The organism is Nocardia sp. No.11 (assembly GCF_038752175.1).
GTDB classification, from domain to species: domain Bacteria; phylum Actinomycetota; class Actinomycetes; order Mycobacteriales; family Mycobacteriaceae; genus Nocardia; species Nocardia canadensis.
Genome location: NZ_JBCGFB010000003.1, coordinates 14,361 through 69,852 on the forward strand (window position 1 = coordinate 14,361; position 55,492 = coordinate 69,852).

General features: G+C 69.5%; 58 protein-coding genes, 2 tRNA genes and 1 pseudogene (1 of these 61 running past the window's edge). 24 read left to right on the plus strand and 37 right to left on the minus strand.

Annotated elements, in window-relative coordinates:
• Positions 1 to 54 precede the first annotated feature (54 nt).
• The 6 genes from V8688_RS01755 to aceE all read right to left on the minus strand — a co-directional run bounded on the left by V8688_RS01755 (position 55) and on the right by aceE (position 8,615).
• The gene (locus tag V8688_RS01755) at positions 55 to 1,485 is read right to left on the minus strand and encodes a carboxyl transferase domain-containing protein (RefSeq protein WP_218718887.1); all 1,431 of its coding nucleotides are present in this window, start codon (positions 1,483 to 1,485) and stop codon (positions 55 to 57) included.
• A 205-nt stretch (positions 1,486 to 1,690) separates the two neighbouring features.
• Positions 1,691 to 2,941, minus strand: coding sequence for a KasA/KasB family beta-ketoacyl-ACP synthase (locus V8688_RS01760; protein WP_218718888.1), 1,251 nt, complete (start codon positions 2,939 to 2,941; stop codon positions 1,691 to 1,693).
• Positions 2,942 to 2,951: 10 nt separating this feature from the next.
• Positions 2,952 to 3,251: a meromycolate extension acyl carrier protein AcpM gene (gene acpM, locus V8688_RS01765; protein WP_019046010.1), complete on the minus strand. Its 300-nt coding sequence runs from the start codon at positions 3,249 to 3,251 to the stop codon at positions 2,952 to 2,954.
• An 81-nt stretch (positions 3,252 to 3,332) separates the two neighbouring features.
• Complete coding sequence (locus V8688_RS01770) at positions 3,333 to 4,247, minus strand: ACP S-malonyltransferase (RefSeq protein ID WP_218718889.1); 915 nt, start codon at positions 4,245 to 4,247, stop codon at positions 3,333 to 3,335.
• Positions 4,248 to 4,374: 127 nt separating this feature from the next.
• Positions 4,375 to 5,676: a helix-turn-helix domain-containing protein gene (locus tag V8688_RS01775; protein ID WP_218718966.1), complete on the minus strand. Its 1,302-nt coding sequence runs from the start codon at positions 5,674 to 5,676 to the stop codon at positions 4,375 to 4,377.
• A 44-nt stretch (positions 5,677 to 5,720) separates the two neighbouring features.
• On the minus strand, positions 5,721 to 8,615 hold the full coding sequence (aceE, locus tag V8688_RS01780; protein WP_316573986.1) for a pyruvate dehydrogenase (acetyl-transferring), homodimeric type: 2,895 nt from the start codon (positions 8,613 to 8,615) through the stop codon (positions 5,721 to 5,723).
• A 381-nt stretch (positions 8,616 to 8,996) separates the two neighbouring features.
• Between aceE and V8688_RS01785 the strand changes: the two genes are divergently transcribed.
• The 6 genes from V8688_RS01785 to V8688_RS01810 all read left to right on the plus strand — a co-directional run bounded on the left by V8688_RS01785 (position 8,997) and on the right by V8688_RS01810 (position 12,865).
• Positions 8,997 to 9,554, plus strand: coding sequence for a hypothetical protein (locus V8688_RS01785; RefSeq protein WP_342800011.1), 558 nt, complete (start codon positions 8,997 to 8,999; stop codon positions 9,552 to 9,554).
• A 117-nt stretch (positions 9,555 to 9,671) separates the two neighbouring features.
• Positions 9,672 to 10,094, plus strand: a complete 423-nt coding sequence (locus tag V8688_RS01790) for a DUF3052 domain-containing protein (protein ID WP_218718892.1) — start codon at positions 9,672 to 9,674, stop codon at positions 10,092 to 10,094.
• Positions 10,095 to 10,167: 73 nt separating this feature from the next.
• Positions 10,168 to 10,632, plus strand: coding sequence for a peroxiredoxin (locus V8688_RS01795; protein ID WP_218718893.1), 465 nt, complete (start codon positions 10,168 to 10,170; stop codon positions 10,630 to 10,632).
• 32 nt (positions 10,633 to 10,664) lie between these two features.
• Positions 10,665 to 10,736, plus strand: a tRNA-Val gene (locus tag V8688_RS01800).
• A gap of 580 nt (positions 10,737 to 11,316) precedes the next feature.
• On the plus strand, positions 11,317 to 12,138 hold the full coding sequence (locus tag V8688_RS01805) for a hypothetical protein (RefSeq protein WP_316573984.1): 822 nt from the start codon (positions 11,317 to 11,319) through the stop codon (positions 12,136 to 12,138).
• 112 nt (positions 12,139 to 12,250) lie between these two features.
• The gene (locus V8688_RS01810; RefSeq protein ID WP_342800059.1) at positions 12,251 to 12,865 is read left to right on the plus strand and encodes a histidine phosphatase family protein; all 615 of its coding nucleotides are present in this window, start codon (positions 12,251 to 12,253) and stop codon (positions 12,863 to 12,865) included.
• A gap of 80 nt (positions 12,866 to 12,945) precedes the next feature.
• On the opposite strand, the gene V8688_RS01815 is transcribed toward V8688_RS01810, so the two are convergent.
• The 5 genes and pseudogenes from V8688_RS01815 to V8688_RS01835 all read right to left on the minus strand — a co-directional run.
• On the minus strand, positions 12,946 to 13,236 hold the full coding sequence (locus tag V8688_RS01815; RefSeq protein ID WP_342800012.1) for a hypothetical protein: 291 nt from the start codon (positions 13,234 to 13,236) through the stop codon (positions 12,946 to 12,948).
• Positions 13,217 to 13,795, minus strand: a complete 579-nt coding sequence (locus V8688_RS01820) for an RNA polymerase sigma factor (protein WP_342800013.1) — start codon at positions 13,793 to 13,795, stop codon at positions 13,217 to 13,219. The genes V8688_RS01815 and V8688_RS01820 overlap by 20 nt, the downstream gene beginning before the upstream one ends.
• A 151-nt stretch (positions 13,796 to 13,946) precedes the next feature.
• On the minus strand, positions 13,947 to 14,747 hold the full coding sequence (locus V8688_RS01825) for a methyltransferase domain-containing protein (RefSeq protein WP_342800014.1): 801 nt from the start codon (positions 14,745 to 14,747) through the stop codon (positions 13,947 to 13,949).
• A gap of 218 nt (positions 14,748 to 14,965) precedes the next feature.
• The gene (locus V8688_RS01830; protein WP_218718967.1) at positions 14,966 to 15,541 is read right to left on the minus strand and encodes a hypothetical protein; all 576 of its coding nucleotides are present in this window, start codon (positions 15,539 to 15,541) and stop codon (positions 14,966 to 14,968) included.
• 189 nt (positions 15,542 to 15,730) lie between these two features.
• Positions 15,731 to 15,862 (minus strand): annotated as a pseudogene (locus V8688_RS01835) (NAD(P)-binding protein); the annotation flags it as partial.
• Positions 15,863 to 16,044: 182 nt separating this feature from the next.
• Between V8688_RS01835 and V8688_RS01840 the strand changes: the two are divergent.
• On the plus strand, positions 16,045 to 16,998 hold the full coding sequence (locus V8688_RS01840) for an ADP-ribosylglycohydrolase family protein (protein ID WP_316573981.1): 954 nt from the start codon (positions 16,045 to 16,047) through the stop codon (positions 16,996 to 16,998).
• Between the two features lie 3 nt (positions 16,999 to 17,001).
• Here V8688_RS01840 and V8688_RS01845 read toward each other — a convergent pair whose 3' ends face one another.
• Positions 17,002 to 17,343 (minus strand): DUF4377 domain-containing protein, encoded by a 342-nt coding sequence (locus tag V8688_RS01845; RefSeq protein WP_218718900.1) that lies wholly within the window; start codon positions 17,341 to 17,343, stop codon positions 17,002 to 17,004.
• 173 nt (positions 17,344 to 17,516) lie between these two features.
• On the opposite strand from V8688_RS01845, the gene V8688_RS01850 reads away from it, so the two are divergent.
• Together V8688_RS01850 and V8688_RS01855 are read left to right on the plus strand one after the other, a co-directional pair.
• On the plus strand, positions 17,517 to 18,332 hold the full coding sequence (locus V8688_RS01850) for an NAD(P)H-binding protein (RefSeq protein ID WP_342800015.1): 816 nt from the start codon (positions 17,517 to 17,519) through the stop codon (positions 18,330 to 18,332).
• Positions 18,333 to 18,476: 144 nt separating this feature from the next.
• Positions 18,477 to 19,055: a GNAT family N-acetyltransferase gene (locus V8688_RS01855; RefSeq protein WP_342800016.1), complete on the plus strand. Its 579-nt coding sequence runs from the start codon at positions 18,477 to 18,479 to the stop codon at positions 19,053 to 19,055.
• Between the two features lie 24 nt (positions 19,056 to 19,079).
• On the opposite strand, the gene V8688_RS01860 is transcribed toward V8688_RS01855, so the two are convergent.
• The 3 genes from V8688_RS01860 to V8688_RS01870 all read right to left on the minus strand — a co-directional run bounded on the left by V8688_RS01860 (position 19,080) and on the right by V8688_RS01870 (position 20,947).
• Positions 19,080 to 19,448 (minus strand): hypothetical protein, encoded by a 369-nt coding sequence (locus V8688_RS01860; RefSeq protein WP_342800017.1) that lies wholly within the window; start codon positions 19,446 to 19,448, stop codon positions 19,080 to 19,082.
• Positions 19,449 to 19,493: 45 nt separating this feature from the next.
• Complete coding sequence (locus V8688_RS01865; RefSeq protein ID WP_316573977.1) at positions 19,494 to 20,030, minus strand: DUF3145 domain-containing protein; 537 nt, start codon at positions 20,028 to 20,030, stop codon at positions 19,494 to 19,496.
• A gap of 101 nt (positions 20,031 to 20,131) precedes the next feature.
• Entirely contained in the window at positions 20,132 to 20,947 is an 816-nt protein-coding gene (locus V8688_RS01870) for a serine hydrolase domain-containing protein (protein ID WP_218718904.1), read from the minus strand.
• Between the two features lie 38 nt (positions 20,948 to 20,985).
• Here V8688_RS01870 and V8688_RS01875 point away from each other — a divergent pair, with 38 nt between their 5' ends.
• The gene (locus tag V8688_RS01875) at positions 20,986 to 22,182 is read left to right on the plus strand and encodes a serine hydrolase domain-containing protein (RefSeq protein WP_342800018.1); all 1,197 of its coding nucleotides are present in this window, start codon (positions 20,986 to 20,988) and stop codon (positions 22,180 to 22,182) included.
• A 48-nt stretch (positions 22,183 to 22,230) separates the two neighbouring features.
• Here V8688_RS01875 and aztD read toward each other — a convergent pair whose 3' ends face one another.
• The 4 genes from aztD to aztB form a co-directional block, all read right to left on the minus strand.
• Positions 22,231 to 23,397 carry a zinc metallochaperone AztD gene (gene aztD / locus V8688_RS01880; RefSeq protein ID WP_218718906.1) on the minus strand — a complete coding sequence of 389 codons (1,167 nt, stop codon included), beginning with the start codon at positions 23,395 to 23,397 and terminating at the stop codon, positions 22,231 to 22,233.
• 26 nt (positions 23,398 to 23,423) lie between these two features.
• Complete coding sequence (gene aztC, locus V8688_RS01885; protein ID WP_218718969.1) at positions 23,424 to 24,296, minus strand: zinc ABC transporter substrate-binding protein AztC; 873 nt, start codon at positions 24,294 to 24,296, stop codon at positions 23,424 to 23,426.
• Positions 24,297 to 24,457: 161 nt separating this feature from the next.
• The gene (locus tag V8688_RS01890; protein ID WP_342800019.1) at positions 24,458 to 24,973 is read right to left on the minus strand and encodes a hypothetical protein; all 516 of its coding nucleotides are present in this window, start codon (positions 24,971 to 24,973) and stop codon (positions 24,458 to 24,460) included.
• A gap of 3 nt (positions 24,974 to 24,976) precedes the next feature.
• Positions 24,977 to 26,551, minus strand: a complete 1,575-nt coding sequence (gene aztB, locus V8688_RS01895; RefSeq protein WP_342800020.1) for a zinc ABC transporter permease AztB — start codon at positions 26,549 to 26,551, stop codon at positions 24,977 to 24,979.
• Positions 26,552 to 26,599: 48 nt separating this feature from the next.
• On the opposite strand from aztB, the gene aztA reads away from it, so the two are divergent.
• Both aztA and V8688_RS01905 read left to right on the plus strand, forming a co-directional pair.
• Positions 26,600 to 27,274 (plus strand): zinc ABC transporter ATP-binding protein AztA, encoded by a 675-nt coding sequence (gene aztA, locus V8688_RS01900; RefSeq protein WP_342800021.1) that lies wholly within the window; start codon positions 26,600 to 26,602, stop codon positions 27,272 to 27,274.
• Between the two features lie 49 nt (positions 27,275 to 27,323).
• Positions 27,324 to 27,680 (plus strand): DUF1801 domain-containing protein, encoded by a 357-nt coding sequence (locus V8688_RS01905; protein WP_218718908.1) that lies wholly within the window; start codon positions 27,324 to 27,326, stop codon positions 27,678 to 27,680.
• 1 nt (position 27,681) lies between these two features.
• Here V8688_RS01905 and V8688_RS01910 read toward each other — a convergent pair whose 3' ends face one another.
• From V8688_RS01910 to V8688_RS01920, 3 genes are all read right to left on the minus strand, one after another.
• Positions 27,682 to 28,812, minus strand: coding sequence for an NDMA-dependent alcohol dehydrogenase (locus tag V8688_RS01910; protein ID WP_218718909.1), 1,131 nt, complete (start codon positions 28,810 to 28,812; stop codon positions 27,682 to 27,684).
• A gap of 105 nt (positions 28,813 to 28,917) precedes the next feature.
• Positions 28,918 to 29,442: a DinB family protein gene (locus tag V8688_RS01915; RefSeq protein ID WP_342800022.1), complete on the minus strand. Its 525-nt coding sequence runs from the start codon at positions 29,440 to 29,442 to the stop codon at positions 28,918 to 28,920.
• A 70-nt stretch (positions 29,443 to 29,512) separates the two neighbouring features.
• The gene (locus V8688_RS01920) at positions 29,513 to 30,502 is read right to left on the minus strand and encodes a phosphotransferase family protein (RefSeq protein WP_316574030.1); all 990 of its coding nucleotides are present in this window, start codon (positions 30,500 to 30,502) and stop codon (positions 29,513 to 29,515) included.
• 124 nt (positions 30,503 to 30,626) lie between these two features.
• On the opposite strand from V8688_RS01920, the gene pabB reads away from it, so the two are divergent.
• A complete protein-coding gene (gene pabB, locus V8688_RS01925) occupies positions 30,627 to 32,675 on the plus strand; it encodes an aminodeoxychorismate synthase component I (protein ID WP_342800023.1) in 2,049 nt (682 codons plus the stop codon).
• On the opposite strand, the gene V8688_RS01930 is transcribed toward pabB, so the two are convergent.
• Positions 32,672 to 33,160: a hypothetical protein gene (locus V8688_RS01930; RefSeq protein ID WP_342800024.1), complete on the minus strand. Its 489-nt coding sequence runs from the start codon at positions 33,158 to 33,160 to the stop codon at positions 32,672 to 32,674. The two genes, pabB and V8688_RS01930, sit on opposite strands and share 4 nt — an antisense overlap.
• A 252-nt stretch (positions 33,161 to 33,412) precedes the next feature.
• On the opposite strand from V8688_RS01930, the gene V8688_RS01935 reads away from it, so the two are divergent.
• Positions 33,413 to 35,191: a TerD family protein gene (locus V8688_RS01935; RefSeq protein WP_342800025.1), complete on the plus strand. Its 1,779-nt coding sequence runs from the start codon at positions 33,413 to 33,415 to the stop codon at positions 35,189 to 35,191.
• On the opposite strand, the gene V8688_RS01940 is transcribed toward V8688_RS01935, so the two are convergent.
• Positions 35,188 to 35,478 (minus strand): hypothetical protein, encoded by a 291-nt coding sequence (locus V8688_RS01940; RefSeq protein ID WP_110040221.1) that lies wholly within the window; start codon positions 35,476 to 35,478, stop codon positions 35,188 to 35,190. The two genes, V8688_RS01935 and V8688_RS01940, sit on opposite strands and share 4 nt — an antisense overlap.
• A gap of 205 nt (positions 35,479 to 35,683) precedes the next feature.
• Between V8688_RS01940 and V8688_RS01945 the strand changes: the two genes are divergently transcribed.
• Positions 35,684 to 35,956, plus strand: coding sequence for a hypothetical protein (locus V8688_RS01945; protein ID WP_110040220.1), 273 nt, complete (start codon positions 35,684 to 35,686; stop codon positions 35,954 to 35,956).
• Positions 35,957 to 36,122: 166 nt separating this feature from the next.
• On the opposite strand, the gene V8688_RS01950 is transcribed toward V8688_RS01945, so the two are convergent.
• A complete protein-coding gene (locus tag V8688_RS01950) occupies positions 36,123 to 36,611 on the minus strand; it encodes an FBP domain-containing protein (RefSeq protein ID WP_218718914.1) in 489 nt (162 codons plus the stop codon).
• Positions 36,612 to 36,899: 288 nt separating this feature from the next.
• On the opposite strand from V8688_RS01950, the gene V8688_RS01955 reads away from it, so the two are divergent.
• Positions 36,900 to 37,226: a putative quinol monooxygenase gene (locus tag V8688_RS01955; protein ID WP_218718915.1), complete on the plus strand. Its 327-nt coding sequence runs from the start codon at positions 36,900 to 36,902 to the stop codon at positions 37,224 to 37,226.
• A 69-nt stretch (positions 37,227 to 37,295) separates the two neighbouring features.
• Here the strand turns inward: V8688_RS01955 and V8688_RS01960 are convergent, their stop codons facing one another.
• From V8688_RS01960 to V8688_RS01990, 7 genes are all read right to left on the minus strand, one after another.
• Positions 37,296 to 38,546, minus strand: coding sequence for a VWA domain-containing protein (locus V8688_RS01960; RefSeq protein ID WP_342800026.1), 1,251 nt, complete (start codon positions 38,544 to 38,546; stop codon positions 37,296 to 37,298).
• A gap of 87 nt (positions 38,547 to 38,633) precedes the next feature.
• Positions 38,634 to 38,897 carry a hypothetical protein gene (locus V8688_RS01965; RefSeq protein ID WP_218718916.1) on the minus strand — a complete coding sequence of 88 codons (264 nt, stop codon included), beginning with the start codon at positions 38,895 to 38,897 and terminating at the stop codon, positions 38,634 to 38,636.
• Positions 38,898 to 39,332: 435 nt separating this feature from the next.
• Positions 39,333 to 39,953 carry a response regulator transcription factor gene (locus V8688_RS01970; RefSeq protein ID WP_218718917.1) on the minus strand — a complete coding sequence of 207 codons (621 nt, stop codon included), beginning with the start codon at positions 39,951 to 39,953 and terminating at the stop codon, positions 39,333 to 39,335.
• Positions 39,950 to 41,092 (minus strand): histidine kinase, encoded by a 1,143-nt coding sequence (locus tag V8688_RS01975; RefSeq protein WP_316573959.1) that lies wholly within the window; start codon positions 41,090 to 41,092, stop codon positions 39,950 to 39,952. Before V8688_RS01975 ends, V8688_RS01970 begins: the two co-directional genes overlap by 4 nt.
• Positions 41,089 to 41,892 carry an ABC transporter permease gene (locus V8688_RS01980; protein WP_342800027.1) on the minus strand — a complete coding sequence of 268 codons (804 nt, stop codon included), beginning with the start codon at positions 41,890 to 41,892 and terminating at the stop codon, positions 41,089 to 41,091. Before V8688_RS01980 ends, V8688_RS01975 begins: the two co-directional genes overlap by 4 nt.
• Positions 41,889 to 42,833, minus strand: coding sequence for an ABC transporter ATP-binding protein (locus V8688_RS01985; RefSeq protein WP_218718920.1), 945 nt, complete (start codon positions 42,831 to 42,833; stop codon positions 41,889 to 41,891). Before V8688_RS01985 ends, V8688_RS01980 begins: the two co-directional genes overlap by 4 nt.
• Before the next feature lie 158 nt (positions 42,834 to 42,991).
• On the minus strand, positions 42,992 to 44,011 hold the full coding sequence (locus tag V8688_RS01990) for an aldo/keto reductase (RefSeq protein WP_218718921.1): 1,020 nt from the start codon (positions 44,009 to 44,011) through the stop codon (positions 42,992 to 42,994).
• A gap of 132 nt (positions 44,012 to 44,143) precedes the next feature.
• On the opposite strand from V8688_RS01990, the gene V8688_RS01995 reads away from it, so the two are divergent.
• From V8688_RS01995 to V8688_RS02005, 3 genes are all read left to right on the plus strand, one after another.
• Positions 44,144 to 44,716 (plus strand): TetR/AcrR family transcriptional regulator, encoded by a 573-nt coding sequence (locus V8688_RS01995; protein WP_308248510.1) that lies wholly within the window; start codon positions 44,144 to 44,146, stop codon positions 44,714 to 44,716.
• Positions 44,717 to 44,841: 125 nt separating this feature from the next.
• Positions 44,842 to 45,723, plus strand: coding sequence for an alpha/beta fold hydrolase (locus V8688_RS02000; RefSeq protein ID WP_342800028.1), 882 nt, complete (start codon positions 44,842 to 44,844; stop codon positions 45,721 to 45,723).
• Between the two features lie 89 nt (positions 45,724 to 45,812).
• Positions 45,813 to 47,018: an FAD-dependent oxidoreductase gene (locus V8688_RS02005; protein ID WP_218718924.1), complete on the plus strand. Its 1,206-nt coding sequence runs from the start codon at positions 45,813 to 45,815 to the stop codon at positions 47,016 to 47,018.
• A 108-nt stretch (positions 47,019 to 47,126) separates the two neighbouring features.
• Here V8688_RS02005 and V8688_RS02010 read toward each other — a convergent pair whose 3' ends face one another.
• Both V8688_RS02010 and V8688_RS02015 read right to left on the minus strand, forming a co-directional pair.
• Positions 47,127 to 48,839: an ABC transporter ATP-binding protein gene (locus tag V8688_RS02010; protein ID WP_342800029.1), complete on the minus strand. Its 1,713-nt coding sequence runs from the start codon at positions 48,837 to 48,839 to the stop codon at positions 47,127 to 47,129.
• Positions 48,839 to 50,623, minus strand: a complete 1,785-nt coding sequence (locus V8688_RS02015; RefSeq protein ID WP_342800030.1) for an ABC transporter ATP-binding protein — start codon at positions 50,621 to 50,623, stop codon at positions 48,839 to 48,841. The genes V8688_RS02010 and V8688_RS02015 overlap by 1 nt, the downstream gene beginning before the upstream one ends.
• Before the next feature lie 180 nt (positions 50,624 to 50,803).
• Here V8688_RS02015 and V8688_RS02020 point away from each other — a divergent pair, with 180 nt between their 5' ends.
• Positions 50,804 to 51,400, plus strand: coding sequence for a helix-turn-helix domain-containing protein (locus V8688_RS02020; protein ID WP_342800031.1), 597 nt, complete (start codon positions 50,804 to 50,806; stop codon positions 51,398 to 51,400).
• 255 nt (positions 51,401 to 51,655) lie between these two features.
• The gene (locus tag V8688_RS02025) at positions 51,656 to 52,165 is read left to right on the plus strand and encodes an anti-sigma factor antagonist (RefSeq protein WP_342800032.1); all 510 of its coding nucleotides are present in this window, start codon (positions 51,656 to 51,658) and stop codon (positions 52,163 to 52,165) included.
• Between the two features lie 8 nt (positions 52,166 to 52,173).
• Here V8688_RS02025 and V8688_RS02030 read toward each other — a convergent pair.
• Positions 52,174 to 52,247, minus strand: a tRNA-Ile gene (locus tag V8688_RS02030).
• A gap of 107 nt (positions 52,248 to 52,354) precedes the next feature.
• On the opposite strand from V8688_RS02030, the gene V8688_RS02035 reads away from it, so the two are divergent.
• Positions 52,355 to 52,795: a nitroreductase family deazaflavin-dependent oxidoreductase gene (locus V8688_RS02035; protein WP_316573952.1), complete on the plus strand. Its 441-nt coding sequence runs from the start codon at positions 52,355 to 52,357 to the stop codon at positions 52,793 to 52,795.
• 190 nt (positions 52,796 to 52,985) lie between these two features.
• On the opposite strand, the gene V8688_RS02040 is transcribed toward V8688_RS02035, so the two are convergent.
• A complete protein-coding gene (locus V8688_RS02040) occupies positions 52,986 to 53,990 on the minus strand; it encodes a zinc-binding dehydrogenase (RefSeq protein WP_218718930.1) in 1,005 nt (334 codons plus the stop codon).
• 71 nt (positions 53,991 to 54,061) lie between these two features.
• Between V8688_RS02040 and V8688_RS02045 the strand changes: the two genes are divergently transcribed.
• The gene (locus V8688_RS02045; RefSeq protein WP_342800033.1) at positions 54,062 to 54,289 is read left to right on the plus strand and encodes a hypothetical protein; all 228 of its coding nucleotides are present in this window, start codon (positions 54,062 to 54,064) and stop codon (positions 54,287 to 54,289) included.
• 226 nt (positions 54,290 to 54,515) lie between these two features.
• Positions 54,516 to 55,019, plus strand: a complete 504-nt coding sequence (locus V8688_RS02050) for a hypothetical protein (protein ID WP_218718932.1) — start codon at positions 54,516 to 54,518, stop codon at positions 55,017 to 55,019.
• A gap of 7 nt (positions 55,020 to 55,026) precedes the next feature.
• On the opposite strand, the gene V8688_RS02055 is transcribed toward V8688_RS02050, so the two are convergent.
• On the minus strand, positions 55,027 to 55,492 hold the 3' end of the coding sequence (locus V8688_RS02055; RefSeq protein ID WP_218718933.1) for an SDR family oxidoreductase. It continues 1,307 nt past the right edge of the window; 466 of the gene's 1,773 nt are visible here — the last part of the coding sequence; the start codon falls outside the window, past its right edge — the gene reads right to left on this strand; the stop codon is at positions 55,027 to 55,029.

The window sequence follows — 55,492 nt, forward strand, 5'->3', positions numbered from 1 at the left end:
GGCTCGTCCTGATGCAGGACGAGCCGACGGGGGGGTAGGACTACCGCGCTGGGGTCAGAGCGGGATGTTCTTGTGGTGGCTCTTGCGGGCCGGGGCCGAGGCCAGGGCCGCGGCGATGATGCTGCGGGTCTTGGCGGGGTCGATGACCTCGTCGACGACGCCGATGGCCACGGCGCGTTCGACGCCGCCGGCGATCTGCTCGTGCTCGGCGGTCAGGCGCTCGTGGAGGGCTTCGCGCTCGTCCTCGGGGGCGGCCGCGAGTGCCTTCTTGTGCAGGATGCCGACCGCGGCCTTGGCGCCCATGACGGCGACTTCGGAACCGGGCCAGGCGTACACGGCGGTGGCGCCCAGCGAGCGGGCGTTCATCGCGATGTAGGCGCCGCCGTAGATCTTGCGGGTCACCAGGGTGACGCGCGGGACGCGGGCCTCGGCGAAGGCGTGCAGCAGCTTCGCGCCGCGGCGGACCACGCCCTCGAGTTCCTGGCCGACGCCGGGCAGGTAGCCGGGGACGTCGGTGACCACGATCAGCGGGATGCCGAACGCGTCGCACAGGCGCACGAAACGCGAAGCCTTCTCGGCGCTTTCGGAGTTCAGGCAGCCGCCGAGGCGCAGCGGGTTGTTGGCGAGCACGCCGACGGTGCGGCCGCCGAGACGGCCGAGGCCGACGACCATGCTGCGGGCGTAACCACCCTGCAGTTCCTCGAAGGAGGATTCGCCGTCGACGTTGTCGAGCAGCTCGTGGATGATCGGCTTCACGTCGTAGGCGCGCTTGGCCGAGGCGGGCAGCATCGCCTTCAGGTCGACGTCACCGTGCTCGGCGACGGCCTGATCGAATTCGCCCTGCTCGGCGAACATCGAGACCAGCCGGCGAGCGCGATGCATGGCATCGGCCTCGTCGTCGGCGGCGATGTGGCACACGCCCGACTTCTTGAAGTGTGTGGTGGGACCACCGAGGGTCTCCATGTCGACGTTCTCGCCGGTCACCGAACGCACCACGTCCGGACCGGTGACGAAGACACGGCCCTCGGGCGCCATGATGACGATGTCGGTGAGCGCGGGGCCGTACGCGGCGCCACCGGCGGCGAAGCCGAGCACCACGGAAATCTGGGGAACCAGGCCGGACGCGCGGACCATGGCCTCGAAGACCAGGCCTACCGCGTGCAGGGCCTCGACGCCCTCGGCCAGGCGTGCGCCACCGGAGTGCCACAGGCCGACGACCGGGAGGCCGGAATCGATGGCGGTGTCGATCGCGTCGACGATGTGCTTGCAGCCCTCGACGCCCATCGCGCCGCCCATGACGGTGGCATCCGAGCAGTAGGCCACGGTGCGGACACCGTCGACCTCGCCGATCGCGGCCAGCACACCGGACTTGTCCCGCGGGTGCAGCGGAAGCACCGTGCCGGGATCGAAGAACCGCTGCAGGCGGCCGAGCGGGTCGCGCGGATCGGTCGTCGTGTCGTGAAACGCGGGAGCAATGATGGTCATCGCGTTCGTCTCCTGCCTTCGAAGAAGAGTTGCCGCTGCGGCGGCTGCGTATGGCGAACCGCCGGTGGGGTCGAACCATTCAGTTGGCGCGAACCCCACCGGGGATCGTGAATGCAGTCGATCGGTGCGGCTGTATCAACCAGCCCGACCTGGAGGGCCTACGTGGTGACGCAAGCTGCCTCCTTCGGCCCTTGACCAGGTCGAGCTATGCCCGACCGAAGGCGAGCGCGACGTTGTGCCCACCGAATCCGAAGGAGTTGTTGATCGCGTACTCGATTTCCTGGTGACGGGCCTGCCCGTGCACCACGTCGAGATCGATCTCCGGATCCTGGTTGTCCAGGTTCAGCGTCGGCGGAACGACGCCGTCCCTGATGGCGAGCACGGTGAGCACGGACTCGAGGGCACCGACGGCGCCGATCGAGTGGCCCAGTGCCGACTTCGGCGCGTAGACCGAAGCGTGGTTGCCCACGGCGAGGTTGATCGCGTTGGCCTCGGCGGTGTCGCCGATGGGGGTCGCGGTCGCGTGGGCGTTGATGTGGGTGATGTCCTGCTTGGTCAGACCGGCGGTCTGGATCGCGCGGGTCATCGCCCTGGCCGCACCGGTGCCCGCGGGATCGGGGGCGACCAGGTGGAAGCCGTCGGACGTGATGCCCGCACCCAGCAGTCGAGCGTGGATGGTGGCACCGCGAGCCTTGGCGTGCTCCTCGGTCTCGATGACCATCAGCGCGCCCGCTTCGCCGAAGACGAAGCCGTCACGATCCTTGTCGAACGGACGCGAGGCGCCCTTCGGATCGTCGTTGCGAGTACTCATCGCGCGCATCATGGAGAACGCGGCGATCGGCACCGAGTCGATGAAGCCCTCGACGCCACCGGTGACGACGATGTCGGCGTCACCCATCACGATCATCCGCCACGCGTTGGCGATGGCCTCCGAACCCGACGAGCACGCCGAGACCGGAGTGACCACTCCCGCCCTGGCCTTCAGCTCGAGACCGACGACGGCCGACGGACCGTTCGGCATGACCATCTGAACAGCCAGCGGCGAGATCTTGCGATAGCCGCCGTTCTTCAGCTTGTCGACCGAGTCGATCAGCGCGTCGCCACCACCGAGACCGGTGCCGATCGCGACGCCCAGGCGGTCGGGGTCGACCTCCGGGCTGCCCGCGTTCTTCCACACCTCGCGACCGAGGACGGTCGCCAGGCGCTCGACATACGCCATCCGGCGGATCTCGACCCGGCTCAGCAGGGTGTCGGGGCTGACTTTCAGGTGACCGCCGATACGCACCGGCAGGTCGTATTCCTCGATGAAGGAATCCTCGAGAACGTCGATTCCGCTCTCACCGTTGAGGAGTCCCTTCCACGTCGCATCGACATCACCCGCGATCGACGTGGTCGCCGCCATGCTGGTGACGACGACGTTGGGGAAATTCCCGTTCAAGGTGGAAGGAGTGGTCACTGGTTCAGCCCTACTCGGCGTCGAACTTGGCCTTGAGCTCCGCGGCGGCGTCGGAGTTCTCCGCCTCGAGCTTCTGGATGTAGGAGACAGCGTCACCCACGGTCTTCAGGCTGGCGAGATCCTCGTCGGGGATCTTGACGCCGTACTTGTCCTCGGTCTGCACAGCGATCTCGACCATGGACAGCGAGTCGATGTCCAGGTCGTCGACGAAGGACTTCTCGATGGTCACCTCGGAGGGTTCGATACCTGTAACCTCTTCGATGATCTTGCCGAGTTCTTCGACGATCTGTTCCTGGGTCAGAGCGGCCACTTTGGTGGCTCCCTTCTTGTTCTCATTTGTAGGGGTCTTGTACGGCCGGCACTTCGTCGTGCGCGACCGCCGGGGGGAAAGCTAGCCGGAGATGGTCAGTTCGACCAACGCGGGGAGGTCTTCCGGAGTCTTCAGGGCCAGGTTGGGCGTGCCCTTCAGCTCCCGCTTGGCGATACCGACGAGGGTGCCCGCCGGCGGCAGTTCGGCCACCGCCGAGACGCCCGCCTCGCGAACGGTCTCGGTGCACAGGTCCCAGCGCACGGGGCGAGTGACCTGGGCGGCGAGCTTGTCGATCGCGTCGGCGCCCGAGGTGACCGGCTTGCCGTCGAAGTTCGACAGCAGCGTCCGGATCGGGTCGCTCGGCGAGATCTGAGCGATGGCATCGGCGACAGCAGCCTGGGCCGGGGCCATGAAAACGGTGTGGAACGCACCGGCGACGGGCAATGCGCGGACCCGTGCCTTCTCCGGCGGGTTCGCGGCGAGCTCCGCCAGAGCTTCCAAGCGACCCGCCGCCACGATCTGGCCGACCGCGTTGCGGTTGGCCGGGACGAGATCGAGCTCGGCGAGCCGTGCGAGCACGGTGGCTTCGTCACCACCGAGCACAGCGGACATACCGGTCGGCTCCTGCGCGCACGCCTTGGCCATCTCCCGGCCGCGGATGGCGGCCAGGGTGACCGCTTCGTCGGCAGTGATGACGCCGGCGACAGCGGCCGCGGCGAATTCGCCGACCGAGTGTCCGGCGACGATGGTATCCGCCGGGATCGCCTCGGGGGCGATTTCGGCGAACGCGAGCAGTGCGGCCGCGACGACGAGCGGCTGGGTCACCGCCGTGTCGACGATCTCCTCGGCCGTCGCGGTGGTACCGAGACGGACCAGGTCGAGGCCGGCGGCCTTCGACCACAGCTCGAGGCGGTCGGTCGCACCGGGGAGGGCGAGCCAGGGCGCGAGCATGCCGGGTGTCTGGGACCCCTGTCCAGGGGTGAACAACGCGATCACTCCCTAAGAAAACACTGTGACCCCCGCCGCACGAGATGTCGGCGCGAATGAAGCTTTCGAACGGGTTTTGTAGGGGTCCCACAAAATCCGAGGTGGAGTGTCCCGATCGACCGATTCCCCGATCTCGTTACAGGGGGTCGTAGCCCACTGGGGTAGGCGGTGTTTCTGTGACGGAGGGTGACGATTCGTTATGCGTTCGTGTCAAACGGCCCACGGTGGCCGCGATTCGGAGCACATACGCGTCTCGGGGATTCATGGGATCACGTCCGGTGATCTCGCCGATTCGTTTGAGACGGTACCGAACGGTATTTGGATGGACGTACAGCTGACGCGCGCACGTTTCTACTGCTCCACCACAATCCAGATAGGCGTCGAGTGTGTCGGATAACGAAGATCCGGCAGCAGCCAACGGGAGCACAAGATACTCGTTCAGCGCCTCGATCGCAGCTCTATCGCCCAGCAGGGCGCGTTCGGGGAGCAATTCCGAGGCGTGAACGGGCCTTGGCGCGGCGCGCCAGCCCACCACGGCCTCCATTCCGGCCAGCGCCTCGATCGCGCTGGCGTGCGCGGCGCCCAGCGTCCGCATGGTCGGGCCGATCACCACCGGGCCGTCGGAGAAGACGTCTGCCAGCAGATCGGACAGGAACGGCGAGCCGATCCCGGCGTCGCCGAGATGCCCGCTGACCACCATCACCAGCCGCGCGCCCTGCACGACCGCCAGCGCGGCCCTGCCGTGCCGGGTCGCGATGGTGTGCACCGCGCCGACCGTCGACACGCCCTGATCGGCGGGCGGCGTACCGACGAGCACCGTGGCGGGCGCGGTGGCGTCCCAGTTCAACGTGGCGGCCCGGGAGAGCATGTCGGGACCGGTGTCGCCGCGGACGACCGCGTCGACCACCAGCGCCTCCAGGCGGGTGTCCCACGCGCCGCGCGACTCCGCGGCGCTGGCGTACACCGAGGCGGCCGCGAAACCGAGCTCACGCCCGTATCGCAGCACCGCCTCGGTGAGCGCGACCAACTGCCGGTCGTTGCGCGCCAGCGCGGGCAGCCACTGCTCGAAGAAGTCCATGGCCACCCGGACCATGTCCACGGTCTGGCGCAGCGTCAGCCGCCGCGCCAGATCCTGCGGAATCACCTGGAACGCGTCCAGGCTGAAGCGGATATCGGAATCGGGATCCTGCAACCACTCCAGGAAGTTCACGACCGCCGTCTGCACCAGCATCTGGACGCCCGCGCGCTGCGCGGCGTCCAGATCGGCGAAGAACGGCAGCCGGTCCTGCATCGACCCCACCGCCTCGGTCGACAGCCGGCCCGAGAACTGCTTGACCCGCTTGAGCAGCGTGTCGGGCAGCGGATCACGGGTCTGCCGATTCGGGGACAGTGCCCCGGTCGGCAGGTAGACCTCGTGTTCGCTGGTGCCCTCGGTGATCCGACGGGGCCGCGGCGGTTTGCGCTCCACAGTCCAATAGTCCGCTACGCGAGTTCCTCGGCTGCGTCCGCACTGGGCTTCGGCGCGGCGGAGACGTCGTCGATGCGGTATTTCGCCGCCGCCTCGACCGCCTTCGCCTTGTCCAGCGTGCCGTCCTTGACCAGGCCCTCCAGCACCGCGACCACGATCGACTGCGCGTCGACGTTGAACACCCGGCGGGCGGCCGGGCGGGTGTCGGAGAAGCCGAACCCGTCGGTGCCCAGGGTGATGTAGTCGCCGGGCACCCACTGCCGGATCTGATCGGAGACCGCGCGCATCCAGTCCGTGGCGGCCACGACCGGGCCCTGCGTCGGCGCGAGCGCCTGGGTGACGTAGGGCACGCCCGGATCGGTGTCGGGGTGCTTGAGCGCCTGGATCTCCTTGTCCAGCGCCTCCCTGCGCAGCTCGCCGAACGAGGTCACCGACCACACGTCGGCGGCCACGCCCCACTCCTGCGCCAGAATCTCCTGGGCGCGCAGACCGTCGGGCACGGTCACGCCAGAGACGAGGATCTGGGCGCGGATGCTGCCCTCACCACCGCGCTGGTACAGGTACAGGCCCTTGAGCAGACCGGCCACGTCGAGGTCGTCCGGCTCGGCGGGCTGCTGGTAGGGCTCGTTGTACAGGGTGATGTAGTAGAAGATGTTCTCCCCGGCGAAGGCGCCGCTCTCCGGCGGATTCGTGCCGGGCAGCGGGCTGGTCTCGGGGGTCGTTCCGCCGTACATCCGGCGCAGGCCGTCGCGCATGATGTGCGCGATCTCGAACGAGAACGCCGGGTCGTAGGTCACCACGGCCGGATTGGTCGACGCCAGCAGCAGCGACTGTCCGTCGTTGTGCTGCAGGCCCTCGCCGGTCAGCGTGGTGCGGCCCGCGGTGGCACCGAGGACGAAACCGCGCGCCAGTTGGTCGGCGGCGGCCCAGAAGCTGTCGCCGGTGCGCTGGAACCCGAACATCGAATAGAAGATGTAGAGCGGGATCATCGGCTCGCCGTGGGTGGCGTAGGAGGTGCCCGCCGCGGTGAAGGTCGCGGTGGAACCGGCCTCGTTGATGCCCTCGTGCATGATCTGGCCGACGGTGCTCTCCTTGTAGGCGAGCATCAGCTCCGCGTCGACCGAGGTGTAGAGCTGGCCGTTGCGGTTGTAGATCTTCAGCGTGGGGAACCACGAGTCCATGCCGAAGGTGCGGGCCTCGTCCGGGATGATCGGCACGATGCGCTTGCCGATCTCCTTGTCGCGCAGCAGTTCCTTGACCAGGCGCACCAGCGCCATGGTGGTGGCGACCTTCTGCTTACCCGAGCCCTTGCGCACCGAGCGATACGCCTCGTCGCCGGGCAGCGTCAGCGGCTTGGCGGCCGAGCGGCGCTCCGGCACGAAACCACCGAGCGACTGACGCCGGCTCAGCATGTACTGGATGGCCGGGTTGTCCATGCCGGGGTGGTAGTACGGCGGCAGGTACGGATCTTTCTCCAGCTCGGCGTCCGTGATCGGGATGCGCTGCAGATCGCGGAAGTCCTTGAGGTCCTGCAACGCCAGCTTCTTCATCTGGTGGGTGGCGTTGCGGCCCTCGAAGTGCTTGCCGAGGGTGTAGCCCTTGATCGTCTTGGCCAGGATCACCGTCGGCTGACCCTTGTGCGCCATCGCGGCCGCGTAGGCCGCGTAGACCTTGCGGTAGTCGTGACCGCCACGCTTGAGGTTCCAGATGTCGCTGTCGGACATGTTCTGGACCAGCGCCTTGGTCCGCGGGTCGCGACCGAAGAAGTGGTCGCGCACGTAGGCGCCGTCGTTGGCCTTGTACGTCTGGAAGTCACCGTCGGGGGTGGTGTTCATCAGGTTCACCAGCGCGCCGTCGCGGTCGGCGCCCAGCAGCGCGTCCCACTCGCGGCCCCAGACCACCTTGATGACGTTCCAGCCCGCGCCGCGGAAGAACGACTCCAGCTCCTGGATGATCTTGCCGTTGCCGCGCACCGGCCCGTCGAGCCGCTGCAGATTGCAGTTGATCACGAAGGTCAGGTTGTCGAGCGCCTCGTTGGCGGCCACCTGGATCAGGCCGCGCGACTCGGGCTCGTCCATCTCGCCGTCGCCGAGGAAGGCCCAGACATGCTGGTCGGAGGTGTCCTTGATACCGCGGTCGTGCAGGTAGTGGTTGAACCGCGCCTGGTAGATCGCGTTCATCGGGCCCAGGCCCATCGACACCGTCGGGAACTCCCAGAAGTCCGGCATCAACCGCGGGTGCGGGTAGGACGGCAGGCCGTGGCCCGGTCCGCCGTGGCTGTATTCCTGCCGGAAACCGTCGAGCCGGTCGGTGCTCAGGCGGCCCTCGAGGAAGGCGCGGGCGTAGATGCCGGGCGAGGCGTGGCCCTGGATGTAGATGTGGTCGCCGCCGCCGGGATGGTCCTTGCCGCGGAAGAAGTGGTTGAAGCCCACCTCGTAGAGCGCCGCCGACGACGCGTAGGTGGAGATGTGGCCGCCGACGCCGATGCCGGGGCGCTGCGCGCGGTGCACCATGATCGCGGCGTTCCACCGGATCCAGGCGCGGTAGCGGCGCTCGACCTCCTCGTCGCCGGGGAACCAGGGCTCGTTCTCGGTGGGGATCGTGTTGACGTAGTCGGTGGAGGTGAGCGCGGGGATCGAGACGCGACGCTCGCCGGCGCGCTCGAGCAGTCGCAGCATCAGGTACCGGGCGCGGCCCGGCCCTTCGCGGTCGAGCATGTCGTCGAAGGATTCCAGCCATTCGCTGGTCTCCTCGGGGTCGATATCCGGAAGATACGACGCCACTCCCTCGCGGATCACCCGAACCCGCTCACCGGTAGGTCTGGTGGCGGACTCGGCGCCTGCGGCGGGTGCCGCCGCGGCGGGATCGTTCGCGGAATTCGCTGACACAGAGTGGATCAGGTCGGTCAAATCTGCTCCTCGTACTGGGGGCTGAACTGCTTGTTGGCGTCGCTATCCCCGGGCCTGCCCGCTTGGTGTGCGGGCCACCCGTCACGAAAGTTTCGGGCGCACCTTTCATCCTTACCGAAAAGGCAGCCCGGGTCATCCCTCCCGAGCAGGTACTGCCCGGTATTTCGCTGGACCACAGCCTGACGCTCCCCCAGCGGCCCGTGCCCCGGGCGACAGCGGCGCGAAACCGGCCGCCGCACCACCTCGCGGACACCCCTCATTCATATCACTTCCCTATGGATTCCGGACCGGCCGAAGTCGCAGCGCAGCGCCGATCCACGTGTCCGCGGAATCCACTAAGTTCTGCAGGGGAAGCAACCGAGTGAGAGGGATCGGGGAACGATGAGGCTGCTGGACGTGCGCCGGCTCGGGCTGGTCTGTGCCGCTGTCGCCGTGACCGCGGGCATGGTCGTGGCCGGCTGCGCCGAACAGGTGCCCGGCGCCGCGACCACCGATCCCGCCGAGGTCGCCGCGTACAAGACCTCCGCCGCCGCGTCCGCCTCGGCGGCCGCCGCCGCCAAGGCCGCCGCCGCGCAGACCAAGGCGATCAGCGACAACTGCACCCAGTTCCCGACCACGACCGGTGCGGGCGTCACCGCCTTCAACGAGTTCGTCACCGCCCACGACCGCAACGCTCCCGACTACGCCGACAAGCGCGAGGCGGCGGCCACCACCCTCGACAACGCCGCGACCAAGGTCGAGTCCGGCGTCACCGCCGCGGTGGGGGCGCTGCCCGCCGATCTCGCCGAGAAGTTCACCGCCTACGTCGTCGCCGCGCGCGAACTGTCGGCGGAGACCAGAAAAATGACCTACAGCTCCCAGGTGACCCGGCTCAACGACGCCAGTCGCAAGATCAACCAGGCCCGCACCGCGGTCCACGACGCCTGCCCGAGCCGCTGAATTCGTCCCGCCGACACGCGGCATACGGTCCCAATTCACCCGATCGGCTTGCGCTGCGGCCGATAACCATGTTCGCTTGCACCTATCTACTGTCGGCAGTTTAGGGAGGACACCACCGTGGTCGCCGCGGCGGACGCGCAGAACTACGCTCAGAAGCTTGGCATTTCTCACGGCTTGGTCGTTCAGGAATTGGGCTGGGACGAGGACACCGACGACGACTTGCGCGCCGAGATCGAGGAGGTCAGCGGCGGCGAGATGGTCGACGAGGACTCCGACGAGGTCGTGGACGCCGTCCTGTTGTGGTGGCGAGAAGGTGACGGCGATCTGGCCGACGAGCTGATGGATGCCATCAGCCCGCTGGCCGACGAAGGCTTCATCTGGGTCCTCACCCCCAAGACCGGTCAACCGGGCCATGTCGATCCGAGCGAGATCGCCGAAGCCGCGCCCACGGCCGGCCTGACCCAGACATCCACCATCAGCCTCGGCAGCTGGACGGGCTCGCGCCTGGTCCAGCCGAAGGCACCGTCCAAACAGCGCTGAATCCGCCGTTCGCTAAGGTCTCAGCCGGACGAGAACGCTCGGCTGAGACCCGACACGACGGAGGATTCGCTGTATGCCGCTAGAGGTTGGCACTCTCGCGCCGGACTTCACGCTCAAGGACCAGAACAACCAGCCTGTCTCGCTGTCGGATTACCGCGGCAAGAAGAACGTCCTGCTGGTGTTCTATCCGCTCGCCTTCACCGGCATCTGCCAGGGCGAGCTGTGCAAAGTGCGTGACGAACTGCCCAAGTTCCAGAACGACGACGCCGAGATCCTCGCGATCTCCGTCGGCCCCCCGCCCACCCACAAGATCTGGGCCGCCGAACAGGGCTACCTGTTCCCGCTGCTGTCCGATTTCTGGCCGCACGGCGCCGTCACCCAGGCCTACGACGTCTTCAACGAGAAGTCCGGTTACCCCAACCGCGGCACCTTCGTCGTCGACAAGTCCGGTTACATCACTTTCGCGGAGATGAACGGGCCCGGAGAGGCCCGTGACCAGGCGGCTTGGGAGAAAGCGCTCGCCGCGCTAGATTCATAAACCGTCACCGCCGGTTCCCGCCGGCGGTGCCAGGGCGTATAGCTCAGCGGTAGAGCACTGGTTTTACACACCAGCGGTCGGGGGTTCGATCCCCTCTGCGCCCACAGAAGATGTTGCAGGTAGACGATCCGCTCGCGGCTTGCGACGTATGCCCCACGTCGCCCACGTGGGGCAGAGAACCCCAACTTTACGCGCTGCTCCTAGAACTCCGGGTCCACAGTCCGTAGCAAACGAGCAGGTCGCTTATCCGCTGTTGGTCGCGCCAGACCTGCGGGTCGTCCGGGTCAAGGCCAGCGGCGATAAGAGCTTCACGGTCGACAGCGTCCATTCCCATGTTCAGGTTGGACGGCGCTCATGTCTGGACGGTTGCGGCGGCGATCTGACTGTCCACTGTTTGACGTCACCGCGGAGTCAGCGCCCGTGGCGAACACCACTGCTCGACATCGAGGCGGCCGCGCCCGTTCGCAGTCGCCACGCTGCATGAAACTCTCGCAATCCAAGCGCCGCGGACGGGGCTTCTTGGCCGGGCGCCGCAGCCACTTCGCGGCCTGTACACGTTCCGATGCTCTACACGGACCGATTCGATCAATGCGGGAAGTGCCAGCAGAGCCACGCTTGTCGCGCGCTGCGAGTCGCAGACCGAACCGATTGGTCATAGTGAGGTTCTGTGGTCAAAATGACGTTGTGGACCTTGCTGGAACGCAGACCGGTGAACACGTACTCCTCGCCGCAGTCGCCCACGCGCGCACAGAGTTCGGCGAGAATTTGGCAGCGTGCTACGCCATCGGAAGCCTCGCCCATGGCGGCTTCGCACCGCTCGTCAGCGACGTCGACCTCGTAACCGTGCTGAACGATGGCGATGCAGAGGTAAAAGAAGGAATTCTCCGTGTCACCGATGCCGTCCGGCAGCAGTTCGAAAGCCCACTGGCGCAGCGACTGTCCGTCTTCTGGTCCGACTGGTCCGGCGTTCGATCCGGCGCCGGCCCGACACATCGACTCCCCGCGATCGACCGCCTGGACCTGCTGGAGTCGGGCCGATTGCTGTATGGCCAGGACAATCGTCAACCGGCCACCGTGCCCACCCATAACGAATTGATCATCGACTCGGCAGAATTTGCGCTGAGCAAGATCGACGAAAGCTACCGCGCGGATCTGCACCATCCGTCGCGACTTGTCGCCGCAGGCACACGCGCGGTCACCAAGAAGACACTGTTCCCGGTCAGGTTCCTCTACACCCTCGCTACCAGCAAGATCGGCCGCAACCAGGACGCGATCGAATGGTACCGAGGGCGGTCCTATCAACTGGTGCAAGCGGCAGCTCGGTGGCGAAACGAGGGGCTCGACGCAACCGCTGATGCACTGCTCGCCGTCCATCTGAACGAGTTGTATATCGAATTCGTCGACGCCTACATCGACGCCGCCACAACTCTGAACCAAGCCGACTACACGCTGCGACTCATCCAGCTCCGTGGATACCTTGTGAAGGAAGCCGAGAATGGTCGGTGACCGATTCCTGCATGACACTCGGCGTCCCACCGCAATCGCCAGACACGAACCGCGCCACACTGCGGTCGGCTTGACTTTCCCACTCCCCACCTATGTGCGCACCGTCTACGTCGTGACGCATCCGGAAGCGACGCACCACGTCGACCATCTGGTGGGCGGCTGGTACGACTCCGCGCTCACCCCCGCCGGACTGCGTGACGCCGAAGCGATCGCCGCCGCCGTCCGCGCGCGCATCCCCGCCGACGCCGAGGTCGAGTTGTACTCCTCCGATCTCCGGCGCACCGCGCAGACCGCCGGCGCCCTCGCCGCGCGACTGGGAGTTGTTGCGACCCTGGACGACCGACTCCGCGAGAAGTCCTACGGCGAAGCGGGTGGGCGCCCCCAGCGATGGCTCGACGACCGCTTCCGCCCACCCCCACCCGTCGGCGACCGCATGAACCACGACGAGGGCATCCCCGGCGCCGAAACCAAAGCCGCTCTCGCCCACCGCATCTACACCGTCATGGACGACATCCTCACCAGCGACTGCCGCCACCAGGTCATCGTCACCCACGGCGGCGCACTGACTTTCGTCCTCACGTCCTGGATCCGCATGCCCCTCGAGTCAGCGGGCTACGCCCACTTCCACGCCACCCCCGGCGGCATCACCGAACTCCGCGAAGACCCCTACTTCCACAACCGCCGAATCCACACCCTCGACGACACCCGCCATCTCGCCCCGCGATGAGCAGGGGCGGATCAGGCGCCGGGCATGGAGCAGCGTGGCCCGCGGTGATGGTGTGGGGCACGCTGCGATCCGGTGCGGGACTACGAGGCGACCTTGTCGCGGTCGGCGACGGTGAGGGTGCAGACGCCCCCGTCGCAGGAGCGCCGCAGCTTGCCTCGGGACAGGGTCTGCATCAGGCCGATCGCCCAGCAGGTCGGGCAGCCGCGGAGGGCGAACAGGCCGACGGGCAGGAGCAGGAGGCTGAGCAGGCCGGTGATCGGGATGAGGGCGACGGAGCCGGTCAGGGCGAGGAAGCCCAGGGCGCCGCGCAGTAGGTGGACGGGCACCGAGGAGCTCGCGTAGTCGGGCGTGTCAGGTTTCGTTCCGGTCATCGTGTCCTCCTGGATCCGGGTGGGTGACGGTGTGCAGGGATTCCCGGACGGTCGCGCGGGCGCGGTGCAGGCGGGATTTCATGGCGCCGGTGCTGAGGCCGAGGGCGTCGGCGACCATCCGCCCGCTGTAGCCCTGGATGTCGCGCATGATCAGCACCTGGCGCTGATCGGCGGGCAAGGCGGCCACCGCGGCCGCGACCCGGCCCGCTTCCAGACGCTGTAACACCTCGTCCTCGGCGGAGGCGACCGCGGCGATCTCCGGCGACACCGGCGTACGGTCCCGCATCCCCTTGCGTGCCCGTCGCAGGCACTCGTTGCGCACGATGCGGAACATCCACGACGCGAGCGCCCCGGAGGCCCGCAGCATCCCGATCTTGCGATACAGGATGATCAGCGCCTCCTGCGCCGCGTCCTCCGCGTCCTCCGGGGTGGCGCACAGAGATCGCGCGAAGCGCTGGATGTTGGGGTGCGAGCCCGACACCAGCGCCGCGATCGAATCGACGTCACCGCCCTGCGCGGCGACGATCAGCTGATGGCCGGGCCAGCTCGCCTCAGCCACGCCCGGCTCGTTTGCGCCGCACGACGACCATGCACGTGCACAGCGCCACCAAGCCGACGACGATACCGATTCCGATGAGCACGACTACCTCCGTTTCCGTCCCGACAGTGTGTCGGGACATGGATAAGAGGCGCACACCGCGCAAAAGGATTCAGAAACCCGCTCGCGGAGGCCGACGGGCGGTGACCAGCCACGCGCGCGAGTCGAAGTACACGCCGTCCCCGGAGTGATGCGCGTCGAGCAGTGCCCGCAGCCGCTCCCGCGCCGCCTCGGCGCCCTCGACCCCCAGCCCGGCGATGATGTCGCGGAACTCCACCAGCCGCAGCACATTGTCGAAGGCGGCCGCGCTGTCCCGGCCGTAGTAGACGGGCTCGTGGACCTCGGCGAACGCGATATCGGTGAATCCGGCGGCAGCCAGGACGGCTTCGGTGACGGCCGGATCGGCGAGTGCGAACGCGCCGGGCCCGTCGCCGGCGATCGCCGCCTCGGTGGTGAGGGTCTCGCGGATCACCGACGTCCACTCGTTGCGGTCGCGTCCCTGCCACACCAGCAGCACGAGCCGTCCCGAGGGACGCAGCGCGCGACCGATATTGGTGAACGCGGCCACCGGGTCGGCGAAGAACATCGTGCCGAACCTGCTGATGCACACGTCGAAATGCCCCGGCGGGAAGGGATGTGTCTGGGCGTCCGCCAGCTGATAGCTCACATTGGCGAGGTCGACGCTGAGCCGACGAGCGTGTTCGAGCATCCGCTCCGAGACGTCGACGCCGACCACCGTCCCCTCGGCGGCGGCGCGTGCCGCTTCCCGCGTGGTCTGCCCCGCACCGCACCCGATATCGAGCACCCGGTCATGCACCCGCACCCGGGCGGCGGCCCGGAAGTGGGCGTTGTGCAGACGCAATTCCGCGTCGTAGTCGAATACCTCGGCAGGCTTGTCCTCTGGTGCTGTCACCGGATCCCCTCCACACTCGACCGGACCGTCGCGCACCCGGTCCGCCGTCTGCGACGCGACCGGCTGTCGAGTCGCCCCCGCCCCAGCGTAGAGCGTCGGATCGGTCTCGCACGGCAGCGACGTCGAACGGGCTCGCGTTCCCCGGACGCGAGTCGGTGCGTGATCCGTCGAGATCGGCGACGCGGTGGCCGGGCCTGCCCGGCCACCGCATCCGTTCACTAAGGCGTCGAGTAGCCGATGAGGGCGCCGATGCCCGCACCGATCGGCACGGTGACCAACGCGCCGACACCACCCAGGAAGAACCCGAGGACCGCACCGATGCCCGCGCCGATCAGGGCGCCGATGCCGGCGTTGTGCTGCTTGCGGGCGAGAGTGTCACTCGCCTCGTCGACGAAGGACGCCAGGTTGTCGGTGACGAAAGCCGGTGCGGCGACCGGCCGTAACGTGACCGACTGCCCGTCGGCGGCGATGCCCGCGGCCAGGTCGACCTCGCCGGCGCCGGTGACGAGGCGAGTCGGCACGGCGGCGACCACCCGGCCCGCCCGATCGGTGAGCGTGACCGCGCCCCCGGCGAGCTGGAACCTGCCGTCGGCGACGGTGGCGGTGAGTCCGGAGCCGTCGGCGAGCGGACTCGCCGTGAACGCCACTCCCCCTTCGACGCCCTGGACGGTCGGAACGGCTGCTGCTGGTCCGGCGTGCGCGGTGGTGGCCGCGAGGCCGAGAGCCCCTACCGCGAGAACGGCGACCGTGCCGAATCGTCGTGCGCTGGAACTCGTTCGAGACGAGAAAAACATCTTGCCCCTCCAGTCTGCCCGCCCAGATCGGCGGAACATCCTCTGCTGGACCGGATCTCGATCCGCCGACATTTTCGCATCGTTAACGATCAAGTGGAACCCCACCTGCGGTGATACCGGAAAAACATCACCGGATCGGCCCGAATTCAGGTGAGGTTGTGTTCGTAGGCGAATGCGGCGGCGGTCCGCGAAGTCGTCGCCGATGCGGTCGCCGCGATCGACGATGAGGAACGGCTGTCGCGCCCTCCGCAGCGCGCTACCGGTCGCCAACCCGGCTTGACCTGCGCCGATGATGAGGGTGTCGATGTACTGGATGGTCATGATGGTGTCCTTTCGTCCTGGATTCCGACGCTAGGGAGCCACCCGCCGCCGCCGCATCGGCCGGATCACCCATTCGCCGGATGCTCGGTCTGGGTCGTTTCACGCACACGCTTTCCGCCGCGCGCCGCAGGCCCGCCTACAGTCGTGGACGGCATCCACCGCGCGGAAGGACTGGTCGAGAGATGGCTGTGTGGCGGCGTTCCGGCGCTCGGGAGCGCCGACGGGAACTGATGCGCGACGCGCTGGACGGCCTGTCCGTCGGCGACGCGCTGGGCGCGCAGTTCTTCCTCATGGGTCAGTCGATTCCGGAGCTGCGGGCGGGACGGCCGCCGGCGGGACCGTGGGTCTGGACCGACGACACCGAGATGGCGGCCTGCCTGGTGGCCGAGCTGCACGTGCGCGACGAGGTCGACCAGGATCGGCTGGCCGCGGTCTTCGCGCGGCGCTGTGATCCAGCGCGCGACTACGGCCACGCGACGGTGACGACGCTGCGGCGTATCCGCGAGGGCGCGCATTGGCGGGCGGCGGCCGGCGCCTCGTTCGGCGGGCAGGGATCGTGCGGCAACGGCGCGGCGATGCGGGTCGCGCCGCTGGGCGCGTTCTACGCGCAGGAGCCGGAACGGATTGTCGCCGAGGCGATTCGGTCGGCGCAGGTGACACATCTGCATCCGGAGGGTGTGACCGGCGCGGTGGCGGTGGCAGTGGCGGCGGGCGAGGCGGCACGAGCACGGTCGACCGGAATGCGGCCCGGCCCAGGGGAATTCCTCGCGACGGTACTCGAACGCCTCGAACCCGGCGAGACGACCCGGGCGCTGCACCGAGCCCGTGCGCTGCTCGGTGTTTCCGTCGCGGACGCGGTGCGCGAGCTGGGCAACGGCTCGCGGGTGACAGCGCAGGACACGGTGCCGTTCGCGCTGTGGGCCGCGGCGACGCATCTGGCGAACTATCCCGCGGCGATCACCGCCTGTATCGAAGCGGACGGCGATCGGGACACCACCGGCGCGATCGTGGGCGGGATCGTGGCCGCCTACACCGGAATCGGCGACCGACCCGGGGTGATCGGGGTGCCGCCCGCGTGGCGGTCGGCACGGGAACCGTTGCCCGCCTGGCTGGATCCGCGCGGGCGCGGGCGGTGAGGATCAGACAGGCGTCTTCGCGTCGACCCGGACCAGGTCGTAGCGGCGGCTGGAATGGTCCGCGGGCGGGTCGTCGACGGGTGTGACCCGCACGGTCAGCTCGTAGTCGTAGCCGGGCTCGTAGGTGAACCCGGCGATGCCCTCGGAGAACAGCTGCCAGCGCTCGTCGGGCGAATACCGGATCTGCAGACAGCGCATCGGCGCGACGCCGACGCAGTCGACCTGCTCGGGCGCGACGAACATCCGGACGGTCTCGTCCCTCACCGCGGGCTGCTCTTCGGCGGGACTCCCACAGCCGAGGACACCGACGGCGAGCATCGCGCCGAGCGGGAGGAGTCGTCGCATCAGGGTGTCCTTCGGCCGCCGGGATCAGGTGTCCCGTCAGGGTAGCTGATCGGTAACCATGACTCGGTCGGACGAGCGCGACCGACGGCGAGAAGGCCGAAAATCGGTACGTGCCGCCGACGAATTCCGTTGGCAGAATGGGTTCCTCATCGAGTAGTACCGGAGGGAAATACATGACCATCCTGGTAACCGGGGCCACCGCGAACATCGGCCGCAAGGTCGTCGACCACCTGCTCGCCGCGGGACACACCGAGGTCCGAGCGCTCACCACCAACCCGCGCAAGGCCGCGCTGCCCGCCGGCGTGCAGGTGGTCGAGGGCTATCTCCGTCGCCCCGAAACGCTGCCCGCGGCGTTCGAGGGAGTGCAGCGGATGTACCTGGCGCCCACCCCGGACAATGCCGCCGAGGTCCTGGCCCTGGCCCGCGCGGCGGGCATCGAGCACGTCGTCGATCTGTCGGGCGAACCGGAGAGTTGGTGGGGCACGGTGTGCACGGCCGTCGAGGACAGCGGCCTGGCCTGGACCCACCTGTGGCCGGCCGACTTCATGGAGAACACGCTCACGTGGTCGCAGCAGATCCGCGACACCGCCACCATCCGCGAGCCGTACCCCGACGCCGCGACGGCCCCGATCGCCATGGACGACATCGCCGCCGTCGCCGCCACCGCCCTGCTCTCCGATTCCCACCGGGGCCGCGCCTACCCCCTGGCGGGCCCCGAGGTCCTCACCCGCACCGCCCTCGTCGCCCACCTCGCCGCCGCCCTGGACCGCGACCTCACCTTCCGGCAGTCCACCCGCGAGGAGACCATCACCGCCCTCACCCCCACCATGGGCGACAACACCATCTGGTACGTCGACAACGTCCTCACCGGCTACACCCCCGACCCCACCACCCTTCCCCTCACCAGCGTCCCCGACATCACCGGCCGGCCCGCCACCACCTTCGCCCAGTGGGCCACCACCAACGCCCCCCGCTTCCGCACTCCCTGACCCAGGTCATCCGGTCCGCGCGCGTCGCTCGCCGAGCCGCCGACCGCCATACCGGGACAACCCGGCGACCCATCTCGCCGGCCGCATCGTCATGGGTGTCGAATTGCGTTGCGTGAGTCCCGATCCGTGGACGACCATCGGAGCGTGGACACCGAACATCCCCCGGCGCTGCGGACCGGGATCGTGCCGCCCGATCGGGTCGAGGTCGGGGATCTGGTGATGCGGCGGTGGCAGGTCGGGGATATGGCCGCCGAGTTCGCGGCGATCAGCGCGTCGTTCGAGCAGTTGCATCACTGGATGGAGTGGGCGGCGCAGCCGCCGGACTTCGAGGAGATGGCCGCGACGCACGCGCGGTTGTCGGCCTGGCCGACACCCGACGGCGGGTTCAACTACGGCGTCTTCGATCGCGCGGGCACGGTGCTCGGAGTGGTGGGTCTGCACGATCGGGTCGGGCCCGCCACGCTGGAGATCGGCTACTGGTGCCACTCCGAGCACGTCGGCCGCGGGGTGATCACCCGCACGGCAGGCGCGCTGACCACCGTCGCGTTGAGCCTCCCCGGCATCGACCGCGTCGAAATCCATTGCGACGCGGCCAATCTCCGCAGCGCCGCCGTGGCCCGCCGCCTCGGCTATCGACTCGAGAGCACCGGCCCACGCGCCGTGTGCACGCCCGGCGAATCGGGTCGCGGGATGCGCTGGGTCATGGACCGCGCCACACCGTAGCGCCCGCGGTGTGGCGTGGGCGGATCAGGCGCGCCCGAGCCACTCCTTCACCAGCTTGGCACCGTCCGTCTTGCACATGGCCTGCACGATCTTGTAGTTGCTCGGATTCACGAGCGTCTTGTACCCGAGCTGGTCCGCCAGCTCGGGCAGCGTCGATTTCTGGGTCGGATCGTCGAGCGCCAGGAACTGCGCGCAGGTCATCGTCGTCAGATCTCCGGCGGGCACCGGCGCGCCGGACGTGCTCGCCTTGGTCGAGGGTGCCGCGGTCGACGCCGCCGCGCTCGACGATGCCGGTGTCGCCGTCCCCGCCGTATTCCCCGAACATCCCGTCAGCGCCAGCACGGCACCGACAACCACGATCGCCCACCCGAATGTCCCGCCCCCACGTGTCATACCGACGAAGGTAGCAGCGTCGAGGTCCGCGCGAGGATCGAGCGCTCAGCCCACGTCGCGGCGCAGCCAGGTGACTTCGGCGCCGACGCAATCGGTGCCCTGCCGGAACGCCTCGAGGTCCTCGTCCCACGCGGTGCCCAGGGCGCGGTCGATCTCGGCGGACAGGTCGTAGGTGCCGTGGCCGCCGAGTTCTCGCGCGGCCTGGAGTAAGGCACGTAATCGCATCTCGCCGAGCATCACATCGCCGTTGGCGCCGGTGGAGCCGTGCCACAGGCCCAGCGCGGGGACGAAGCTGTAGCGTTCGCCGTCGACGCCTTCGCTGGGGTCCTCGGTCACCTCGAAGCGCAGAACCGGCCAGGCGCGCAATGATTGGGCAATCCGCGATGCCGTGCCGACGGGACCGATCCAATCGCTGCTGGCGCGCAGTTGTCCGTCGGCCGGTTGCGCGGTCCAGCGCAATTTCGCGGGCGAGGAGAGCGCGGTGGACAGTGCCCATTCGACGTGCGGGCACAACGCGGCGGGCGATGAGTGGATGTAGACCACACCCGCCGTCGCATCAGCGAACTGACTCGATGCGCGCACTGCACAACACCTCCAGCCTCGACAAGGAGCGTCTTCCCCAACGACCCGTCGGACTGGCGTGGCCCGAGTGTACTGAAGTGTTCGGTGTTACGGGTGTTACTTCACAGCGTGTTGTGTGTCTCTGCGATCACGGAATCGCTGAATTTCGGCCACGCCGCTCGAGCCCAGTCGCCGAAATTCTCGTCGCTCAGGGCGATCGTCGCCACCCCTATTTCCGGGTCCACCCACAGGAAGGTGCCGGACTGCCCGAAGTGTCCGTAGGTCCGCCCGGAATTGACGGATCCGGTCCAGTGCGGGGATTTCCCGTCGCGGATTTCGAATCCCAATCCCCAGTCGTTGGGTCGCTGGGAGCCGAATCCGGGCAGCACTCCGTCCCGGCCCGGGAATTGCACCGAGGTCGCGTCGGCGAGAGTTTGCTCCGATATCAATTGAGGTGTCAGCAACTCGGCGGCGAATCGAACCAGGTCGTCCACGGAGGCCTGCGCCGCGTGCCCGGCGGAACCGTGGAGAACGGCGGTGCGCATTCCGAGCGGTTCGAAGACCGCCTCGTGCAGATACTGCGGGAAAGCGATGCCGGTGCTCTCGGTGAGGAAGTCGGCGAGCAGTTCGAAGCCCGCGCTGGAGTAGATGCGCCGGGCGCCGGGCGCGGCGATGACCTCGGGGGTGGCGAAGGCGACACCGGAGGTGTGGGCGAGCAGATGACGCACGGTCGATCCGGGCGGCCCGGCGGGCTGATCGAGTTCGACCGCGCCTTCCTCGAGCGCGACGAGCGTGGCGTAGGCGACCAGGGGCTTGGTGACCGAGGCGAGCCGGAACACCCGCGCGGTGTCGCCGGTGGTCGACACGCCGCTCGCGGTGAGGACCGCGGCGGCGGCGTTGGCGACCGGCCAGTGCTGGATCTGCTCGAACGAACGCATATCGGCAGCGTACGAGACGCCGCTACGATCGAGTCACCATGAGTCCCGCACCATCGATCCACGGCGACGTGGCGGCCGGTTTCGGCCCCGTCGCCGACGCCTTCCGCCGCAACTTCACCCAGCACGGGGAAATCGGTGCCGCCGTGGCCGTCTACGCAGGTGGCGAGCCCCTGGTCGACCTGTGGGCCGGCCATCGCGACCGCAGGCGCGAGGTGGCCTGGGAGCGCGACACCATCGTGCCGGTGTTCTCCTCGTCGAAGGGGATGTCGGCGTTCACGATCGCCACGGCCGTCTCGCGCGGCCTGCTCGACTACGAGCAGCCGGTGGCGAAGTACTGGCCGGAGTTCGCCGCCAACGGCAAGGACGAGATCACCGTCCGGCAGCTGATCGACCATCAGGCCGGGCTGTCCGGGCTGGACCGAATCGTGAAATTGCGTGAGCTCACCGACCGCGACGCGCTCGGCGCGCTGCTGGCCGAGCAGAAGCCGGCGTGGCAGCCCGGCACCCGGCACGGCTACCACGCCCTGACCCTCGGGCTCTACCAGAGCGAGCTGCTGCGCCGTGTCGATCCGGCGGGCCGCAGCCTGGGCCGGTTCTTCGCCGAGGAGATCGCGGCTCCGGTCGAGGCCGACCTGTTCATCGGGCTCCCCGAGTCCGAGCCGATGGAGCGCGTCGCGGAGCTGTCGGCGACGAAGGGCCTCGACATCCTGCGCTACGAGCTCGCCGACATTCCCGTGCGGATCGGCGCCGAGGTCTACGCCAAGCGGGGGCTTTCCTACGCGGCGCTGACCAATCCGCGCCCCGGCGCGCCGGCCCGCGCCGCCCGCCGGGAATTCCTGGAGATCGAGTGGCCCGGCATGAACGGCGTGGGCAACGCCCGCGCGCTGGCTCGCGTCTACGGCGCGGCGGCCGGGCGCACCGGTGCCCTGCCGATCAGCGACCCGGTCCTCGACCTGCTGGGCGCGGCCGACACCGCCGACGACGTTCCCGCCGACGACCTGGTGCTGCACACCAAGAGCCGCTATCACCTCGGCTTCCGCAAGTCGCGCGGCAGTTTCCGCTTCGGCTCGGACAAACGCGCCTACGGCACCACGGGATTGGGCGGCTCGTTCGGCTTCGCCGACCCGACGACGGGTCTGGGCTTCGGCTACAGCATGAACCGGCTCGGCATGGCGATCCTCGACGACGTGCGCAGCCGCAACCTGCGCGAGGCCGTCGTGCGCTGCGCTGGCTGACCTCGGCGCGCACCGGGGCAGTTCCCACCGGTGCGCGCCGACGGCCGATCAGTGTCCGGCGACGCCGCTGATCTCGTTCGGCGCCGACGCCAACGTCACGCTAGCCGTGACCTTTCCGTCCGCCAGGTCCACCCGATGCACCTGCTTGGTCGCCGGGTCCGAGACGTAGGCGATCGAACCACGCACGAACAGCGCGGGCCGGGCGTCCTGCCAGTCCAGCGGTTCCTGCCAGCTGCCGAGCACCGGAATGGTCCGGGTGACGGTGCCCGCGACCGGGTCGATGACGTGGATCTTGCCGTCGGTGCCGAGCACCAGCGCCTCGCCCTGCGGGCCGCGACCCAGCGAGCGGAAGGTGTAGCTGGTGCCGATGTCGATCAGGCGCAGGGTGCCGTCGGCGGTGTTCACCAGCGAGATGCGCTGCGGCCGTTCCAGTTCGGCGTCCTTGTCGACCTTGTAGTCGCCGAGCACGATCGGCGAGACCGCGCTGCCGGACATGTTGCCGATCCGGCCGTACGGATCCGGGCTGGCGACCTTGGTGAACGTCCCGTCGCGGTAGACGACGGCACCGGTCTGGCAGCCGATCACCACCGCCTCGTGCTGGGCGGTCGCCTCACCGTGCACGCCAGGGCAGTCCTCGTTCCTGGTGATTTCCTTGCGGTTCCGGTCGAGCGCGACGGCGCCGACCCGCTTGTCCTCGGTGCCGAGGGTCACCACCAGCTCGCCGTTGGTCAGCTGGATCGCGACGCCGTGGTGGGGCGCGGCCGCCCGGTAGACCTCGGTCTTCGGCGTGCCCTGCGCGAGTTGGTCGGAGTCGAAGACGGTGACCTCGCCCGACCCGTCGGCGAACAGCACGGTCTTGCCCGCATGCCGCACCACATGGCCGGGCTTGCTCGCGGGGAATTCGGTGCCGGTGAATTCCCGGTCGTAGGCATCGAAGACGCGGAATCCCGCCTTGGTCGACACCATGAGGTGGTCCTCGTCGCCCGCCGGGTTGAGCCGGTTGTATCCGTCGAGCTTCACCTCGCCCTGCTGAGTCAGGGTGGCGCCGTCGAGGACGTAGATGCCGCCGTTGTAGGTGAGCGCGATCGGTTCCGCGCCCGGCGTGTGCTCGTGGTCGTGGGCGGCGTCGTCCGTGCCGCACCCGCTGAGCGCGACCACCGAGGCGAAGACCCCGGACAGGGCCACCAGCGTGGTGGTCCGTGACCGACTGTGCATGTGCTGCTCCATTTCTCCTGCGTGAACTACGTTGTGGGCCCGGCCAGACCACGGGCGATGGCCTCGGTGTTGGCGCGGGCCATCTCCAGATAGGTGGCCGCGCCACCACCGGGCGCGGTGAGCGATTCGGTGTGCAGCGCGATCACCTGCACGTGCAGACCGGTGTGCTCGGCGAGGACGCGCGAGAGCCGATCGGGCTGGGCGGAATCGGCGAAGATCGCGCCGACGCCCGCGGCCCGGATCGCGGCGGCGAGTTCGTCGAGATCGGCGGCGCTGGGTGCGGCCAGCGTGGTGCCGCTGGGGATTACCGCGCCGATCACCCGGAACCCGAATCGCTGTGCGAGATAGCCGAAGACGTGGTGGTCGGTGACCAACTGCCTGCGTTCGGCGGGGATCACGGCGAACCGGTCGACCATCCACCGGTCGAGCCGATCGAGTTCGGCGAGGTAGCGGTCGGTGTTCGCGCGCACCGCGGCGGCGTCGATGTCGTCGACCCGCGCGAGGACTTCCGCGCTGATCGCCTCGACGGCCTTGCGGACCCGCTGCGGGTCGGTCCAGAAGTGGGGGTCGGGCTTGCCCGCCGACTCGTCGGAGGTGTAGGCGAGCGGGTCCACCCGCTCGGCCACCGCCACCGTGGGGACCCCCGCCTCGGCCGCCGCCCGCACGTGCCGGGCCACTCCTTCCTCGAGGCCGAGCCCGTTGTGCACGACCAGCGCCGACCGCTCGATGTCGGCCGCCTGCCGGGCCGAGATCGCGAACGAATGCGGATCGGCGCCGGCCTGCATGAGCACCGTGACCGGCACGGCGTCACCGACGACCGCCCTGGTCAGGTCGCCGAGGATATTGGTCGTCACGACGATGCCGGATCGGTCGCTGTCGGTCGAGCAGGCGCTGACCAGCGCGGTCAGCACGGCCACGACGAGGGCCACCACCAGCGCGGTCGGCCGTGACCTCCGCCCCTCCGGGCGACGGCGCCGGACGCCGATCAGCAACTGCCGCCGCGCAGCCCGGTCACCGTCGCGGGAGCGGAGTTCGCCTGTCGGCCGAGCCCGATTCGCGTTCACAGTCCGGTCTCCACGATCAGCGTCGGTGCGATCTCCACGGGGAGGGTGCGCGCCAGGCGGAGGTTGTCGTTGTAGGCGATCTCCGACACCGTGCGCGCGCGAACGTCGTTGACGTAGGCGCGATTCGGATCCACGTGGATCGTGGCCGTCTCGACCGCGCCGTCGGTCAGCTGGAGCTGCGCTGTCTGCGCGCCGGTCACCGGATCGATGCCGTGTAGGACGCCGTCGCGGGTGAGCACCAGCAGCGACGCGCCTTCGCCCGCGGTGTTCACCGCCACCGCGTCGGCGATCGGCGTCAGCGTCCAGGACTTCGCCCTGATGTCGAGCGTCCAAACACCGGTACGACCGGCGAGCGCGGTCAGCGTGGTGCTCCCCGGCCGATGGGTGAAGGCGGTGGCGCGCTCGGCGGACGACGCTGGGTACGGGATCTTCTCGCTGACGAACGCACCATCGCGTCGGGCCACCACGAGCGCGCCGTCAGCACAACCGAACACGACCCCGCGCCTGGTCACCGCCTATCCGCGCGGCTGCGCGCACGTCGCGGGCTGCGCTTCCCCGGCCGTGCCGTCGCGCCCGCGCACCTCCACGCGTCCCGCGCGGTCGACGACGATCAACCGCTCCCCGTACGGCACCGCGACACCCGGGATCGGTCGCGGCTCGCCCACCGTCCCCTCGCCCAGCGCGACACGATCGAACACGATCGTGTCGCCGCCGTCCGAAACGACCGCTGTGACAACAGGATCGCTGTGCGCCGAGAGCACCGCACCGCTCGACCGGGGCGCACCGCCGGGCTCGGCCGGTGTCTTCGGTCCGGCCGCGCCGCTCGGCTCGCCGGCACCGGTCGCCGCCGGGAAGTCGGTCGACCCGACCACACGGATCGGCGCGCTGTAGTAGTGCCGATGATCGCCGTGATCGACCGTCCACGCCCCGCTGTCGACGATCGACAGCCGACCACCGGCGGCGACGAAACCGAATCGGCCGTCTCCGGCGAGTCGGACGCCGTTCGCGTCAGAACCAGTCGAATGTGTTTGCGGCGAATGGGTTTCCTTCGCGTCGAGGGCGGTCACCTGTTCGGTGAGCAGATCGACGACCCGCACCTCCCCCGTCCCCGCGTCGGCCACGATCACCCGCGTCTGCGGCTCGGCCATCTCCTCGGCTCCCGCGACGAACCCGTGCGGCGTCTCCTCCACCACCGCGGACTCCCCCGACCCACAGCCGACCAGTGGCACCGCGGCGAGCGCGGCCACCGCGGCGGCACCGAGCCGACGCGCGCCGAAGCGGTCCCGCAGCGCGGCGACGATCGCCGAGAGGAAGAACGAGCCGACCGCGACGGCGGCGATCGTCGCGCCCGCCGCGGTCTCCGCGTGCCACGAGACGAGCAATCCGACGGCGGTCGAAGCCGCACCGATCAGCGCCGCGCCCATCATGACCACCGGAATCCGGTCCGACCAGTACAGCGCCGCGGCCGGTGGCGCGATGAGCAGGCCGAACACCAGCAGCGTGCCGACGACGTGGAACGACGCCACGATCGCCAGCGTCACCAGCCCGATCAGGGCCACCTGCGCGAGTTTCGGCCGCAACCCGAGCGTATGGGCTTTGCGCGGATCGAAGGTCGAGGCGACGAACGCGCGGTGCCCGAGTACCGCCACGATGAGCGCGATCACCAACGCCGCACCGAGGTACACCAGGTCTACGGCCCGCACCGCCAGCACGTCACCGAACAGGAACCCGGTCAGGTCCACGGCGAACGATTGCGAGCGCGACACGATGATCACTCCCGTGGCGAGCATGCCGACGAACAGCAGCCCGATGGCGGTATCGGGTGCGAATCGTTTGCTGCGTCCCAGCGCCGACACCCCGAAAGCCATGGCGGCGCAACTGATCGCGGCCCCGAGCAGCAGGTTGCCACCGAGCAGGGCCGCGACCGCGACGCCGGGCAGCATGCCGTGCGACATCGCGTCCCCGAGAAAAGCCATGCCGCGCACCACCACCCAGGTTCCGGCGAGGGCGCACACGCACGACACGAGCAGCCCACCCCACAGCGCGCGTTGCACGAAGGCCACCTCGAACGGGGCGAACAGCCAATCCATAGCGCGGAACGATATACTGAAAATGATTATCGTTTCAATTGAGGTGAGATGCAGCACACAGAGGACAGCGCGATCGAGATCGAGCATCTGACGGCGGGCTACGGCGCCACACCGGTGCTGTGCGAAGTGTCGACGAGCATTCCGCGCGGCCGGGTGACAGCGATCGTCGGACCCAACGGTTCGGGGAAATCGACGCTGCTGGGCGTCCTGGCGGGCACCGTGCCGATCCAGGCGGGCCGGGTGACGCGCGACACCACGCGACGACCGGCAATCGTGGTGCAGCACACCGCGATTCCGCCGACACTGCCGCTGACCGTCTGGGACACGGTGGCCATGGGCCGGTGGGCGCATCGCGGACCGTGGCGACGCCTCACCCGCGCGGACCGGGCGATCACGGACTCCTGCTTGGAGCGGATGGATCTCACCGCGTTGGCAGCGCGGCGGCTCGACACCCTCTCGGGCGGACAACGCCAGCGCGCCCTGCTCGCCCAGGCACTGGCCCAGGAGTCCGATCTACTACTGCTCGACGAACCGGCGACCGGCCTCGACGCGGCCTCGCAAGCCACTATCGCCCTGGTCATCACCGAGGTCAGCGCGGCTGGGGTCACCGTCGTCCAGGCCACCCACGATCCGTCGGAGGCGGCCAGGGCCGATCATCTGCTGGTGCTCGCCGAGGGGCGGATCACCGCGGGTCGCCCTCGCGAGGTGGACGCCCGGTCGTAGAATCGCCGGGCATCCGCTCCACCCGCTCGCCCGCGCAGCAGGAGGAATCATGGCCGCGACACCGATCTCCGTGGACGCCTACCTGGCCGATCAGCCGGCGGCCCAGCGCGCCGCGCTCCAGCGGATCCGCGAGACGATTCATCGCGTGCTGCCGGAAACGGGCGAGAAGATCAGTTACGCCATCCCGGCCGTCACCCTCGACGGCCGGGCGTTCATGTCCTTCGCCGGATGGAAGGAACATGTGAGCGTGTACCCCATCCCGGACGGGGACGAGGCGTTCGACCGTGCCATCGAGCCCTACACCGCGGGCCGTGGCACCCTGAAATTCCCGCTCGGGGAACCGATTCCGTACGACCTGATCGCGCAGGTCGCGGTTCGGCTCGCCGAGCGGGAACGGCGGCGCTGACTTACCAGTCGGCTTCGGTGAAGCGGATGATGCCGCGAATGTTCTTGCCGTCCAGCATGTCCTGGTAGCCCTGGTTGATCTCCTCGAGCGAGTAGCTGCGGGTGACCATGTCGTCGAGGTTGAGCTGACCCGACTTGTAGAGCGACAGCAGGCGCGGGGCGTCCTGGCGGGCGTTGCCGCCGCCGAAGATGCAGCCCTTCACCGTCTTCTGCAGCATGGACAGCAGGAAGCTGTTCATCTTCACGTCGCCGGCGTCCATGCGACCCATCGAGGTGACGACCAGGGTGCCGGCCTTGCCGGTCAGGATCAGGCCCTCTTCGATGTAGTCGCCGTGCATCTCACCCATGGTGAGGATGACCTTCTCGGCCATCCGGCCCTCGGTGGCCTCGATCATCGGCATGATCGCGGCGGCCATGCTCTCGTAGGTGTGGGTCGCGCCGAACTTCTGCGCCTGCTCGCGCTTCCACGGGTTCGGGTCGATGGCGATGACCTTCGACGCGCCGGAGAGCACCGCGCCCTGCAGCGCGCTCATGCCGACGCCGCCGATGCCCGCGATCACCACGGTCTCGCCCGGCTTCACCTCGGCGACGTGGGTCGAGGAGCCGAAGCCGGTCGGCACGCCGCAGCCCACGAGGCAGGCGACCTCGAACGGGATGGTCGGGTCGATCTTCACGACCGAGGTGTGGTGCACCGTCATGTACGGAGCGAAGGTGCCCAGCAGGCACATCGGGATGACGTTCTCGCCACGCGCCTGGATGCGGTAGGTGCCGTCCGAGATCGCCTGGCCCATCAGCAGACCGGCGCCCAGGTCGCACAGCGCCATGTTGCCCGCGACGCACGCGGGGCAGCGGCCACAGGCCGGGATGAACGACAGGATGACGTGGTCGCCCACGGCCAGGTCGCTGGGGCAGTTCGGGCCGAGCTTGGTGATGACACCCGCGCCCTCGTGGCCACCCATCACGGGGTAGCCCGGCATCGGCGTGGCGCCGGTGACGATGTGATGGTCGGAGTGGCACATGCCCGCCGTTTCCATCCGGATCTGCACTTCACCGGCGACGGGATCGCCGACCTCGATCTCCTCCACCGACCATTCCTGATCGATGCCCCACAGGATCGCGCCCTTCGTCTTCATGTCCGGTCGACCTCTCGCCAAGCTTGTGCCTCGTTGTGACTGCACTCACCCTAACGAAGAATCGGCCAATTCTGAAACACGTTCTAGAAATTATCCGAGAAATATCTATCCGCGCACGTCATGGACGTGATGGACGAGGTCGTGCAGGAAGTATCGAGCCAGCGACGTGACCGTGAACAGCGATCCGTCGCTGCGCGCGCCCCGCGCGCCGAGCCGATCGGCGGGCACCGCGGCGAAGGCGGCGGCGATCCGCTCGGCGGCCGTCGCGAGTTCGGTCGCCACCACCGCCGGGTCCTGCCGGTCGTAGCGGTCGGCGACGGCGGTCGCGTCCTGGTCCCAGTTCTCGAACCGCGCCGGCTCGGCGCCGTCGGCGGCGAGCATCAGTGCCAGCCGGGTGTCGAAGATCCGGCACACGTCGCGCACGTGGGCGCCGTATTCGAGCACCGACCAGGTCGCGTCGTCGGGGCGCACCCGCGCGTCGTCGCGTTCGAGAGCGGCACCGATGCGCGCCGCGCTGTCGACGGTCCGGTCGGGCACCGCCGCGTAGGCGATCGACTCGGCGTCGAAACCACAGTCGGGACAGGCGCGTTCGAGGACCCAGGTCCAGTTCTTGGCGTCGGGAACGATCATGTCCACAGCCTAGAATGTCCGCATCTTGCGATCCATCAATATTCCGCCAACCATCGGCGAGATCCGGGCATCACACGGTCAGCTGCCGGGCCTTCTCGAACAGTTCCAGGGTCACCGCGTGCAGGAAGTCACCGACCGGCTTGGGCGCCTTGCCGGCGAAGGCGCGGGCGTGGGTGCCCTCGAGCACGATGCCGAGCTTGAAACAGGCCAGCACCTCGTACCAGGTCACCGCGCTCAGATCGCGCGCGGAGAACCGACCGTAGTGCTCGATCATCTCCTCGGGGGTGGGCAGACCGCCGACCGTGCCCAGGGTGCCCATCAGCCCGGCGCCGACGGTGCCCGGCACCGGCCGGGTCGCCAGCTGCCAGCCCAGGTCGAGCAGCGGGTCGCCGATGGTCGACATCTCCCAGTCCACCATCGCCGCCACCTGCGGGCTGTCGTAGTCGAACATCATGTTGGCCAGGTGACAGTCGCCGTGCATGATGCCCGGGGTCCAGGTGGTCGGGCGGTGGCGTTCGAGCCAGTCGCCGACCTGCTCGACGCCCGGAATCCGCGGCCCGGGGTAGCCCTCGTTGGCGGTGTAGGAGTCGAGTTCGCGCAGCCAGCGCGGCACCTGACGCTCCAGGAAACCCTCGGGCTTGCCGTAGTCGGCCAGGCCGAGCGCCTGATAGTCGAGCTCGCCGAGGCGGGCGATGGCCTCGACCGCGGACAGACCCATCTGCCTGCGGATCTCCGGGTCGTGCGCGTGCAGGTCGGGAAGTTCGGTCTGCGGGTTGAAGCCGTGGATCGGTTCCATCAGGTAGAACACCGCGCCGATCACCGTCTCGTCGTCACAGGCGGCGATCACCCGGGGCGAGCGCACCTCGGTGTCGTCGATCGCGCCGAGCAGCCGCGATTCGCGACGGATCACGTCGTTGCTCTTGGCGCGCAGATGCTTGGGTCCGCGGCGCAGCACGTACTCACGACCGCCACGGGTGAAGCGCAACATGATGTTCTGCGTGCCACCGCCGATCGAGCTGACCGCGCCGACCTCGCCGGCGGGCAGGCCACGCTCGTCCATCCATCGGCCGATCGCCGCGAAATCCGCGATCGCCGGGTCCACGTCGACCGGTTGCGAAACAGACATGGCGATCATTGTGCCCGAGGCGAGTCGTCCGTGGGCCCGGCGTAGGGTTTCTGCCACGATGCGCACGCTGTTGATCGACAACTACGACTCGTTCACCTACAACCTCTATCAGCTGATCAGCGAGGTCAACGGGAACGAGCCGATCGTCGTGCGCAACGACGAGGCCGCCGGGCCGGCGCTGGACGGTTTCGACAATGTGGTGATCTCGCCCGGCCCCGGCCGCCCCGATCGCGACCGCGACATGGGGATGTCGACGGCGGTGATCGCGGAGTCGACCCTGCCGCTGCTCGGCGTCTGCCTCGGTCACCAGGGCATCGTGGTCGGCGCGGGCGGCACGGTCGGCCGGGCGCCGCAAGCCCGGCACGGGTTCCTCGATCGGGTCGTGCACGACGATCGCGACCTGTTCGCCGGTCTGCCGCAGGACTTCACCGTCGTGCGGTATCACTCGCTGGCCGCGCAGGAGCCGCTGCCGCCGGTGCTCGAGGTGACCGCCTCGACCAGCGACGGCGTGATCATGGGGGTGCGCCATCGCGAGCGGCCGCAGTGGGGTGTGCAGTTCCATCCCGAGTCGGTGTCGAGTGAGTTCGGTGCGGCGCTGCTGCGCAACTTCGCCGATCTGACCAAGGCGCGCACGCACAACGGCGCGCCGGTCGTCGTGCGCGGACCGCGCGAGCAGCCGCGGCGCCCCGCTCTCGGACGTCGATTCCGGTTGCGGCACAGCGTGATCGAGCGGGCCATCGATACCGAGGCGATCTTCCTGCGCCGCTACGCCGAGTCACCGACCGCGTTCTGGCTCGACAGCGAACACGTCGAGCCGGGCCTGGACCGGTTCTCCTTCCTGGGCGACGCGACGGGTCCGCACGCGGAGATCGTCGGGTACCGGGTGGGCGAGGGCGCCGTCACGGTGACGGACGCCGCGGGCGTCCGCACCGTCCCCGGGACCGTGCTGGACTATCTCGACCACGAGCTGCGGCACCGGCACTGTGATACCCCCGGCCTGCCGTTCGACTTCGCCGGCGGATACGTCGGCTATCTCGGCTACGAGATCAAGGCCGACTGCGGCGCGAGCGCGGTCCACCGCTCCCCCACCCCGGATGCCCAGTGGATCTTCGCCGACCGGCTGATCGTCGTCGACCACGAAGCCGGCCACACGCATCTGCTCGCCCTCACCGAGCACGACCCCGCCTCGGCGGATCGCTGGCTGGCCGAGACCGCCGCGGCCCTGGCCGATCTGCCGACCTGGGTCAATCCGGCCGACCTGCCCGTGCCCGCCGATCCGGACGCCGTACCGGCGCACCTGGTGCGTGGGCGCGAGCGCTACCTGGCCGATATCGCGGTCTGCCAGGAGCGGCTGCACGCGGGCGAGTCCTACGAGATCTGCCTGACCGACACGGTGGCCGTCGCCGCGGCCCCCGACGACGGGCTCGCCTTCTACCGACGGCTACGCCGCTGCAATCCGGCGCCGTATGCCGCGTATCTGCGGTTCGACGGGCTCGATGTCGCCTGTTCGTCGCCGGAGCGGTTCCTCAAGATCGACCGCGACCGGGTGGTGGAGAGCAAGCCGATCAAGGGCACCGCGCCGCGCGGGCGGACCGTCGCCGAGGACGAACATCTACGGCTGTCGCTGGCCGACGATCCGAAGACCAGAGCCGAGAACCTGATGATCGTGGACCTGCTGCGCAACGATCTGGGGCGGGTCTGCGAGGTCGGCTCGGTGCACGTACCGGAGCTGATGGCCACCGAAACCTATTCCACCCTGCACCAATTGGTGTCGACAGTGCGGGGGACGCTGCGCCCCGACGCCGGAGTGATCGACTGTCTGCGGGCCTGCTTCCCCGGCGGCTCGATGACCGGCGCGCCCAAGCTGCGCACCATGGAGATCCTCGACGAGCTGGAAACGCAGGCGCGCGGGATCTATTCGGGCACGATCGGCTTCCTCGGCCTGGGCGGCACGGCCGACCTGAACATCGTCATCCGCACGGCCGTGCGCTTCGACGACGAGTGGCGCATCGGCGCGGGCGGCGCGATCGTCCTCGATTCCGACGCCGAGGACGAGTACGCGGAGATGGTGCTCAAGGCCGCCGCGACCTTCCGTGCGCTGGCCTAGCGACGCGGACGCTTGCCCTTGCCGAGGTCCGGCGGCGGTTCCTCGCCGGCCCGGCCGGTGATCCGGCCGAGCAGCCCGACGCCCGGCAGTTTCGCCAGCGCGCCGAAGAGATCCTCGCCCAGTGAGATCATCGCCTCGAGCCTGGGCAGCAGCCGGTCGTAGGTGGCGAAGACCGGGTCGGCCAGCGCCAGGGTGCGGTCGAGCCGGTCGATGGTGCTGTTGAGCCGGTCGACCGCGATCGACAGGTTCTCCACCAGATCCGGCAGCTGGGCGGCCAGCTGGGCCGAGGCCGGAGGCAACCGCACCGCCGCGTCGAAGGCGTATCCCGCCGTCTGCTGCGCCGCATCGATGGCCTGTCCCGCCGCCGTCTGCGCCGCCCCCACCGCGGCCTGCGCCGCCGAGAGCAGGTCGGCCCCCGGCACCTTGCGCACCTGCGGCTCCGGCGTGGGCTCCGCAGCGCGTCCCCGCTTCTTCGGGTTCGTCATGCCACCACTGTGCCGCACCGAGCACGCCCACGCAGGGATGCGCCCCACCCGTGTCTGCGGGCCACTGCTCATAACCGTCGCCCCAACTCGCCCGCAGTCGGCCGTCGCGGCCGTCCCGACGATCAGGCGCCGTGGCGCAAGCGACGAAGGAGCAAGCCACGGCGGCCGATCGGCGGGACCAACGGGCCGCGACCTCGAGCGCGCCGGCGCTCCAACAACCCTGTCGGTGGGGCATGACATCATGCGAGCACCATGGAACTCCGCAAGGGCGCGCACGCGCCGGTCCCGACATCGCTTCTCGCCGTGGTCCTTTCATGGCGGTCGGCGCATGCCGTCGACGCGCACGCGCTGCTGGTCACCGAGTCGGGGCTGGTGCGCGGCGACCGGGATTTCGTGTTCTTCAACGCCCCTCGGCACGCCTCGCAGGCGGTGACGCTGGATCAGGAGCCCGCGCCGGGCACCGCGCGGCTGAGTGTGTCGCTGCCGCGGACCGAGGCGGAGGTGGCGCGCATCGTCGTCAGCGCCTCGCTCGACGAGGGCACCTTCGATCAGCTGACCGAGCTGACGCTCACCGTGCACGCCGCCGACGGGCCGGTGGCCCGGTTCGCGCTGGACGGCATCGAGGACGTGCAGGCGATGATGTTCGGCGAGTTCTACCGGCGCGACGGGCAGTGGCGGTTCCGGGCGATCGGGCAGGGCTGGTCGGGTGGACTGGCCGGGCTGGCCACTGAATTCGGCGTCACCGTGGACGAACCGGGCGCGGATCGCGCGGCGGCGCGGCCCGCGCCGGCGATGTCCGCCCGCGTCGCCGATCGGGCGGAGTTCGCCCACGGCGCGGAGGGCGACGCCCCGGCGTATCCCGACGACGCGCGCATCGATCCGGCCGAACCCGGGCGTGCCGGACGCGCACAGTCGCGCCCGCCCGCGCTCACCCGCCGTGTCATCGATGTCCCGCCACCGCCACCGCAGGACCCGGAGCTCGCCGACTGGCATCCCGACCCACAGGTCCCCGACCAGTTGCGCTGGTGGGACGGCCACGAATGGACCACCAGCACCCGCAGGCACGTGCAGGACAACCGCGCCCGCTGCCCCCGCTGCGACACCCCGTTGCGCCGCAAACTCTTCGGTGGGCACGGCCAGTGCCGGTCGTGCACGGGCGAGATCGAGGAGTTCCTCACCCACTGGCGCACCCGCGCCCGCCGGGTGCTCACCGGCCCCGGCACCCTGTCCGAGGACTGGATCGAGGTCTGGGCGGCCCTGCGCTACCAGCGCATCGACGAGGAGCGCGGACGCGCGGTACTGCGCGATGCCGGACTGACCCAGGTGGAGCGGATGGTCGCGTTCGCCTTCGCCGACGGCGAGGTGTTCGCCGACGAGCTCGACGCGTTCGAGCACGTGGTGAGCGAGCTGGCGCTGTCGGGCCCGCTGGTCGAGGACCTGCGGCGCCGGATGCACCGGGGCCGCACCCTGTCGCGGCTGCGCGCGGGCGAACTGCCCACCATCGATACGCCGGGCCTGCACCTGGATCCCGAGGAACGGGTGCACCTGGACCTGCCCGCCGTGCACATCAGGATGCTGGCGCGCGGCCCGCGCAACACCGAGGGCCGGTTGATCGGCAGCTCCAAGAAGCTGCGGTTCGTCGGCGACGGTACCGGCATCGAACTGCCGTGGAACCGGGTCGTCTCCGTGCATCCCGAACACGGCACCGTGGTGCTGGCCGCGACCTCGGCACGCGGCGGCGCCACCTTCGGCGTCACCGATCCCGACTATGTGGCGGCCGCCCTGGAAGGCGCGCTGCGCGTGGCGAAACGCCTGGTCCTGACGCCGGGTCAACGGGACAGCCGCAGCATCCCGCAGGACGTGAAAGCCCAGGTGTGGCAGCGCGACGGTGGTCGCTGCGTCGAATGCGGCGACGGCCACTACCTGGAGTTCGATCACATCATCCCGCTCAGCCGCGGTGGTGCGACGAGCGCGGCGAACCTGCAGATCCTGTGCCGGGCCTGCAACCGCGCCAAGGGCGCTCGGATCTAGCCGAGAATCGCGTTCATGATCGTGCCGCCGCTGGTGGCCACCACGCCGCCGATCATCGCGCCGGCGATCATCTTCGGCGACTCCATCGCGCTGCCGTTCCACTTCTCCCAGGCGAACTTGCCACCCGCCACGGTGATCGCCAGCACGCCCGACAAGATCATGAACCAGGTCAGGTACTGGACCATCTGCATGATCTTGTCCGACAGCGGCGGCGCCTCCGGCGTGGGGTTGCCGACCTGCGCGAACGTCGTGACAGTCTCGGCCATCGACGTCAGAATGATGCTCATAGCCTGCTCCCCTTTTCGCGTGATGCGAACTGCGTTCCAGCACTGCCGTATTCGGACGAGTCCAGGATAGGGGCGCGAACCCCCAGCACGCCAACAAAACCGATCGGTCCGCTGCGGGTGGGCGGCTGCGGCACCCGATTCGACCGGATAACATCAGCGTCAGCAGTTCATCGCCGTTCCCCCCGAGTACCGAGTGAGAGCAAACATGATTCTGGCCGCCGTCACCGATACCCTGGCGCAGATCGGCAATCCGACTCCCGAAGCACCCCCGATGTCGGACAAGATCTTGCAGCTGGTGCGCTACTTCACCTGGTTCATCCTGCTGTCGGGCGTCATCGCCATCACCTACGCCGGCGGCAAGTTCGCCTGGGAGAAGTGGACCGGTGGCGGACTCGAGTCGCCGAAGATGATCGCGGGCGCGATGATCGGCGGCGCGGTCGCCACCAGCGCGGGCACGATCATGAACGCCATGCTCTGACCCCTGTCCGCTCGGCGCGGTCCGGACAACTCCGGGCCACCTCGACCGGCAAGGCATCGCGACCCGAGTTCTCTTGTTCGGCAAGAGAACTCGGGTCGTCTGGCGTGCGAGGTCTCGAGTGTCGGCACATGGCAGCTACCTCCTTTCGTGCGCTGGGGCCGCGCGGCTAGGCGGCGAGGCGGTCCAGGAAGGCGAACAGGTTCTCGCGGACCCGCTGCGCCTTCTCCTCCGGCGTCAGATCCTCGCGATACCGGCTGCCCAGCGCGGGCCGCTTCTTGTTGCGGGCATACAGCGAGCAGGCCAGATCGGTGCAGATGTAGCTGCCGATCGTATTACCGCGCCGTCCCGATTCCCCGGCCTTGTTCGCGGTCATCAGCGAGACGCCGCCGCCGGTGTGGGTGGTCAGGCAGAACGCGCACATCTGCGTCTTGCCCGATCCGCCGGTCTCGTGCCGCAGGGCGACGCTGACCAGCTCGCCGTCGCGCGGGACCGACAGATAGCAACGACCTGGGTACGAGGGATCGGTCCAGCCGAGGAAGTCGAGGTCGTCCCAGGGACGAGCGTCGAGGTCGCGCGGCACGGACAGGCGTTTGGCGTCGCCCTTCGAACAGTTGACGAACGACGACCTGATGTCGCGTTCGGTGACGGGCTCCATGGGGTGTCCTTTCGGTGTGGTGGTCACAAACGATAGACACGCTAACGATGTGCGCCGCGGGCGACAACAGATTTTCGGCCGGGTCCTGCACACGGGTGGATTCGTTCCGGTGCGCCGGGCCGCCGTGCGGATGACCTCGATCTCAGGTGCGGTGAGGTATCGGCACGATCGGCGGATTCGCCCTGACGGCGCTGGTGCGGGTCGGACACGACGTGCGCGTCAAGGCTTGGCCGATCGATGTCGCCTACCCTCGCCGTGTCCGGATATCCAGGCCGAAAGGAAGTTCCCATGATCTTCATCGTCGTCAAGTTCACGGTCGCCGACGACTACGTCGACGACTGGTTGACCCGCACCGCGCCGTTCACCGAGGCCACTCGCGCAGAGCCGGGGAACCTGTGGTTCGAATGGCACCGCAGCGTGGACGATCCCGCCGAATTCGTCCTCATCGAAGCGTTCCGGGATGAGAAGGCCGGCGCCGACCACGTCGGCTCCGACCACTTCCACGAGGGATTGGCGGCGATGCGCCCGGCGTTGCGGGAAACACCACGGATTCTGCACACCGCATTGCCCGAGACGGATTGGGCGCGGATGGGTGAACTCGACATCGACGCCTGAGCGTTCGTCGAGGGCGGTGAGCGTGCGAATCGCCAGCGTCGAAGCGGGCACGGGGCGATCCAGCGGTGGCTAGCCGATGATGCCCGCGGTGCGGGCGGCGCGGAGCCAGTCCGGGAATTCGCCGAGCAGACGGCGGTAGAGTTCGGCGTCGTCGACCTGGTCGATGTCGTCGAGGGCGAAGAAGCCGGCGTTGTCGACGATGCGGCCGTCGAGTTCGTCGAGGGTGCGCAGGACGCCGAAGTTGGCTTTGCCGAGGCCGATGAATTGCCAGAAGGCGGGCAGGGCCGCGGCTTCGCGCATGAGGGCGGCGATTTCGCGTTTCTTGGCGAAACCGCCGTCGGTGAAGAACAGGACCAGGGTGGGGGCGGCGCCGGCGGTGAGGGTGTCGATGACGGCGCGCATCACCGGGAGCTCGTCGTTGCGGCCGCCGATGCTGTCGTAGTCGATGCCGTCGTGGGTGCCGGTCAGGTGCAGGTAGGTCTGCGCCCAGTGCTCACCACCGGCGACCGTGATGTCGGGCACTTTGGCGAAGGTCAGCGCGTAGAGGTAGGCCTCGAGGGAGCCGTCGTCGTCGAGCTGGGTGGCCACCGGGATCATTCGCTCCACCACACGGTGGACGGTGCCGCCGCGGTACAGCTTCTGCATGCTGCCGGTCTTGTCGATGACCAGCACGACCCGCGCCCGCGTGCCGAACGCGCTCTTGTCGACGAGTACCTTCGCGACCTCGCGTTTGCGCAGGTCCAGCTTCTCGCGCTGCTCGAACGACAGGGCCGCCTCGCCGGGCACGGTCCGCACCTCCCACCGGTCCGAGGCCGGTGCCGCCACCTCGGGCTCGTCGTCCACGCTGACCCCGTGATCGGTGACCAGGTCGGCGAACCCGCCGGCGTACCCCTGCCCGACAGCGCGCACCTTCCACTGCTCACCGCGCCGGTACAGCTCCAGCGCGATCACCACCGACTCCCGGTCGAGACCCTCGATCACATACTCGTACAACGGGTTCCCGGCCGCATCGGCCACCGACGCCACCGGCGCGACGGCCGCGCCGAGCGTATCCCCTTCGGCCGCGACGGTGATCACCGCGCGAATCTGTTCGATGTCGGCGGGCACGGTCGCGAACGTCACCACCAGTTCCGACCCGTCGAGCCGAACCCCCGGCGCCTCGGGCTGATTGAAGAACACGAAATCGGCGTCCGAGCGCACCTTCCCGGCCACGGTCACCAGCAGCGCGGACAGATCCGCGGGCACACCGCCCCGCACGGTCAGCATCACCTTCGGCTGCGCCAACCCCGCGTTCTGCCCCTTCACCAGCCCAGCAGCCACCGCCACTCCTTCTCCGTCGGCCGTTCTGCCCTCACCCTAAGGGCAGTGACCCCGGTGGGCAGCGGATCCCGGGACGAGGCCCCACTGTCAGCAGCGTTGGTACCTTCGCGCGAAATGCGCCGACTCCGGCGAGGTATCGCGGTCGAGTTCGAGACAGCCGCCGACCAGCACGCGGATATCGGAGGTTGTGCGCCGAACGACCCGGTAGTCGACCACCGCGTCCGGCCGGGCCAGCAACGGAAGGTGTCGTTCGGCGAGCTGCCGTAACCGGGCGGCGGCGAATTCCTCGGTATCAGGCGGGAACACCGTGACTTTCATCGTGCGACCCGCCGTGTCGGGCAGGTCGATCACCGACACCTCGACGATGGCCGGGGTGGGTGGATCGGTCAGGAGCCGCTCCCACAGCGCGAGTTCGCTCTCGGACGGAAAGCGGGGCGGCGGTCTCGGAGCAGGCCGGACTCCAGCTTCGAATAGCTCTGCTCGAACCGCCGATCCCCGAAGTAGGAGTCCGATCCTCGGCCGAGGTCGATCAGGGTCGTATCGCCGTGATACCGCGGCGGTACTTGCACCGCGCCCGTGACCCGGACGACCGATGCCGCCTCGGGCGGAGTGGCCTCGTCGTCGAGTCGCACCTCGAGCTTGGAGATGTAGTACGAGTTGTCGCCGTAGAACAGCCGCCATCATCGACGCCATGGTCGGCACAGTGAAGCGCATGTCATTCGTCCTGCCGGCCATAGGTACGAGTTTCGGGTCGAGCGGCGACGGCATCGACTGTAGGGGCGCGTCCTAGATCCAGCCCTTCTCCCTCGCTTTGAGGGCGGCCTCGTAGCGGTTGGCGACGCCGAGTTTGCTCATCGCCGAGGACAGGTAGTTGCGGGTGGTGCCCGGCGAGAGGTGCGCGCGGCGGGCGATGTCGTCGACGGAGGCGCCGTCGGCGGCGAATTCCAGGACGTCGGCCTCGCGGGCGGTGAGGACGGTGTCGCCGGCGCTGATGGCCTCGGCCGCCAGCTCCGGGTCGACGTAGCGGCCGCCGCGGTGGACGGTGCGAATCACCTCGGCCAGGGTCGCCGCCGAGGTCGTCTTGGGCAGGAAGCCGCGAACACCGGCGGCGAGTGCGCGTTTGAGATATCCGGGCCTGCCGTGGCTGGTGACGATCAGCGTGCCCGCGCCCGGGGTGATCCGCTGCAACTCGACGGCGGTGTCGACGCCGTCGATCCCCGGCATCTGCAGGTCGATGACGGCCACCGCCATCGGTGCGGCCGCCTCGGCGCGACGCCGCCACAGGTCGACCAGTTCGGCGCCGGAACCCACGTGCGCGACGACCTCCAGGTCGGCTTCCAGGTCGAGCATCGTCGCCAGCGCGGCGCGGATGAGGGTCTCGTCGTCGGCGAGGTAGACCGGAATCACAGCTTCTCCCAATGGATTTCGAGGGTAAACTCGGTGTCGGTGGCGGTGACGTCGAGCCGCGCGCCGACCGCCGCGAGCCGTTCGGTCAGGCCGCGCAGCCCGGATCGCTCGCCGATGGTGCCGTGCGGTCGGTCGTTGCGCAGCGACATGCCCCCGCTGCCGAGCGCCAGGGTCGCCAGCGTCGCCGCCGAGTGTTCGACGATGTTGGTCGTCCCCTCGCGGACCACCCAAGCCGCGACATCGTGGAATCGTCGGGGCACCTTGGCGGCGTCACCCTCGACGACGAGTTCGCAACCCACCGCCGACAACAGCGACCGCGCCCCGGCCACCTCGCCGCGCAGGTCGATATTGCGGTAGCCGCGCACCAGCGTGCGCATCTGGCCCATCGACTCCACCGCGAGCCCGCGCACCGCCTCCATCTCCGCGACGGCCCGCTCCTGGTCGCCGGCACGCGAGAGCGCCACGGCCAGTTCGCTTTTCACCGCGATCGCGGAGAACCCACGACCGACCACATCGTGCAGGTCGCGCGCGAAACGCAGGCGTTCCTCGGCGACCTGGAGCTCGGCCTCGACGAGTTTGGCGCGGTCGAGCTCGTCGATGATGCCCAGGGCCCACACCGTCAGCAGCGTCATGCCGACGGCGAAGATCCCGCTGATCAGCAGTACCGCCGCGGTCCGCACCCCGCCTTCCGGCGACGGCGCGAAGACCAGCCCGGTGACGAGGCTCAGGCCGACCATGATCCACCACTTGTGCCGGGTGAACGGAACGACCGCGAACAGCGCGAGCAGCGCCGCGAACACTCCGCTCAGGCGAGCGACGGCGACGATCGATTCGGCGGTGGCCAGCTGCGAAACGACCGCGCCACCGACCCACAGCGCGGCCAGCGTCGCGGTGGCGACCGGCAGCATCCACGGCCGCGTGACCATGCCGGCCACCGTGGCGAAATCTGGTTGCGCCTCCACCGCGACGACGGCCGCGGCGGCACCGACGAGGATCGCGGGGATCGCGGCCGCCGAACTCAGGCTGGTCGTCGACGCGATGACCAGCCCGGCGATGGCCGCCTGGAAGGTGAGCCGCGAGTACAACCGGAACTTGGCCGCGCTCGACAGCTCGTGCCACCAGGCGGTCCAGCGCCTCACCCCCGGTCGTCCCAGCGGAAGCTCTTGCGGGTCAGCGCGAGCGCCAGGACGGTCCATATCGCCAGTGTCGCAAACGCCGGGCCGGACGCGGTGAGGGTCCCGGCCGGGGTCAGCACCGGATCGGCCGCCGCGGCCGTCGCGGTCTTGCCGGACGCGCCGAGGAACACCAGGTCGGAGACGGCGGCGAACGGTGTCCAGTCGGCGAGCGCGGCCAGCCGGTCGGGCAGCACCGCGCGGATCGACGCGAGCCCGAGCATGGCCAGCAGCATCACCGGCAGGGAGGTGATCTGGGCGGCCTCGGCGTTCTTGGTGACCGCGCTGGTCGCCAGCGCGAGCAGCGCGAACACCGCGATCCCACCGAGGAGTGCGGCGATCATCAGCGCCGGATTCACCGGTCCGGGCGCCCCGCTGCCGTAGACGACAGCGAGAACGGCCACCGCGCACGCGAGGGTCACCAGCACGCCGGGAACCGCTGGGGCGGCCTGGATCTGCCAGTCGGCGGCCTCGCCGGTGCGCAAACGTCTCAGCACGCCCTCGCTGCGGCGGGTCGTCACCATCGACAGCACCGAGTAGTACTGCACGAACACCAGCGCCATGAGCGCGAGCATCTCGATGGCCACCGCGGCCATCGCGGCCGTGGGTTCGGTGTCCTTGCGGGCGATGAAGTAGGTGACCAGCGGAATCCCGACCGGGAACAGCGTCGCCAGGTAGACCAGGGTCTTGTTGCGCCGGAACTGCAACCATTCCGCCGCGGCGAGGGCGGCGAGCGGGCGGCGACGAGGCGCGGTGGCGGTGGTCATCGGCGGGCTCCGATCAGTGCGGTGGCGGGCGCGGGGGTGGTGTCGTGGTCGCCCGCGATGTCGAGGAAGACCGATTCGAGGGAGGCGGCGCGGGCTTCGAGCCCGGTCAGCCGGACCCCGGCCTCGCGGGCCCAGTCCAGGAGTGCGAACAGATGCCCTTGGAGGTCGTCGGTACTGACGGTGACGCGCTCGTTCGCCTCGATCCGCGCGCCGTGCAGTGGCGGCACCGGCAGGCCGGGATGGTCGAAGACGATCCGCGACGGATGGCCGTCGACGATCTCGCGCAGCGTTCCGCGTCGCGCGACCGTGCCCTTGTCCATGATCACGATGCGGTCGGCCAGCGACTCGGCCTCGTCGAGGTAGTGCGTGGTGAGCACCATCGTCACCCCGGCCGCTTTCAGATCGGCGAGCAATCGCCACGTCGCGCGGCGGCTTTCGGGGTCCAGGCCGGTGGTCGGCTCGTCCAGGAACAGCAGGCGCGGCTGCCCGAGCAGCGCGCAGGCCAGGTCGACGCGGCGCTGCTCGCCGCCCGAGAGCGACCCGACTCGCACCGCGGCGCGCTCGACCAGGCCGACCTGGGCGAGCACCGTCTCCACGGTGGTCGGATCGCTGCACGTCCCGCGCCACATCTCCAGCGTCTCCGCGACGGTCAACTCGGCGGGGAGTCCGCCGGATTGCAGCATGATCCCGACCTGCGGCCGCACCTGATCGCGGTGCCGGAGCGGGTCGAGGCCGAACACCTCGACCCGGCCCGCCGACGGCGCGGCGAGCCCCTCCAGCAGATCCAACGTCGAGGTCTTGCCCGCGCCGTTGGTCCCCAGCAGCGCGAAGACCTCTCCCCCGACGATGTCGAGGTCTACCCCGGCGACCGCCTCGAACGCCTGCGCACCGCGACCGTAGGTGCGGCGCAGCCCCCGCGCGGAGATGACGATGTCGTTCATCGTGTGCCCCTTTCTCACACTCTCCACGGTCGTCGACGCGGGTGCCGTCCGGTAGTACGCGCGATCACCGTTCAGCGATGAGTCCTGCACGGGCGGCCGATGACAAAAGTCATGCGGCCGGGCGGACCGGATCGACCACGGCCCGTGGATATCCGGGGTCAGCGGCGGCGCAGCGCCGGGTCGAGCAGAGACGGTGGGGTGTCGTGCTTCTCGTCGGGGGCGAGGTCGGTGCCGGGGGTGACGATGGCATCGATCGCGTCGAGGACGTCGGCGGACAGGGTCGTGTCGGCTGCCGCGAGCTGAGAGTGCAAGTGCGCCATCGTGCGTGGGCCGATGATGGCGCTGGTGACGCCGGGGTGAGCGGTGACGAAACCGAGGGCGAGCTGGATCAGGGTCAGCCCGGCCTGATCGGCCACCTCGGCCAGCTGTTCGACGGCCGCCAGCCTGGCCTGGTTGACCGGGAGGGTGGTGTCGAAGCGTTCGGGCATGAACGCCGAACGGCTGGTGGCGATCTCGCGGTCGGCGCGGATCGCGCCCGAGAGCCAGCCGGAGGCGAGCGGACTCCACGCCAGCACACCCAGGCCGTACTCCTGGGCGACCGGCAGCATGTGGGTTTCGATGCCGCGCTGCAGGATCGAATAGCTGGGCTGCTCGGTGACATAGCGACCCAGGCGATGCTCCCGCGCCGCCCACTGCGCCTCGACGATGCGGTAGGCGGGGAAGGTCGACGAGCCGAAGTAGCGGATCTTGCCCGCCTGCCGCAGGTCGGTCAGCGCCGACAGCGTCTCCTCGTCGCGCACGCTCGGATCCCACCGGTGGATCTGATAGAGGTCCACGTGATCGACGCCGAGACGGCGCAGGCTGTCGTCGAGCGCGGTGACCAGCCAGCGGCGCGAAGCGCCGCGGCGGTTGCGCTCCTCCCCCATCGGCAGGCTCGCCTTGGTGGCCAGCACGAGATCGTCGCGACGGCCCGCGACGGCCTTGCCGACGAGTTCCTCCGACTCGCCGCTGCCGTAGAAGTCGGCGGTGTCGATGACATTGATGCCGCCCTCGATCGCGACGTCGATCATGGCGGTGACCTCGGCCTGCGTGGAATTCCCGAGCGCGCCGAAGTTCATCGCGCCGAGCGTGAGGCTGCTGACCCGGACACCGGTCCGGCCGAGGCTGCGGTACTGCATGCGTTGCTCCTTCGTGAGCTGTGCGAGTTGGTTCAGGTCGCCGGATCTGACATCCTGAACAAACGGAACGACGTTCCGATAATCGACATACGGAACATGGTTCCGTTTGCCAACCCTGGAGGTGACGGCACTGTGGCCGACAACGACAGCTCGCCGCCGCGCAAGCGCGCCGACGCCCGACGCAACCAGCAGAGCCTGCTCGAGGCGGCCGCGGCGGCCTTCGTCGCCGCGGGCGTCGACGTTCCGGTCCGCGATATCGCCGCCGCGGCCGGCGTCGGGGTCGGCACCATCTACCGCCACTTCCCCACCCGTGCGGACCTGATCGTCGCCGTCTACCGGCACCAGGTCCAAGCCTGCGCCGAGGCGGGACCCGCCCTGCTCGCCGCCGAGGACTCACCGCATGCCGCCCTGACCGCGTGGATCGAACTGTTCGTCGACTTCCTCGTCACCAAACACGGTCTCGCCGAAGCCCTGCAATCCGACGACGCCGCCTTCGACACCCTGCACGCCTACTTCCTGGACCACCTGCTGCCCGTCTGCGCCCAGCTGCTCGATGCCGCCACAGCGGCGGGCGAGATCGGCCCCGGCACCGATCCCTACGAATTCCTGCGCGCGGTCGGCAATCTGTGCATCGGCGCGGGAAACGATCCCCGCTATCAGCCGCGTCGCGTGGTCGGGCTACTCGTCCGGGGATTGCAGGGGTAGGAATTCGTCATCGCCGCACGAATCATTTCGGCACCGGAGCGAGCTGCTCGCGAGCTCCCGCGCGCGGCGACGGGTTTCGAACCAGCCTCCGGTGCCCGCCCTTTCGGCGGGCTACCGTCGATCACGTGACCGATCCCGGAGCTGTCCGATCCGCCCGTAGCCGAGTCGCAGCACGATCCGCCCCGGCGGCTCGACCGACGTTCGTCCTCGTCCACGGCGCACACGGCAGTTCCGCCTCGTGGTCGGCCCTGTTGCGGGAACTGGCGCTGCTCGGCCATCGCGGCCTGGCCGTCGACCTGCCCGGACACGGCCTCGACGCCCACTTTCCGCTCGCCTACCAGTCGCCCCAGGACCTCGACACCCTCGCGGCGCAGCCCTCGCCGTTGGCGTCGATCACCTTGGACGACAACGTCACCCACGTCCTGGACACAGTGCGCCGAGTCCACGAGTACGGGCCGGTGGTTCTGGTCGGCACCAGCGGTGGCGGCGCGACGATCTCCGGCGTCGGAAACAGGGCACCGGAGCTGCTGGCCGGAATCGTCTATGTCTCGGCCTGGTGCTGTGTCGAATTGCCCAGCGTCGCCGCCTATCTGGCCGCGCTCGGACATCACGGCGTCGCCGAGACCATGGTCAATTGGCGCTCGGCCGATCCCGGGCACCTCGCCGCGCTGAAGCAGGGCCTGATGGCTGACGCCACCGACGATCAGTTCCGCGCGTGCCTCAATATGCTCGAACCGGCCGACTCGGCGCAGGTCCTCGCCGCCGACAGTCGCGTGCGCGTCGCCACCTGGGGACGAATCCCCCGCACCTACATCCGCCTGTCCCTGGACCGCGCGATCCCCCTGGACATGCAGGACCGGATGATCGCCGAAGCCGATGCCCTGACCCCACACAACCCGTTCACCGTGCACACCGTCGAGGCCAGCCACCTGGGCGTCTGCCTCCGCGCGGCCGAGATCGCCGCGATCCTGGCCGGCCTCTCCCCGCCGAGCGGAACGTACGGGTGATCGACTGTTAGTGACCTGTGTCACTCCTTGTCACATCGGGTGGGCCGGTGACGTCTTATGCCCGAAGCCCTCGAGTGAAGGAGAGACCGATGAGCGAGAAGATCGATGTGGTCGTGGTCGGTGGCGGGTACGCGGGTGTGATGGCGGCCAATCGGCTCACGCAGCGGGCCGACGTGGCGGTCACGGTGATCAATCCGCGGGGGCGGTTCGTCGAGCGGATTCGGTTGCATCAGCTGGTGGGCGGGACCGATGACGCGGTGGCCGAGTACAGCGATGTACTGGCGCCGGGGGTGCGCCTGGTGGTCGACGCGGCGACCGGGATCGACGCGGCCGCGCGCACCGTGGCGCTGGCCGGCGGCGACACGATCGGCTACGACTATCTGATCTACGCGGTGGGCAGCGGCAGTGCCGCGCCGCGGGTGCCGGGCGCGGCCGACTTCGCCTATCCGATCGCGAGTCTGGAGGAGGCGCAGCGGCTGGCGCCGGTGCTCGACGCCACGGCGGCGACCGCCGCGGTGACGGTGGTCGGCGCGGGGCCGACCGGGATCGAGACCGCTGCCGAGCTGGCGGAGCGGGGCCGCGCCGTGACGCTCATCTGCGGCGATGTGCTCGGCCCGTACCTGCACGCCCGCGGGCGGCGCGCGGTCACCAAGCGACTGAGCGCGCTCGGCGTGACCATCCTCGACGGTCCCGACGCGAAGGTCGTCGAGGTGACCGCGGAGGCCGTGCGGCTCAGCGGCGGTCATACCCTGCGCAGCGCCGTCACGATCTGGACCGCGGGCTTCGGTGTGCCCGACCTGGCGACCCGCAGCGGCCTGCGCACCGATGCCGTCGGCCGCTTGCTCACCGACGAGACCTTGACCAGCGTCGACGACGAGCGGATCGTCGCCGCGGGCGATTCGGCGGCGCCGTCGAACCTGCCGTTCCGGATGAGCTGCCAGGCCGCGGGCCCTTTGGGCGCGCACGCCGCCGACACCCTGCTGCGCAGGATCGCCGACGAGCGCCCCGACCCGATCGACCTGGGCTTCGCTGGTCAGTGCATCAGCCTCGGCCGTCACGCGGGCATCTTCCAGTTCGCCGACAAGGACGATGCCGCCAAGTGGTACCACCTCGGCGGGCGCCCTGGCGCGAAGCTCAAGGAATTCGTGTGCGCCCACACCATCAAGCAATTGGCCACCGAAGCGCGGAAGCCGGGCACGCACAGCTGGGCCAAGGGCGACCAGCGCGCGCAGCTGTTGCGGGACCGGGCCGACACCGACGCGACGCGCACCGCCGCGCACGCCGGGCACCGGTGACCGCGCGGCCGGGGCGGCCCCGAGGACCGCGGTAGGTCATCGGGGCCGTCGGTCCGGGCGTGCGGACCAGCAGAGTGGCGCGCACGGCCGACGAGCGGACAGCGCCGGTCAGATCGTCAGCGGCGGAGTGGTGAGGCTCCAGAAATCGGCGTAGCGGCCGCCGCGATCGAGCAGCTCTTCGTGGGTGCCTTCCTCCACGATGCGCCCGCTGTCGACGAAAATGACGCGGTCGGCGCTGCGGACGGTCCGCAGCCGGTGCGCCACCAGCACGACGGTGCGGCCCGCCATCAGACGTTCGATGCCCTGGTGCACGGCCGCCTCGTTCACCGGGTCCAGGGCGGAGGTGACCTCGTCCAGCAGGACGATAGGCGCGTCCTTGAGCAGCGCGCGGGCGATCGAAACCCGTTGCCGCTCACCGCCGGAGAGCAGCGCACCGCCCTCGCCGACGGCGGCGGACCAGCCGCCGGGCAGTCGTTCGATCACCTCGTCCAGACGCGCGGCCGTCGCCGCCGCGCGGACCTCGGCGTCGGTGGCGCCGGGACGGCCGAGGCGGATGTTGTCCTCGATGGTGCCGTCGAAGAGGTAGACGTGCTGGAAGACGATGGCGATGCGCGACATCAGCGTGGCGGTGTCCATCTCGCGAACATCGACGCCACCGATCCGGATCGCGCCGGCGTGCACATCATGGAACCGCGCGAGCAGTTGGAGCAGCGTGCTCTTGCCCGCGCCGGACGGCCCGACGATCGCGAACCGCTGTCCCGCCGGCACCGTCAGCGACAGGTCGTCGACGACGGTGCGATCGCCGTGCCGGAAGCCGACTCCGGCGAACTCCAGGTCGTGCCGATCCGGGACGATCGGATGTTCGGGTTCGGGCAGCGGCTCCAGCCCGAGCAGCTCGTCCAGCCGGGTCAGTTGCGCTCGCGCGCTGCGCAATCGACCGCCGATCTCGGCCAGCGACAGCAGCGGCTCGGCGCAGCGAGCCGCCAGGACGAGGATCGCCAGCAGTTCGGCCGCGCCGATCTGACCGCCCAGAGCGAGGGCGGCGCCGAGCGCGAGCAGCGCGGTGAACACGACCTGCACGGCCAGCGTCAGCCCGACGATCCCGGGCAGGGCCGACAGCGCGGATCGGCGCGCGGCGCGCTGGAGTCCGCGCAGCGCGTCGTCGAGCAGGCCGAAGCGTTCGGTGGTGCGGCCACCGGCCCGCAGTACCGGCTGGGCCTGCAGGTATTCGATCACCCGCCCCGCGGCCTGCTGGTCGCGGTCGTGTCGTTCGGCGTCGGCGGCGGCCATCGCTCGCCCCGTCCACCCCTGGATCGCCGCCACCAGCGGCACCGCGATCAGGGCCGCCAACCCCAGCTGCCAGTGGAACGCGAGCATCACGACGACGATCGTCAACGGCGTCACCACCGCGCCGACGAACGGCGCGAGCAGATGCGCGATCACGCTCATCGCCTCCAGCACTCCGCGACTGGCGAGCACCGACACCTCGCCGACCCGGTCGGGGCCGTACCAGCCCAGCGGCAGCCGGGCCAGATGGTCGCCGAGCCGGTGATAGGTGCCGCGCAGCAGCGTGGTGCCCGCGCGGAAACCAGCCAGATCGCTGAGATAGCGCAGTGTGCCGTAGCAGGCGACCGCGATCCCGAACCCGAGCAGCCACGGCCGGGCGCCGGCCGGATCGTCCCCGAACAGTTCCCGGAGCACCGGCACCAGCAGGGCATAGGACAGGCCTTCGAGGATCGCGGTGGCCGTCATCAGCGCGACGGTGCGGCGCACCGGACCGGCATACCGATGGCCGAGCACCCGCAACAGGGTCCGGATCATCACTCGTCTCCTTCGTGGGATCGCCGCAACCCGGCGAACTTGCCGTGGCCTGCCAGCAGGCGCGCGGGCGCGCCGCGCTCCACGATCACGCCGTCGTCCACCATGACGACGGTGTCGGCATCGGCGATCGTCTCCAGCCGGTGCGCGATGACCAGGATCGTCCGGTCCGCGCGCAGGCTCGACAGTGCTTGGCGCACCGCTTGTTCGGTCTGTGGATCGGCGAAGGACGTGGCCTCGTCGAGCACCAGGATCGGGGTGTCGGCCAGCAGAGCGCGGGCCAGGGCGAGTCGTTGCGCCTCACCACCGGACAGGCCGGCCTCCACGCCGAGCACTGTGTCGTATCCGCGCGGGAGTTCGGTGATCCGGTCGTGGATGCCCGCCAGCCGGGCCGCGTGGACCACCCGCTCGTGGTCGGCGTGCGGGACCGCCAGCGCGATATTGTCGGCCACCGACGCCCGCAGCAAGCGCACATCCTGGAAGACGAACGACACCTCGCGATACAGCCGGTGACTGCCGATCTCGCGCAGGTCGACGCCGCCGAGGGTGATCGTGCCGCCCGTCGGATCGAAGAATCGCGGAAGTAGCCGCACGAGCGTGGATTTGCCGCTGCCCGACGGCCCCACGAGGGCGGTGACCGTCCCCGGCTCCAGCACCAGGTCGATCCCGCGCAGCACCTCACGGTCGGCGTCGTAGCCGAACCGGACGCCGCGCAGTTCCACGCGATGCCCGCGCGGCTCGACGGGCGCGGCCGGCTCGGACAGCGGTTCGACGTCGAGGACGTCCCGGATCCGCCCGACCGCGCGGCCCGCGGCCTGCAGGTCGTCGAAGCCGTGGCCCAGCGCCGCGACCGGGGCGGTCAACCCGAGGCCGAGCAGCAGGAACGGCAGCAGATCGGCGGGCGCCATCGCGTCCGTCGTGATCAGGAACGTGCCGCCGACCAGGACCACGAGCAGCACGAACGGGGGCGACAACGCCAGCTGCATCGCGGCGGCGATCGGCGAGAGCCCGCGCGCCCAGCGCAGGAACGTATCGGCGAAATCGTCCACCGCCGAACGGAATCGACGGTGCGCCCGGTCGCCGCCGCCGAACGCCTTGACCTCGGCGATGCCCTGCACGAACTCCACCACCGCGTCGGCGATGCGGCCCATCGCCGCGTCGAACTCGGTTTGCTCGCGCTGCCGGGCCCCCGTCATCATCAGCGGGACCAGCGCGATCGCCGACAGCACCGGGATCAGCGTGATCAGCGTCAGTCGCCAGTCGACGGTCACCAGGTAGCTCAACGACACCAGCGGCACCACGAACGCCGATACCAGCTCGCCGGGCGCGTGGGCGATGAACGGATGCACCGCGCTCACATCCTCACCGACCACCTTGGCCAGCTCCCCGGTGCCGCGCCGGGAGAACCAGCCGATCGGCACCCGGCCCAGATGGTCCGCCAGCTGCCGCCGCAACGACAGCTGCACCGTGCTGTCGAGGACGTGCCCGAGCCCGGAGGACGCGGCGGTGCAGACCAAGCGGACGAACAGTCCCGCCGCCCCCAGCACCACCACCAGCCACACGTGACCGTGGTCGACCGGGCCGGCCGACAGCAAGGTGCGCCCGAGCTCGACCACGGCCAGCAGCGGCGCCAAGCCCGCGACGGCGCCGACGACTTGCAGGATGAGCACGGCCGCGAATCCCCCGAGATGCGGGCGCAGCAGCGCGGTGAGGCGCGGACCCGCGGACCCGATATCCGGCGGCGGGGCGGACATCTCCCTTACCTCGACAAGGTCGGTGGTGGTCATCGCTGTCCCTTCTCCTCGCACAACCGCGGCATCAGCACAGGTCAGCGACCTGATGTCGACACTCGCGTCGTTTGAGAAAGTCACTATCTCTAGCAAGTGACTGTAGGTAAGCAATTACAGACAGTCAATGTCTGTAGCGAGTCACTTTCTGAAACGAGTAGCTCTTGCTAACCTGCTCGCATGACCGGACTTCGTGAGCGGTGGCGGCTCAAGGCCATGCACACCATCCAGGAACGCGCCCTGGATCTGTTCGACGAGAAGGGCTTCGGCGCCGTCACGATCGACGAGATAGCGGCCGCCGCCGAAGTCTCACCGTCGACGGTCTACCGGCTGTTCGGCACGAAGGAAGGGATCATCGTCGCCGACGAGTTCGACACCATGAGCGAGGCCGAGATCGCCGAGATGGTCGACCCCCACGACCCCATCGAGAGCCTGCTCCGCTCGGTACGCGCCGACGAATCCACCGGCGAGGAACCCGCCCCGGCCGACCAGGGCCCGTGGCGCCGGGTCCGCTACCACTTCACCGAGCCCTCGGTCCGCATGGCCGCCTGTGCCTCCGCCGATCGCACCAGCCGGCGACTCCTCCCGCTGATCGCCTCGACCGGGAAATTCACCGAAACCCAGGCCCGCGTCGCCACCAATGCCCTGACCTTCGGCTACTTCGCCGCCCTCGAACAGTGGTATCTCGACGGCGGCGACCGCCCGATCGCGGACTACGTCGAAGACGGCCTGCGACCTCTGCGCGCCCTCTGGACCTCCGACGACGGGCCCGCCTGACCCCAGAATCCGGCCACGGCCGAGCGAACTCCCCGACCGAACCGCACTGCTGGGCAATGCCGTTCACGCGCTGCCGGCGGAACCGGCGCGACGGGCGACCCGGAAAACGAACGAGTTCCCCCTCGACAACAGCTGCGTCACGATCGGCGACAGTTCCGGCACCGTGGTGCTGGAATAGGGAACTACCAGCCGTTCTTTGTCGACCCGGAACCGGTCGGGCGCCACGCCCGCCGGTTTCGCCGAGGAGGCAGGCCGATGAGCACCCCGTACCGCCACGACGAGGACCTGTTCCCCGCGGCCGCCGGCGAACCCGCCGATATCTGTCAGCGTCTGCACGCCGAGCTCGAGTCCCGCAGCACCGTGGTCATCCTGTACGTGCACGGCGAGATCGACGCCTTCACCCTCCAACGCTGGCATCGCATGGTCGATACCGCCGTCGACCGCGCCATCGAGTGCGGTCACCTCGTCGTCGACATCAGCGACACCGAATTCATGGCGTGCCGCTCGGTGCTGGACCTGGCGGCCCGCGCCCAGCAAGCCGCCGCCCACGGCGTGCTCGTCAGCGTGGTCGATCCGGGACCCTCGGTGGTCGCGCGCGTCGTCGCCGTCGCCGGGCTGACCGAGTGGCTCCCATTGCACACCACCTTGATCGACGCTCTCGGCGCCCACACCCCGCGCACATCCCCCTGCCCGACCCCGCCCCGATCTCGCCGACACGCCGAGCTACCGCGAACCACCCGAAACCGACCGATTCCCCCACCTTGACAGGACTGTGGGGCGGGTGGGGCTCGAACCCACGACCAGCGGATTATGAGTCCGCGGCTCTAACCGACTGAGCTACCGCCCCTGGCCACGGGTGTCCCCGGGCGAGTCGCATGGTACCCGGTGGGGTGCGACGTTGACCACTCGGCGAGCCGGGTGGCGGGGGTCGGCGAGGCGGGCGAGGATGGGGGTATGGCCGATCTTTTCGTGCGAGTTCTGGCGGGGCATCAGTGGATCTACGAGCACAGCGGTGGGCTGGTGGGGCACCGGTTGCTGTTCGGGAATCCGACGCTGTTGCTGCGGACGGTGGGACGCAAGACGGGGCAGGCGCGCACGTCGGCGCTGACCTATGCCCGGGACGGGGCGGACTTTCTGGTGACCGCGTCGAACGGCGGGTCGCCGCGGCCGCCGGGATGGCTGGCGAACGTGACCGCGCGGCCGGACTGCGAGATCCAGGTGGGGACGCGCAAGATCGCGGTGACCGCGCGGGCGACCTACCCGGACGATCCGGACTACGCCCGGCGCTGGGAACTTGTGAACGCAGTCAACGGCGACCGGTACCGCGGCTATCAGACGAAGACGCGGCGACCGATCGCCGTGGTGGTACTGCACCCCAGAAGTGAACCCAGCTAAGCCTTTTCGGCTTTCTGCCGCGGCACCTGTGCCCGCCGCTCGCGGTCGCGACGCTCGATCGTGCCCCCGGGGTTGCTGGCTAGCTTGATCACGCCGATAACCAACAGAAGAACCGCGACTATCACTGCTATGACAATTATTCCCTGCACAGTATGAACTTATCGCGTATTCCGTTGCGGCGCAGACTAAGTTACAATGACGCGCCGATCGTCAACAGGGTCCGGCCGAGTGCCGATCGGCTCTCGATGACCGCGTGCGCGCGCTCGACTTGCTCGATCGGGAACGTCTGACCGATCACCACCTCCAGTCTGCCTGCGGCGACCTCGGTTTGAGCGCGTCGAGCGATGGCCGTCCAGTCGATTTCGCCGGCGACGACATCGAACAGACCGAGCACGGTGACGCCGCGGGCGGCGGCCGCCTCGGCGTCGGCGTGAGCGAAATCACCTGCGGCGGACCCGTATCCGAGGAAGATGCCGCCGTCGGCCGCGGCGGTCAGGGCCAGGCCGCCGAGCGCGCCGCCCGCGCCGTCGAAGACGACATCGGCACCCCCGCCGGTGATCTCACGCACCCGCTCGTCCCAGCCGTCGACGGTGTAGTCGACGACCTCGCTCGCGCCGAGCCGCTGCGCGAGGGCGAGCTTGTCGGCGCCGCGCGCGGCGGCCACCACCTTCGCGCCCGCCGCCACCGACAGCTGGGTGAGCAGCGTGCCGAGACCACCCGCGGCCGCGGTGATCAGCACCCACGAATCCGGGCCGACGGCCGCGCGGTCGAACACGGCGAACGCGGTGCGGCCGTCGTGGGCGAGCGCGACGGCCTGCTGGGTGCTCAGCCCGTCGGCGATCCGCACCAGGGTCTCGGCCTTGGCCAGGGCGTGTTCGGCGTAGCCGCCGGTGGGCACGCCGCCGCCGACACCGCTGGCGGCGGTCTGGGTGACGACGCGCTTGCCGAGCCAGCCGGAGTCGACCTCGGCGCCGACCGCCGAGACGACGCCGCCGATCGCGCCGCCGGGCACGTACGGCAGGCTCAGCGGGAAGAAATCCCGGCCCCAGCCGCTGCGCAGCCGGGTGTCGAGGAACATCACATCGGCGACCTCGACATCGACCACCACTTCGGCCGGACCGGGTTGCGGCGCGGGCAGTTCCCGCACCTCGAGCACTTCCGGTCCACCGAATTCCTTGACCTGCACAGCACGCATCGCGACTCCCTCGTGGTATCTACACCGACGCGCTGAGCATGGAACCTGAAGTCGAGTTCAGGTCAAGAGGGGTGCGGCGTGGATCACCCGATCACGAGCCGCCACCGCAACTGCTGCTGGAACCACCGCCACAGCTGCTGCTCGATCCGCCGCCACAACTGCTGCTCGAGCCGCCGCCGCAACCGCTGCCGCTGCCGGAGCAACCGCTGCTACTGCCCCCGCCACAACTGCTGGTCGAGCCACCGCCGCAGCTCGATCCGGAGCCGTGCGGCCCGGTCGGCCCGTCGAAGAACCCGTAGGTCCCCGCCGACCCGGCCAGCCAGCTCTGATCGGTGAACCCCTGCGGGCCACGCGGCGGACTCAGCTTGCGAACCAGCACCACTACCGCCGTGACCAGCACCGCGAGACCGACCACCAAGAACGCGAGCACGATCACCAGCATCACCACCATGCCTGCAGGCTAGCCGCCCCACCCGTCCGCGGCAGCGCAGACGAGCGACCACCCAGGGGGCTTACAGTGACATCGTGGCGCTCTCGTTCCTTCGACGCGGTCCGCGACCGATCGACCTCGGCGCGGTCGATCGCACCGTCGCCGACCTGCGTTTCCCCGACGCGATCTTCAAGACCTGCCCCTGGCAGCCGCGCGAACTGGTGGAAACCGGTCTGCGCCAATGGTTGCGCTGCTGCGGCGCGGCGATGCGCGACGACCAGGTGATCGGGATGCCCTCGCACGCGGTCGACGAAGCCTGGCACGGGTTCATCCTGTGCACCCAGCAGTACGCGCGATTCTGTACCGACGCCTACGGCCGGTTCCTGCACCACTTCCCCGACGGCGCCGGCGACAGCGCACCCGATCACGGGTCCATGCTCGACCAGCTCGGCCGGACCGTGGTGGCCTGGTCGCTGGTGGCCGGACCGGACGAACAGTGCGTGCTGTGGGACCTCGACCGCAAGGTCGGCGTCGAGCAGCCGTGGGGCGTGGACGCCCGGCACGTCGCCGCCGTGCGGGAGCGACTGCGCCGGGCGTGACCGCGCGTCAGACCAGCTTCATCCGGCGGGCCGCGAACCGCACCGCGCCGGGCGCGAGCCGGTTGATCCGGTACTGCACCCACGATTCCGGCGTCACCGGCACGATGTCACGGCCGCCGCGCACCGCCTTCACGATCTGCGCCGCGACCTTGTCGGGGGTGTAACCGCGCCGCTCGTAGAGCTTGTCGAACTTGCGCTGGGTGGCCGCCTCGTCCTCGGCGGAGACACCCGAGATGCGGGTGGTGGCCACGATATTGGTGTGCACGATGCCCGGGCACACGGTCGAGACCGAGATGCCGCGCTCGGCCAGTTCGGCGCGCAGGCAGTCGGAGAACATGAACACCGCCGACTTGCTGGTGGCATAGGCGGCCATGTCGCGCTGCGGGCTGTAGGCCGCCATGCTGGACAGGTTCACGATGTGCCCGCCCAGGCCGCGCTCGGCCATCGCCGCGCCGAAAGCCCGGCAGCCGTTG

Excerpts from the sequence above, each read along its gene's own strand:
- V8688_RS01940 (WP_110040221.1), bottom strand. The coding sequence starts at position 35,478 with ATGAGCATCATTCTGACGTCGATGGCCGAGACTGTCACGACGTTCGCG.
- aztD (WP_218718906.1), bottom strand. The coding sequence starts at position 23,397 with ATGCACAGTCGGTCACGGACCACCACGCTGGTGGCCCTGTCCGGGGTC.
- V8688_RS01935 (WP_342800025.1), top strand. The coding sequence starts at position 33,413 with ATGGAACTCCGCAAGGGCGCGCACGCGCCGGTCCCGACATCGCTTCTC.
- V8688_RS01795 (WP_218718893.1), top strand. The coding sequence starts at position 10,168 with ATGCCGCTAGAGGTTGGCACTCTCGCGCCGGACTTCACGCTCAAGGAC.
- V8688_RS01840 (WP_316573981.1), top strand. The coding sequence starts at position 16,045 with ATGGCTGTGTGGCGGCGTTCCGGCGCTCGGGAGCGCCGACGGGAACTG.
- pabB (WP_342800023.1), top strand. The coding sequence starts at position 30,627 with ATGCGCACGCTGTTGATCGACAACTACGACTCGTTCACCTACAACCTC.
- V8688_RS01980 (WP_342800027.1), bottom strand. The coding sequence starts at position 41,892 with ATGACCACCGCCACCGCGCCTCGTCGCCGCCCGCTCGCCGCCCTCGCC.
- V8688_RS02010 (WP_342800029.1), bottom strand. The coding sequence starts at position 48,839 with ATGATCCGGACCCTGTTGCGGGTGCTCGGCCATCGGTATGCCGGTCCG.
- V8688_RS01815 (WP_342800012.1), bottom strand. The coding sequence starts at position 13,236 with ATGACCGGAACGAAACCTGACACGCCCGACTACGCGAGCTCCTCGGTG.
- V8688_RS02005 (WP_218718924.1), top strand. The coding sequence starts at position 45,813 with ATGAGCGAGAAGATCGATGTGGTCGTGGTCGGTGGCGGGTACGCGGGT.
- V8688_RS02025 (WP_342800032.1), top strand. The coding sequence starts at position 51,656 with ATGAGCACCCCGTACCGCCACGACGAGGACCTGTTCCCCGCGGCCGCC.
- V8688_RS01945 (WP_110040220.1), top strand. The coding sequence starts at position 35,684 with ATGATTCTGGCCGCCGTCACCGATACCCTGGCGCAGATCGGCAATCCG.
- V8688_RS02015 (WP_342800030.1), bottom strand. The coding sequence starts at position 50,623 with ATGACCACCACCGACCTTGTCGAGGTAAGGGAGATGTCCGCCCCGCCG.
- V8688_RS01955 (WP_218718915.1), top strand. The coding sequence starts at position 36,900 with ATGATCTTCATCGTCGTCAAGTTCACGGTCGCCGACGACTACGTCGAC.
- V8688_RS01830 (WP_218718967.1), bottom strand. The coding sequence starts at position 15,541 with ATGTTTTTCTCGTCTCGAACGAGTTCCAGCGCACGACGATTCGGCACG.
- V8688_RS01870 (WP_218718904.1), bottom strand. The coding sequence starts at position 20,947 with ATGCGTTCGTTCGAGCAGATCCAGCACTGGCCGGTCGCCAACGCCGCC.
- V8688_RS02035 (WP_316573952.1), top strand. The coding sequence starts at position 52,355 with ATGGCCGATCTTTTCGTGCGAGTTCTGGCGGGGCATCAGTGGATCTAC.
- V8688_RS01850 (WP_342800015.1), top strand. The coding sequence starts at position 17,517 with ATGACCATCCTGGTAACCGGGGCCACCGCGAACATCGGCCGCAAGGTC.
- V8688_RS01785 (WP_342800011.1), top strand. The coding sequence starts at position 8,997 with ATGAGGCTGCTGGACGTGCGCCGGCTCGGGCTGGTCTGTGCCGCTGTC.
- V8688_RS01920 (WP_316574030.1), bottom strand. The coding sequence starts at position 30,502 with ATGGACGAGCGTGGCCTGCCCGCCGGCGAGGTCGGCGCGGTCAGCTCG.
- aztA (WP_342800021.1), top strand. The coding sequence starts at position 26,600 with ATGCAGCACACAGAGGACAGCGCGATCGAGATCGAGCATCTGACGGCG.
- V8688_RS01755 (WP_218718887.1), bottom strand. The coding sequence starts at position 1,485 with ATGACCATCATTGCTCCCGCGTTTCACGACACGACGACCGATCCGCGC.
- V8688_RS02020 (WP_342800031.1), top strand. The coding sequence starts at position 50,804 with ATGACCGGACTTCGTGAGCGGTGGCGGCTCAAGGCCATGCACACCATC.
- V8688_RS01845 (WP_218718900.1), bottom strand. The coding sequence starts at position 17,343 with ATGCGACGACTCCTCCCGCTCGGCGCGATGCTCGCCGTCGGTGTCCTC.
- V8688_RS01985 (WP_218718920.1), bottom strand. The coding sequence starts at position 42,833 with ATGAACGACATCGTCATCTCCGCGCGGGGGCTGCGCCGCACCTACGGT.
- V8688_RS01990 (WP_218718921.1), bottom strand. The coding sequence starts at position 44,011 with ATGCAGTACCGCAGCCTCGGCCGGACCGGTGTCCGGGTCAGCAGCCTC.
- V8688_RS01875 (WP_342800018.1), top strand. The coding sequence starts at position 20,986 with ATGAGTCCCGCACCATCGATCCACGGCGACGTGGCGGCCGGTTTCGGC.
- V8688_RS01860 (WP_342800017.1), bottom strand. The coding sequence starts at position 19,448 with ATGACACGTGGGGGCGGGACATTCGGGTGGGCGATCGTGGTTGTCGGT.
- V8688_RS02040 (WP_218718930.1), bottom strand. The coding sequence starts at position 53,990 with ATGCGTGCTGTGCAGGTCAAGGAATTCGGTGGACCGGAAGTGCTCGAG.
- aztB (WP_342800020.1), bottom strand. The coding sequence starts at position 26,551 with ATGGATTGGCTGTTCGCCCCGTTCGAGGTGGCCTTCGTGCAACGCGCG.
- V8688_RS01910 (WP_218718909.1), bottom strand. The coding sequence starts at position 28,812 with ATGAAGACGAAGGGCGCGATCCTGTGGGGCATCGATCAGGAATGGTCG.
- V8688_RS01905 (WP_218718908.1), top strand. The coding sequence starts at position 27,324 with ATGGCCGCGACACCGATCTCCGTGGACGCCTACCTGGCCGATCAGCCG.
- V8688_RS01950 (WP_218718914.1), bottom strand. The coding sequence starts at position 36,611 with ATGGAGCCCGTCACCGAACGCGACATCAGGTCGTCGTTCGTCAACTGT.
- V8688_RS01915 (WP_342800022.1), bottom strand. The coding sequence starts at position 29,442 with ATGATCGTTCCCGACGCCAAGAACTGGACCTGGGTCCTCGAACGCGCC.
- V8688_RS01930 (WP_342800024.1), bottom strand. The coding sequence starts at position 33,160 with ATGACGAACCCGAAGAAGCGGGGACGCGCTGCGGAGCCCACGCCGGAG.